This window comes from Azospirillum palustre (assembly GCF_002573965.1).
Lineage (GTDB): Bacteria > Pseudomonadota > Alphaproteobacteria > Azospirillales > Azospirillaceae > Azospirillum > Azospirillum palustre.
This window is the reverse complement of record NZ_PDKW01000041.1, coordinates 691,748-749,418: the sequence shown is the minus strand read 5'-3', so window position 1 is coordinate 749,418 and position 57,671 is coordinate 691,748. Positions and strand designations below refer to the sequence as shown.

At 68.6% G+C, this 57,671-nt stretch carries 39 protein-coding genes (2 of these 39 running past the window's edge); 19 read left to right on the top strand and 20 right to left on the bottom strand.

The window, feature by feature from the left end:
- A protein-coding gene (locus CRT60_RS17065; protein ID WP_098737707.1) for a PP2C family protein-serine/threonine phosphatase crosses the window boundary here: on the top strand, positions 1–416 show its 3' portion. 400 nt of this gene lie to the left of the window's left edge; the window shows 416 of its 816 coding nt (coding positions 401–816); its start codon lies beyond the left edge, outside the window; the stop codon is at positions 414–416.
- A 48-nt stretch (positions 417–464) separates the two neighbouring features.
- Here CRT60_RS17065 and CRT60_RS17060 read toward each other — a convergent pair whose 3' ends face one another.
- Complete coding sequence (locus CRT60_RS17060) at positions 465–2,081, bottom strand: DUF4384 domain-containing protein (protein ID WP_098737706.1); 1,617 nt, start codon at positions 2,079–2,081, stop codon at positions 465–467.
- A gap of 242 nt (positions 2,082–2,323) precedes the next feature.
- On the opposite strand from CRT60_RS17060, the gene CRT60_RS17055 reads away from it, so the two are divergent.
- Both CRT60_RS17055 and CRT60_RS17050 read left to right on the top strand, forming a co-directional pair.
- Complete coding sequence (locus CRT60_RS17055) at positions 2,324–3,985, top strand: alpha-amylase family glycosyl hydrolase (protein WP_244592550.1); 1,662 nt, start codon at positions 2,324–2,326, stop codon at positions 3,983–3,985.
- Positions 3,986–4,172: 187 nt separating this feature from the next.
- Complete coding sequence (locus CRT60_RS17050; protein ID WP_098737704.1) at positions 4,173–5,273, top strand: TRAP transporter substrate-binding protein; 1,101 nt, start codon at positions 4,173–4,175, stop codon at positions 5,271–5,273.
- A 75-nt stretch (positions 5,274–5,348) separates the two neighbouring features.
- On the opposite strand, the gene CRT60_RS17045 is transcribed toward CRT60_RS17050, so the two are convergent.
- The 4 genes from CRT60_RS17045 to CRT60_RS17030 form a co-directional block, all read right to left on the bottom strand.
- Positions 5,349–7,397 (bottom strand): hypothetical protein, encoded by a 2,049-nt coding sequence (locus CRT60_RS17045; protein ID WP_098737703.1) that lies wholly within the window; start codon positions 7,395–7,397, stop codon positions 5,349–5,351.
- On the bottom strand, positions 7,394–8,803 hold the full coding sequence (gene flgK, locus CRT60_RS17040; RefSeq protein WP_098737702.1) for a flagellar hook-associated protein FlgK: 1,410 nt from the start codon (positions 8,801–8,803) through the stop codon (positions 7,394–7,396). Before flgK ends, CRT60_RS17045 begins: the two co-directional genes overlap by 4 nt.
- A 144-nt stretch (positions 8,804–8,947) precedes the next feature.
- Positions 8,948–11,560: a flagellar hook-basal body complex protein gene (locus tag CRT60_RS17035; RefSeq protein WP_098737701.1), complete on the bottom strand. Its 2,613-nt coding sequence runs from the start codon at positions 11,558–11,560 to the stop codon at positions 8,948–8,950.
- Positions 11,561–11,770: 210 nt separating this feature from the next.
- Complete coding sequence (locus CRT60_RS17030) at positions 11,771–13,252, bottom strand: tetratricopeptide repeat protein (RefSeq protein WP_098737700.1); 1,482 nt, start codon at positions 13,250–13,252, stop codon at positions 11,771–11,773.
- Between the two features lie 99 nt (positions 13,253–13,351).
- Between CRT60_RS17030 and CRT60_RS17025 the strand changes: the two genes are divergently transcribed.
- Positions 13,352–13,690, top strand: a complete 339-nt coding sequence (locus tag CRT60_RS17025) for a DUF1491 family protein (RefSeq protein WP_098737699.1) — start codon at positions 13,352–13,354, stop codon at positions 13,688–13,690.
- A gap of 33 nt (positions 13,691–13,723) precedes the next feature.
- Here CRT60_RS17025 and CRT60_RS17020 read toward each other — a convergent pair whose 3' ends face one another.
- From CRT60_RS17020 to CRT60_RS16985, 8 genes are all read right to left on the bottom strand, one after another.
- Positions 13,724–14,224: a hypothetical protein gene (locus CRT60_RS17020; RefSeq protein ID WP_204561956.1), complete on the bottom strand. Its 501-nt coding sequence runs from the start codon at positions 14,222–14,224 to the stop codon at positions 13,724–13,726.
- The gene (locus tag CRT60_RS17015; protein WP_098737698.1) at positions 14,157–15,752 is read right to left on the bottom strand and encodes a tyrosinase family protein; all 1,596 of its coding nucleotides are present in this window, start codon (positions 15,750–15,752) and stop codon (positions 14,157–14,159) included. The genes CRT60_RS17020 and CRT60_RS17015 overlap by 68 nt, the downstream gene beginning before the upstream one ends.
- 190 nt (positions 15,753–15,942) lie before the next feature.
- On the bottom strand, positions 15,943–18,396 hold the full coding sequence (locus tag CRT60_RS17010; protein ID WP_244592549.1) for an ATP-binding protein: 2,454 nt from the start codon (positions 18,394–18,396) through the stop codon (positions 15,943–15,945).
- 53 nt (positions 18,397–18,449) lie between these two features.
- A complete protein-coding gene (locus CRT60_RS17005; protein WP_098737696.1) occupies positions 18,450–20,069 on the bottom strand; it encodes a bifunctional metallophosphatase/5'-nucleotidase in 1,620 nt (539 codons plus the stop codon).
- An 81-nt stretch (positions 20,070–20,150) separates the two neighbouring features.
- Complete coding sequence (locus CRT60_RS17000; RefSeq protein ID WP_098737695.1) at positions 20,151–20,990, bottom strand: metallophosphoesterase family protein; 840 nt, start codon at positions 20,988–20,990, stop codon at positions 20,151–20,153.
- 8 nt (positions 20,991–20,998) lie between these two features.
- Entirely contained in the window at positions 20,999–22,189 is a 1,191-nt protein-coding gene (locus CRT60_RS16995) for a carboxylate--amine ligase (protein ID WP_244592548.1), read from the bottom strand.
- Positions 22,190–22,217: 28 nt separating this feature from the next.
- On the bottom strand, positions 22,218–23,444 hold the full coding sequence (locus tag CRT60_RS16990; protein WP_098737694.1) for a GNAT family N-acetyltransferase: 1,227 nt from the start codon (positions 23,442–23,444) through the stop codon (positions 22,218–22,220).
- Positions 23,445–23,749: 305 nt separating this feature from the next.
- Positions 23,750–24,457, bottom strand: coding sequence for a glutathione binding-like protein (locus CRT60_RS16985; protein ID WP_098737693.1), 708 nt, complete (start codon positions 24,455–24,457; stop codon positions 23,750–23,752).
- A 262-nt stretch (positions 24,458–24,719) separates the two neighbouring features.
- Between CRT60_RS16985 and CRT60_RS16980 the strand changes: the two genes are divergently transcribed.
- The 9 genes from CRT60_RS16980 to CRT60_RS16940 all read left to right on the top strand — a co-directional run bounded on the left by CRT60_RS16980 (position 24,720) and on the right by CRT60_RS16940 (position 33,238).
- Positions 24,720–25,871, top strand: a complete 1,152-nt coding sequence (locus CRT60_RS16980) for an acyl-CoA dehydrogenase family protein (RefSeq protein ID WP_098737692.1) — start codon at positions 24,720–24,722, stop codon at positions 25,869–25,871.
- On the top strand, positions 25,868–27,436 hold the full coding sequence (locus CRT60_RS16975) for a class I adenylate-forming enzyme family protein (RefSeq protein ID WP_098737691.1): 1,569 nt from the start codon (positions 25,868–25,870) through the stop codon (positions 27,434–27,436). The genes CRT60_RS16980 and CRT60_RS16975 overlap by 4 nt, the downstream gene beginning before the upstream one ends.
- A 65-nt stretch (positions 27,437–27,501) precedes the next feature.
- The gene (locus tag CRT60_RS16970; RefSeq protein ID WP_098737690.1) at positions 27,502–28,680 is read left to right on the top strand and encodes an ABC transporter substrate-binding protein; all 1,179 of its coding nucleotides are present in this window, start codon (positions 27,502–27,504) and stop codon (positions 28,678–28,680) included.
- Positions 28,681–28,741: 61 nt separating this feature from the next.
- Positions 28,742–29,620: a branched-chain amino acid ABC transporter permease gene (locus CRT60_RS16965; RefSeq protein ID WP_098737689.1), complete on the top strand. Its 879-nt coding sequence runs from the start codon at positions 28,742–28,744 to the stop codon at positions 29,618–29,620.
- An 11-nt stretch (positions 29,621–29,631) separates the two neighbouring features.
- Positions 29,632–30,588, top strand: a complete 957-nt coding sequence (locus tag CRT60_RS16960) for a branched-chain amino acid ABC transporter permease (RefSeq protein WP_244592547.1) — start codon at positions 29,632–29,634, stop codon at positions 30,586–30,588.
- Positions 30,575–31,300, top strand: coding sequence for an ABC transporter ATP-binding protein (locus tag CRT60_RS16955; RefSeq protein WP_098737687.1), 726 nt, complete (start codon positions 30,575–30,577; stop codon positions 31,298–31,300). Before CRT60_RS16960 ends, CRT60_RS16955 begins: the two co-directional genes overlap by 14 nt.
- Complete coding sequence (locus CRT60_RS16950; RefSeq protein ID WP_098737686.1) at positions 31,297–32,019, top strand: ABC transporter ATP-binding protein; 723 nt, start codon at positions 31,297–31,299, stop codon at positions 32,017–32,019. The genes CRT60_RS16955 and CRT60_RS16950 overlap by 4 nt, the downstream gene beginning before the upstream one ends.
- Before the next feature lie 11 nt (positions 32,020–32,030).
- Positions 32,031–32,462: a PaaI family thioesterase gene (locus CRT60_RS16945; protein ID WP_167421744.1), complete on the top strand. Its 432-nt coding sequence runs from the start codon at positions 32,031–32,033 to the stop codon at positions 32,460–32,462.
- Complete coding sequence (locus CRT60_RS16940; protein ID WP_098737684.1) at positions 32,459–33,238, top strand: oxepin-CoA hydrolase, alternative type; 780 nt, start codon at positions 32,459–32,461, stop codon at positions 33,236–33,238. Before CRT60_RS16945 ends, CRT60_RS16940 begins: the two co-directional genes overlap by 4 nt.
- A 28-nt stretch (positions 33,239–33,266) precedes the next feature.
- On the opposite strand, the gene CRT60_RS16935 is transcribed toward CRT60_RS16940, so the two are convergent.
- Entirely contained in the window at positions 33,267–33,470 is a 204-nt protein-coding gene (locus tag CRT60_RS16935; protein WP_244592546.1) for a hypothetical protein, read from the bottom strand.
- Positions 33,471–33,719: 249 nt separating this feature from the next.
- On the opposite strand from CRT60_RS16935, the gene CRT60_RS16930 reads away from it, so the two are divergent.
- Positions 33,720–34,160: a response regulator gene (locus CRT60_RS16930; protein WP_244592578.1), complete on the top strand. Its 441-nt coding sequence runs from the start codon at positions 33,720–33,722 to the stop codon at positions 34,158–34,160.
- A gap of 193 nt (positions 34,161–34,353) precedes the next feature.
- A complete protein-coding gene (locus CRT60_RS16925; protein ID WP_098737681.1) occupies positions 34,354–34,782 on the top strand; it encodes a hypothetical protein in 429 nt (142 codons plus the stop codon).
- 69 nt (positions 34,783–34,851) lie between these two features.
- On the opposite strand, the gene treY is transcribed toward CRT60_RS16925, so the two are convergent.
- The 6 genes from treY to CRT60_RS16895 all read right to left on the bottom strand — a co-directional run bounded on the left by treY (position 34,852) and on the right by CRT60_RS16895 (position 48,929).
- Positions 34,852–37,632 (bottom strand): malto-oligosyltrehalose synthase, encoded by a 2,781-nt coding sequence (gene treY, locus CRT60_RS16920; RefSeq protein WP_098737680.1) that lies wholly within the window; start codon positions 37,630–37,632, stop codon positions 34,852–34,854.
- A 52-nt stretch (positions 37,633–37,684) separates the two neighbouring features.
- Entirely contained in the window at positions 37,685–43,291 is a 5,607-nt protein-coding gene (treZ, locus tag CRT60_RS16915; RefSeq protein WP_098737679.1) for a malto-oligosyltrehalose trehalohydrolase, read from the bottom strand.
- Between the two features lie 120 nt (positions 43,292–43,411).
- Positions 43,412–43,720 carry a hypothetical protein gene (locus CRT60_RS16910; protein WP_098737678.1) on the bottom strand — a complete coding sequence of 103 codons (309 nt, stop codon included), beginning with the start codon at positions 43,718–43,720 and terminating at the stop codon, positions 43,412–43,414.
- A 238-nt stretch (positions 43,721–43,958) separates the two neighbouring features.
- Positions 43,959–45,644: a calcium-binding protein gene (locus tag CRT60_RS16905; RefSeq protein ID WP_098737677.1), complete on the bottom strand. Its 1,686-nt coding sequence runs from the start codon at positions 45,642–45,644 to the stop codon at positions 43,959–43,961.
- 109 nt (positions 45,645–45,753) lie between these two features.
- Complete coding sequence (locus tag CRT60_RS16900; protein ID WP_098737676.1) at positions 45,754–47,139, bottom strand: sigma-54-dependent transcriptional regulator; 1,386 nt, start codon at positions 47,137–47,139, stop codon at positions 45,754–45,756.
- The gene (locus CRT60_RS16895) at positions 47,136–48,929 is read right to left on the bottom strand and encodes a sensor histidine kinase (RefSeq protein WP_244592545.1); all 1,794 of its coding nucleotides are present in this window, start codon (positions 48,927–48,929) and stop codon (positions 47,136–47,138) included. Before CRT60_RS16895 ends, CRT60_RS16900 begins: the two co-directional genes overlap by 4 nt.
- 329 nt (positions 48,930–49,258) lie before the next feature.
- Between CRT60_RS16895 and CRT60_RS16890 the strand changes: the two genes are divergently transcribed.
- The 4 genes from CRT60_RS16890 to CRT60_RS16875 all read left to right on the top strand — a co-directional run.
- A complete protein-coding gene (locus CRT60_RS16890; RefSeq protein ID WP_098737675.1) occupies positions 49,259–50,575 on the top strand; it encodes a dicarboxylate/amino acid:cation symporter in 1,317 nt (438 codons plus the stop codon).
- A 238-nt stretch (positions 50,576–50,813) separates the two neighbouring features.
- The gene (locus CRT60_RS16885; protein WP_098737674.1) at positions 50,814–53,126 is read left to right on the top strand and encodes an NADP-dependent malic enzyme; all 2,313 of its coding nucleotides are present in this window, start codon (positions 50,814–50,816) and stop codon (positions 53,124–53,126) included.
- 100 nt (positions 53,127–53,226) lie between these two features.
- On the top strand, positions 53,227–55,242 hold the full coding sequence (locus CRT60_RS16880) for a tetratricopeptide repeat protein (protein ID WP_098737673.1): 2,016 nt from the start codon (positions 53,227–53,229) through the stop codon (positions 55,240–55,242).
- On the top strand, positions 55,239–57,671 hold the 5' portion of the coding sequence (locus CRT60_RS16875) for a tetratricopeptide repeat protein (RefSeq protein ID WP_098737672.1). 1,665 nt of this gene lie beyond the right edge of the window; 2,433 of the gene's 4,098 nt are visible here — the first part of the coding sequence; its start codon is at positions 55,239–55,241; its stop codon lies beyond the right edge, outside the window. The genes CRT60_RS16880 and CRT60_RS16875 overlap by 4 nt, the downstream gene beginning before the upstream one ends.

The window sequence follows — 57,671 nt, the reverse complement described above, 5'->3', positions numbered from 1 at the left end:
TCTGGCGGATTCCCGGAACCGCCTGTATGGCGGTGTTCCATGCCGGCGACAGCCGGGTCTATCGCCTGCGCGACGGGGAACTGCGCACCCTGACCCGCGACCACAGCCTTTATCAGATATGGCTGGACAATGGTGGGCGCGGAACCGCACCGCAACGGAACATCATCGTCCGCGCGCTCGGCACTGCGGAGGAAGTCGAGCCGGAGGTCAGCGTGCAGACGCTGATGCCGGACGATGTCGTCATGCTCTGCTCCGACGGGCTGAACGGCATGCTGCCGGACGGTGTCATCGCCCGCATCCTGCGTCAGGAATCCGACCCCGCCCTTGCCGCCGCCGCGCTGGTGGACGCCGCCAATGCGGCCGGTGGGATGGACAATGTGACGGTGGTGGTCGCACGCTTCGCCGCGACCGACTGACCGTCCCGGCAAAATCCAATTATCGGGCCTTGCCGGTCGCCCTGCCGGTCAAGGCCCGGTGGCGATGAAGCGCGCATCCGCCAGCATCGCCGGGGCATCGTCCGGCAGCGCGGCCAGCGCATCGGCCAATGCGGCCAGATAGTCGGCTGCCGGCTCCTGCTCCGGCCGCGGGGTGGCGAAGAGAGGCTCCGCCGTGGCGATGGTCAGCAGCATTTCGGTTCCATAGGGCGGGCCGATGGTCCAGGAACGCCCGGCCCCCGGTTTCCCGTCCTCCCCCCTCTCGCCCAGCCGGCGCGATGCGCCTGCGGCAAGCGCGATGGCGCTGTCCGACGGGTTGGGGAGCAGATGCACGACGCTGCCGTCGATGGTGAAATAATCGACCTGCACCTGGACCGGACGGGCCGGCGCCCGGATCTCCAGCATCAGCGGATCGCCGGCATTCAGCGCCGGCCCCTCCAGCATGCTCACCGTCAACGGCTCGGCCAAGCCGCGGTTGGCGTCCAGCGCCGTGGCGACGCTGCCCAGAGGGGCGCAGAACCGCGCATCCGCAGTGGCGAGGTCGAAACCATGGTCCCAGCCGGCGGCAAGGGTCTCGACCGTTTCGCGCACCGCCGTCTCCGCCCGCTCCCCGGCGACCGTCCCCGAAACCAGCAGCCTCCCCCCGGTGGTTTCCACGCCGACCAGTGCGCAGGGAATGGAGCGCAGCGCCGCCGCCACCGCCGCGACCGGCGGCTGCCGGGGGGCTGCCGGGGGAGGGGCCGGCGGCAGGGAGGGCGCCGGTGCAGGGGGCGATACAGGGGAGGATGCAGGCGGCTCGGCTGCCGGTTCGGAGTCGGGTAACGCGTCTTCGACCATCGCCTCGGGTGGCGGCAGAGGCGGGGCAGGCCGGTTCAGGACCGCTGCCGCAGACAGGCCGCCCAGCACGGCAACGCCGCCGAGCAGCAGCGGCCAGCGGCGGGCGCGCGCCGGTGCCAGGCCGGCCGACGCAACGGACGCCTCGTTCAACGCGCTGACGGCCCGAAGCAGTGCACCTGCATCCGGAAACGCCGCAGTTCCATCGTCGCGCAATGTCGCCAGCAGGGCAGACACCCCCGGCCGCTGGTCATGCCCGGCCAGAAGCCGTTCGGCCAGTCCCACGGCGGCGGCCAGATCGTCGCGCCGGTCCACCGCTGCCGCGGTCAAGGCCGCACGTCCAAATCCGGCGACCACCGCGGCCGGTCCGGCACGCAGCACGGTGTCGGCACCAAGCGCGCCATGGATCACGCCGGCCCGATGGGCTGCGGCGAGCGCGTCCAGCACGCGGCCCAGCGTCGCGACGGTGTCCCCCCACTCCAGCGGTCCGTCGGCCAGCCGCGTGGCGAGCGTCGGCCCATCGGCCGGTGCCGTGGCGACGAAGGCGGTGCCGGCAAGCTCGCCGGAGGCCAGGATTGCGGGAATGGCCGGGTGGGACAGCCGGGCCGCGGCGCCCGCCATCCGCCGGAACCGCTCCAGCCCGGCAGCATCGGCGCACAGGCGGGCCAGCGGTACGGTCCACAGCGCCACCGCCTGTCCATTGGCATCCAGGGCGCGGTGCAGCCGGGCGTCGCCGTCCTGCCGGATCAGGTCGAGCAGCCGGTAACGGCCCAGCCGCTTCTCGCTCTCAACCGCCGTCCCGTCCCGCCGCATTCCCGCTCCCTGGCCCCAGTCGCCATAACCGCGTCGCTGGTATAGCCGCAGGGCCTCGCAACGGCCAAGTCCCAGGGTACCCACCCGTAAGTTTCTGTCCCAATGGCCGGTCCTGTCCAACGTCCTGGTCCTGTGACGACGAACGGCCGGTAACCTTTCGTTAGCCATGAGGCAGGAAGCTGGTACCGCGCGCCGCATCTCTGCGACCCGCATGTGCACCACCCGGCGCGGAGCCTGCTGCCTTGCCCCACACCCTCTCCCTATCCCAATCGTCCGGCCCGAACCTGTCCTGGCTGAACGGGGCGGCGCTCTACCAGATCTATCCGCTCAGCTTCCGCGACCATGGCGGCGACGGCTGGGGCGACCTCGACGGCGTGATCGAGGGACTGGACCATGTGGCCTCGCTGGGGGTCGACGGGGTGTGGATCAGCCCCTTCTACCCGTCGCCGCGCACCGACTTCGGCTATGACGTCGCCGACCACCGGGCGGTGGATTCGCGCATGGGCAATCTCGCCGTCTTCGACCGGCTGATCGAGCGCGCCCATGGGCTGGGTCTGAAGGTGCTGGTCGATCTGGTCTGCGGCCACACCTCCAACGCCCATCCCTGGTTCGTCGAGAGCCGCCGGTCCCGCGACAACGACAAGTCGGACTGGTATGTCTGGGCCGACGCCAAGCCCGACGGCACCGCGCCGAACAACTGGCTGTCGGTGTTCGGCGGCGCCGCCTGGAACTGGGAGCCGCGGCGGCGGCAATATTACCTGCATCATTTCCTGTCCAGCCAGCCGGCGCTGAACCTGCACCACCCCGCGGCGATGGATGCGCTGTGCGAGACGGCCGAATTCTGGATGGAGCGCGGAGTCGACGGCTTCCGCATCGACGCCGTCGACTTCTTCGCCCATGACCCGCAGCTGCGCTCCAACCCCGCCGCCGTCTGGCGCGGGTCCGAACCGCCGCTGAAGCCTTTCGCCTTGCAGCAGCACATCTACGACATGATGCACCCGGCCATCGGCAGCATCCTGTCCCGCCTGCGCGAGACGGTGGAGCGCTATCCCGGCCGCGTCCTTCTGGGCGAGCTGTCCAGCCAGCCCGGCGCCGGCCAGCGCATCGCCGCCTACTGCACGCCACAGGGACTGCACGCCGCCTACACCCTGTCGCTGGCCAAGCAGCCCTTCAGCGCCAAGGGGTTCGCCCAGGCCTTGAGCGCCGCCGGACGGCCGGAGTCGATCTGCTGGAGCCTGTCAAACCACGATGTGGAGCGGGCCGCCAGCCGCTGGCTGCCCGCCGGTGCCGATCCACAGGCCTTCAACGCCTTGCTGGCGATGCTGGCCGCGTCGCTGCCCGGCACAGTCTGCCTCTATCAGGGGGAGGAGCTGGCCCTGCCCAACGCGGTGCTGGAGCAGCACCAGCTGCGCGACCCGTTCGGCATCACCTACTGGCCCGATTTCCAGGGACGCGACGGCAGCCGCACGCCGATGCCCTGGCGGACCGCCGAACCCCATGCCGGCTTCACCGTCGCCGACCCCTGGCTGCCGGTGCCCGATGCCCATCGCGACCTCGCCATCGACCGGCAGGAACGGACCGCGGGCAGCCCGCTGGCGGTGTGGCGTGCCGCCCTTTCGCTGCGCCGCGACCTGGAGGCGTTGCGCAGCGGCGGCGTCACCGCGGTGGAAGAGCATGGCGACCTGCTGTCCTTCGAGCGCTGTACGGCAGATGACCGTCTGCTCGCCATCTTCAACATGGCCGACCGGCCGGCGGAATTCGCCCTGCGCGGTCGTGGCGAACCGGAAGCCCTGCCCATTCCCCGTGCGCCGGGCGCCCTGCCGCCGGAGCTGACCGCCGATGGGCGGACGCTGGTGATGCCGCCGCTGTCGGTCTTCCTGGGACGCCTGCGCACCCCCGCCTGAGCCGTCCCCGCATACGCTCTTCGAGGGTGCTGGCCACACCCTCGAAAGGCAGGCATGCACATTTATGCGATGCAGGGCGCCGCATCGGATGCTTTGTTACACTCTCGCCTAAGTCGCTGAAATTCCCTGATTCATCGCGGGTCGTGGAAATTGTCGGCAATAGCAATAATCTTGCGGAGTAGCGGGAGTGGAAAGAAGAGCGTTTCTCACCAAGGCCGGCGTCGGTGCCGTTTCGACCGTTGCCGCCTCGACCCTCGCGGCCCCGGCCATCGCGCAGAGCCAGCCGGCCATCCAGTGGCGTCTGGCGTCGAGCTTCCCGAAGAGCACCGACATCCTCGTCGGCACGTCCGAAATTATCGCCAAGCGCGTGTCCGAGGCGACCGACGGCAAGTTCCAGATCCGCGTGCATGCAGCCGGTGAGATCGTCCCCGGTCTTCAGGTGCTGGACGCCGTGCAGAACGGCACCGTCCAGTGCGGCCACACCTGCGGCTATTATTATGTCGGCAAGGATCCGACCTTCGCCTTCGACACCGCGATCCCCTTCGGCCCGAACGCCCGCCAGCAGAACGCTTGGTTCCAGTATGGCGGCGGCCAGGAGGTGATGCGCACCTTCTTCGCCAAGCACGGCATCGTCCAGTTCCCGGCCGGCAACACCGGCGCCCAGATGGGCGGCTGGTACCGCAAGGAAATCAAGTCGCTGGCCGACTTCAACGGCCTGAAGATCCGCATCGCCGGCATCACCGGCCAGATCATGGCCAAGCTGGGCGCCGCCCCGACGCAGATCGCCGGCAGCGACATCTACCCGGCGCTGGAAAAGGGCACCATCGACGCGGTCGAGTTCGTCGGCCCCTATGACGACGAGAAGCTGGGCTTCGTCCAAGTCGCCAAATACTACTATTATCCGGGCTGGTGGGAAGGCGGACCCCAGGTCTCGCTCTACATCAACCAGAAGGAATGGGAGGCGCTGCCCAAGTCCTATCAGGCGATCATGACCGCGGCCTGCGCCGAGGCGAACGGCGCGATGACCGCCCGCTACGACGCCGAGAACGCCAAGGCGCTGAAGCGTCTGGTCGCCAAGGGCGCCCTGCTGCGCCCCTATCCGCGCGACCTGATGGAGGCCGCCCACAAGATCGCTTTCGAGCTGTACGACGACATCGCGAAGACCAACCCGGACTTCAAGGCCGTCTACGACAGCTGGAAGCCCTTCCTGGAGGAGGTGCAGCTGTGGTTCCGCGTGGCCGAGCTGCCCTACGACAACTTCACCCAGTCGGCCGGCCGTTCCAAGTGATTCGCTCCAAGTGATCGGCTGCGGGTTCTGACGGAAGGCAGGGGGGTGGCCGGTCGGGCCGCCCCCCTTTCTTTTTCAGGCCAGATAATTCAGCAGCGACAGCTTCTGCGTCTGGCCGGCGACGGTGTAGGTCGCCTGCTGGACATTCATCGCGCTGCTCAGCCGGGCCGCGACCTCGGTCTGGTCGATGCCCTCGATGGTGGCGACGCGGTCGGTCAGGGTGGCGACCGAGTCCGTGTGGGCGTTCTTGTTGGTCTCCAGCGTGGCGGCGTCGGACGCGACCTTGGCATGGACCGAACGGATCTGGTCCGATGCCTGGGTCAGCATCTCGCGCGCCTGGGTGCTGTATTCGGTCCATTTGCCGGGGTTGGCCGCCGCCGTCCGCACCAGCTGCATCGCCTTCACCAGCGTCTGGAACGCCTGATCGTCGGCGCTGACCCCATAGGTCAGGTTCAGATTGTCGTCGATCGTCACCTGCGACTTGCGGTACGCGTCGGGATTCTTGCCCTTGGTCAGATATTCGGAATCGTAGAAGGGCAGGTCCGGCGGCTCGGCATTGGGCACGGCGGTCTGGCTGTCCTGCTCCGGCGGCAGCGTGCCGACCGAGATGGTGTTCTGCAAAGACCCGTTCGTCACCTTGGCGCTGGTCGTGAACAGCGACGACCGGCCGGGGTGGTTGGGATCGGCATTGGCCGTGCTGGTCAGCGCGATGCCCGGACCGTTGCCGAGCGCGTCGATGGTGACCGGCGGGGCAGGGTTCAGGTTGCCGAACTGCTGGCGCAGCTTGTCGGCCACCTGACCGACATCGGTGACGCCGGCGGCATAGTCGGTGTCGCTGACCGTGTAGCTGACCTTGTAGGACTGGTAGGGCGGCAGGTCGTGCGGTTCGGTCGGATTCTTCAGATAGTAGTTCTGGTTGTAAGGATCGTCGGGATCGCCGACCGCGACCGTGAATTCGAAGGTGTCGCCGATGTCCACCGCCGCACCGTTCAGGGTGAAGCGGTCGATCTGCGGCAGGGTGCCCGTCGGCGCCTGGGTGGTCGACGGCGCGGTCGCGGTGTTCTCCACCGTGGCGGAGTTGACGACGCGGGCGGACAGGTCGAACTTCTGCCCAGGCTGCTGGCCGACCAGGGAGATGATGCCGTTGGAGGTCGACACCGTCATCGGCAGGGGCGGGTTGGCCGCGTTGATCTGGGTGGTCAGCGTCTGGGCGACGAAGGTCAGCGTCTTCGGGTCTGATGCCTGGATCTGATAGCCGAAGGTCTTGCCGGAGACGCTCACCTCGAAATAATCGTCGGTGTTCACCACCGCGCCGTTCAGCGTGATCTTGCTGGTCTGCGTCGTCGCCGTCAGGTCGGTGACCGGTTCCGTCCCGAAGCGCGAGCCGGCGAACAGGTAGCGGTCGCCGAAGCGCTGGTTCAGCAGCGCCTGGATGTCGCGCATCGCGCCCTCGGCGCGGTCCTTGACCTGGTCGGCCTGCGGGAAGCTGACGGAGAAGCTGCTGCTCGACGCCGCCTTCAGGCTGTCGAAGGTCAGGTTCAGGATCGCGCCCTCGCCGGGGCCGCCGGCGATGTTGAAGTTGTAGCCCTTGCCGTCGTTGGGCGGGGTGGTGCCCAGGTTGATGGCGCGGGTGGTCTTGCCGCCCAGGCCGTCGGTCACGGTGACGTCGAAGGTGCCGTTGGTGCCCTGCTGCGACGGGACCGCGGTGACCGTGTATTTGGCGCCGACCGTCAGCGTCGACTTGGACGCGTCGATCGACAGCTTCATCCCGTCGGGGTTGGTGTTGGTCGGGGTGGTGACGCTGGCCGGGCCGGGCTGGAAGGGGAAGGTCGTGCTGGAGGTCCAGCTCGATATGATCGACTCCATCGAGGTCAGCACCTTGTCCGTCGCGGCGACGCGCGGTGCGGCGGTGTTGATGCTCTGGATGTAGTTGGTCTTCTTCGCCATCTCCGCCCGGAGGTCCAGAAGCTTCTGCACCTCCGGACCGTAGGCGTTCAGATCGACCGACTTCTTCCCCGTGGTCAGCTGTTCGGACAGCTTGTTGATGTCGTTCTGGCCCCCGGACAGGTTCCGGACAAGGCTCAGATATTTCGAGTAGCTGCTGACTCCCGTTATCGAGCTCATCGGACCACCGCCTCCAGCGCATCAAACATTGCATTGGCCACTTGCATGACCCGTGCCGAAGCCTGGTAGGAGGTCTGGAGCTGCTGGAGCTGGGCGATTTCCTCGTCGATGTTCACGCCGGTCTGCGACTGGTAGCGCTCGCTGAGGAGCTGCATGGACTCCTTGTTGGAGTTGGCGGCGGTGCTGGCGGTCTTGGCCGCGGCCATCCAGGTGCCGGTGATGGCGCTGCCCATGGCGCTGTAGGTGGTGTCCTTCATCTGCAGGCCGTCGGCGCTGAAGCTGCGGCCGGCGGCATTGACCGCCTTGACGATGTCGTCGATGGCCGACTGCTTGATTTTGCTGGTGTTGTCCAGGAGCTTGGCGTTGATGTTGATGGTGAAACGGTCGGTTCCGGTGAAGAACTGGTTGGCCTGTTCACCGGCCGCGGCCGTGCCGCCGTTGTCGTAGGCGTCGGCGAAGCTGGTGGGCTCGCCCGGCTTGGTCGGGCCGGTGAAGGCCTTGGCGAATTCGTCCAGCTGCGAGCGCAGCTTGCGGATGATCTCCGTCGTCGGGTCGCCGCTGGCCGGGGTCGGCGGCTCGGTGGTCGAGCCGTCCTTGCGCATCTGGATCAGCGAGCCGAGCTTGCCGGTGGTCAGGTGGTTGTTGATCGAGGTGACTTGATTGCCGACCTGTAGGTTGATGTTGCCGCCGTCATAGGAAAGATTTGCCGGCTGCGCGTCGACCAGCGCCAGGCCCGACGGGGTGAAGATCGCCAGCCGGCCGTCCGGCCGCTCCACCGTGCGGATTCCCATGTAGGTGCTCAGTTCGCGGACCAGCCCGTCGCGCTTGTCGGCGACGGTGTTGGCGGCGGACCCCTGTCCCTGCAGCGACACCGAATCGTTGTTGATCGCGTTGATCTGCTTCAGCAGGTCGTTGACCGTGTCGACCGACTTGGTGATGTCGGTCTTCATGTCGCGGTCGATCTGCTCCACCCCCTCCGACACGCGGCGGATCTCGCGCGAGAAGCTTTCGGCCGCCTGGACCAGCTGGTACTGGGCGGTCTCGTCCTCCGGCGAGGTGGACAGCGTCTTGATCGCGGCCTGGAACTTGTCGGAATAGTCGTTCAGCAGCGGCGTCCCGTTGGTGGTCCGCATCAGGTCGCCCAGCTGCTGCATGTAGGTGGTCGTCACCTGCGATCCGCCATCGCGCGAGGTCAGGTCCATGACCTGTGCCATCAGCGCCTTGTCGACCTCCCGCCGATAGGTCGTGCTGACCACCTGGCCGCTGGCGTCCACCGACTGCTGGGCGGTGTGGCGCGTGCGGTTCGGGTCGTTGGCCTGCGCGATGTTGTCCGAAACCAGCTTGACGCTGGTCTGGACCGTGCGCAGCCCGGCCGTGGCACTGTTCAAGGCTGCGAAGAGGGACATGGCGGGAGACCTTTCACGGATCGGGATGGTCGGGGCGGTGCCGGGACGGCTGCCGCCCCCCATTCAAACGATCAGGGAACCGGCGATCGGGAAGCTGGCGATCGGTAGAGAAGCGATCAGGCAATCAGAAGGTCAGGGCCGCGCTTAGCGCTTCAACCCCAGCACTTCCTGAAGCATTTCGTCCGAGGTGGTGACGATCTTCGCGTTGGCGGAATAGCTCCGCTGGGTGACGATCATCTTGGTGAACTCGTCGGCGATGTCGACGTTGGAGCTTTCGACGCTGTTCGCCACCACGGCACCGGCGCCGTTCGTCTCCGGATCGTTGAAGTTCGGCTTGCCGGCCTCTTCGCTCTCGATGAAGACGCCGCCGGACTCGCGCTGCAGGGCGTTGGGATTGTTGAAGGTGATGATCGGCACCTTCGCCACCATCTTCGACCGTCCGTTGTCGTAGTTGACCATGACGGTGCCGTTGTCGCCGAACACCACGTCCTTGAACTGCCCGCGTGGCGCGCCGTTCTGGACCAGCTGGGTGACGTTGATCTCCTCGCCGGCATATTGGGTCAGGCCGCCCGGCTTCTGGTACTTGCCGAGGTTCAGCGTGATCTGCTGCGGGCCGAAGCCGTAATCGACGGTGAAGGTGACGTTGGCGTCGGATCCCGCGGACTGGTTGGCGGCGCTGACCGCCGAGCCGGTGCCGACCAGGGCCGTGGAGATGTTGGTCAGCGTGCCGACCGTCTCCGGGGTCTTGCCGAAGGTCAGGCCGATATGGGCCGGCGTCTGGCCGGCGACGGCACTCTGGTCCAGGGTGAACTGGGCGGCGGGGGCGTCGACGACCGTGCCGCTCGCACCGGCCGCCGTCAGCGTGTTGCCGCTGGCGGTAGCACCTGGGACGACCGAGGCGAAATACTGCATGACCTTGGCCGGCGTGTCGTACAGGCCGTAATTGGCGTTGGTGATCGTCAGCGGATAGGTCGTGCCGCCGGAGTCCGTGATGTTGTAGGTGTCGCCGATGTCGATGGTGGATCCGCTCAGCGTCACCGTGCCGGTGCCGGTCATCGTGTTGGTGTTGGTCGGGCTGGCCGCGGTCTTGGAGGTGACGGTGATGACGCCGCCCTGCGCGGTTGCCGTCACCGGCAGCGAGGTGTTGGAGTTGATCTTGTTCGCCAGCGCCGCGGTGATGTCCTCCATCGTCATCTCTTCGCCGGTGGTGCTGTAGGTCACCGCCGTGCCGTTGATGCTGAGGGTGTACTGCGTGCCGATGTCGCCCGGCGTGCCGGTCAGGGTCACCGTGCGGCTCTGGCGCACACCGGCCACGCTGGAGACCGACGGCAGCGAGCTCATCGTGTTCACCGCGGTGGAGGAATTGGTCACCGTGGCGCTGGAGGTGACGTTGGTGTTCACCGCATTGGCCTGGATCGACAGGATGTTGCCGGCCGACGAGGCGGTGACGCTTGATCCCAGCGCCTGGTTGATCTTGCCGGCCAGCTGGGAGACGACGTCGCTCACCGACGAATAGCTCTGATAGGTCGCGGCGGTCACCGTGTAGCTGATCGCCGTGCCGTTCACGTTGATGGTGAAGGAGTCGCCGACCTCGACCTGGGTCTGCGGGAACTGGAACTTGTCGATTTCACCGGAACTGGCGGTCGCCGCCGTCGAGGTCTGGTTGACGATGGTGTTGGTGGTGTTGGTGCCGGACACCACGTCCGTGTTCAGCTTGAACGGCGTGCCGGGGTTGCGGGCGGTCACGCGGATCGTCTGGCCCGACGAGGTGGCGAGCACCGAGGCCGCCGGCGAGGCGGAGTTGATCTGGTTGGCCAGCGCACCGGCCAGACCGGAGTAGGTGCGGATCGACCCGATGTTGTCGGCGGTGACCTTCAGGCTGTAGTTGGTGCCGTCGACCTTCACCGAATAGGTGTCGCCGATGCGCAGATTGTCCTGGCCGTTGGTGTTGTTGCCGGCGATGGTGATGACGTTGACCTGAGCCACCGCCGTCTGGCCGGCGATGTTCTGGCCGAAGGTCACGGTGGCGGGGTTGCCGGTGAAGGTGCCGTCGACCGGCTTGGTGTTGGAGCCCGGCGCGTCCAGGACCATGCGCCAGCTGCTGTCCGCCTGCTGCCGCCACTTGAAGTTGACGGTGCGCGGGTTGCCCTGGCTGTCGAAGATCTGGATGCTGCTGTCGGGGACCTTTTCGCCTTCCTTCGGCGTCGCCGGCAGGTTGGCCGCCAGGTCGATGGTGTTGGTCGCCACCGGCTTGTCGATCAGGGAGTTGACCTGGATCGGCGCCACCTGGTCCTTGTGCAGGACGCCCGTCACCGGATCGACCAGCCAGCCGTTCAGGGCATAGCCGGCGCTGTTGACGAGATAGCGGCTCTTGTCCAGTTCGAAGTCGCCGGCGCGGGTGTAGAAGGCGGCCGACGAATTGACCGTGCCCGTCTGCGTCTGCACCAACGTGCTGGAGCCCTGGGTCGCCACCTTGGTGACGCTGAAGAAGCCCTGGCCCTGGATGGCGATGTTGGTCGGGCTCTGCACCTGGGTCAGGCTGCCCTGGATGTTGTTCATGAAGACCGGCTGCGCCGTGACCCCGCCCGGCTCGTGCAGACGCTGGCTGGACTGCAGGACCATCGTCTCGAAGGCCGAATCGACACGCTTGTAGCCGATGGTTGAGCTGTTCGCGATGTTGTCCGAGATGTGTCCGAGCGCCTTCGACTGGGCATTCAGGCCGAGAACGGCGGTTGTCATCGAACCGAAGATGCTCATGGCCGGGGGTCTCCGATAGAAAGGGCAAAGGTCTTCTGCGCCCTATCTAGCAAGCGGAGTGCCAACTGCCGCTTCGGATCCAAGCCATTGAAAATGCTATATTCTTTGAACAAGCTGTACGGCGGGGCCGGAAATTGCCGCCCGGTAGGAAAGTTTCGCCTAGTGCCGCCGGGGCGGAGGGGCAGAAAGCTCCCGCCGAAGTTGCCGCTTCTACCGGGCGGTCCGGACGGCGCGGGCGGCCTGCGCCTTCAGCACGGCGGCGGCGGTGCCGAGCGTCGTGGCCCAGTCGCCGGGGCGCGGCTGGCGGAACAGGCGCAGCGACGGGTACCAGGGGCTGTCGGCCCGGTCGAGCAGCCAGCGCCAGTCCGGCACATGGGGAAGCATCAGCCAGCACGGCACGCCCATCGCCCCGGCAAGATGGGCGATGGCGGTGTCCACCGTCACCAGCAGGTCGAGGTTGGCGAGAATGGCGGCGGTGTCGGCGAAGTCGCGCACCCGCTCCATCGCGTTCGGCACCCTCACGCCGGGCAGGCGGTCCAGCCCGGCGGCGGCCTCGCCGGTTTGCAGGCTGACGAAGCGCACGCCCGGCACCATCAGCAGCGGCAGCAGGGCCGCCGCCGGGATCGAGCGGTTGCGGTCGTTGCGGTGCTGGGGGTTGCCGGCCCACACCAGCCCGACCCGAAGGGCGGCACTGTCATTCTCCGGTCCATCCAGCCCGTCCAGCCGGTCGCGCCAGCGGGCGATATCGCCGGGATCGGGGGCAAGATAGGGCACGGCGGCCGGAATGTCCGACAGGCCGGTGCCGAAGGCCCGCGACAGGCTCATCAGCGGGCAATGGATGTCATGCGGCGGCGGATCCTCGCCGCGCGACAGCACCTGGATCGACGATCCCAGGCAACGGTTGAACAGGCGGTAGAGCAGCATATGGCTTTCCAGGATCACCCGCCCGCCGCCCGCCGCGGCGATCTGCGCCACCAGCGGGGCATAACGGACGAACTGGATGGCGTCGCCGAAGCCCTGGTCCATGTGCAGCAGGATGGTGGCGCCGCCCGGCGGCTGTCCGGCCCAGGGCGGGGTGGCGAAGCGCTGCCAGCGGTGCTCGAACCCCTCCCATCCCGCGCGCAGGTCGCCGCGCACCAGCCGCCCCACCGCACGGGCAAGATGGGCGTCGGCACGGGAGGGCTGGCGCGCCAGCACGGCGTCGAAGCAGGCCTCCGCCTCGTCGAAGCGGCGCTGGTCGCGCAGGACGGTGCCGAGATTGAGCAGGGTCGCCGCATGGCCGGGCCGAAGCCGGGCCGCACGCTCCAGCCAGCGCCGCGCATCGGGATAGCGCGCCAGCGCATGCAGGGAGGCGCCTTGCGCCTCGAGGGCGTCGCCGTCGGCCGGATCGAGCGCCAGGGCGCGCCGCAGAACCGGTTCCGCCCGCTCCGGCATCTCCGCCGCCCGCAGGGCCGCTCCCAGATGGCCCCAGGGCGCCGGGGCGGACGGACGGACGCGCACCGCGCGGGCGATCCATCGCACGGCGGCCGCCGCGTCGCCGGTCTGCGCCCGCAGGACGCCGGACAGGTGCAGCGTGTCGGGTTGGGCCGGGTCCGCCGCCAGGATCCGCCGGTAGGCCTCGGCTGCCGCATCGGCATGGCCGGCCATGTGGTGGTTGACGGCGGCGTTGAGAGCGTCCAGGAGTGTAGCCATGCCCTCTTCTCTACACCGGCCGGCCGGGCAGAGCGAGGATCGAAGAACAGCGAAAATTTCAGGTCAGCGAGAGCTGACGATCAGGAGCCCGTCACGGCAATGGACGACCGCCTTCCGACGCATCTCTGGGTCTCGGCCCATATCCGCACGGCCGATTCCCAGGGCGTGACGATGACCGTGGTCCGCAAGGGCGACCCCAGCCGCGGCACCGTGATTCTGAAGATCAACCGGCTCGACCGGACCTTCTCCGTGCTGGTCCAGACGCGCGAGGCCGATGGCGAGCGGCTGTTCTGGGCGCGCGGCACCGGCGCCGACCCGGTGCCGGAGGCCGATGCCGACGCCTACATCGCCCGCCAGCTCCGCTACGACCCCGATGTCTGGGTGATCGAGGTGGAGGACCGCCAGGGCCGGCATTGGTTCGACGGGCCGGTACGCTGACCGCCGCTCAGAGCGCCGCCCAGAGCGCCGCCGTCAGGGCGGCTGGCCGATGATAGACAGCCGCAACTCTCCGACCTCCTCCGCCGTCGGCGGACGGGGAGGCGAGCCGGAGGCGGTGATGCGCAGGCGGAGCGTCAGGCGACCGTCCCGCAGGGCCCCGGCCGGCACCGGAATGGTGACCGTTCCGGCGCCCTGACCGCGCTGGGGACCGAAAGGGGCGGCGGTCCCGATGGGCTCGCCGTCCGCCGTCGTCACTTCCACCGTCTGCCCGCGGGTGAGCACGCCCAGGGTGACCGCCAGGATGGCGACCTCGCCCTGCCGCGGCGGATGCGGCAGGGCGAGCGTCGTTTCCCCAGTCCCGTCCGGTCGCCCGGATTGACCGGCCGATGCCGCGCCTGCGGGCTGGCCCGTCAGCAGGACCAGCAGCGCGAGCAGGGCGGCCGGCAGGCGGCCGGCCTGCCACGCCTTACAGGGTGTGGAGCGAGACCCCCTTGACCGCCGGGGCGGCGGTGGCGGAGCCGTTGGACGGGACAATGCGGACCTCCAGCGTTGCGGTTGCCGGCGCTGCTGCCTGCGCGGCCGGGCTCCGGGCCAGTGCCGCCGTGCGGGCGGGCTCGGGCAGCGGCAGGGTGAAGGTGGCGTCGTCCGCCATGCCGTGCATGGCCGGGCCGAAGAAACCGATGGTGCCGCCGTAATAGGGGCTGTCCGCCGCCACCGTCGTCACGCCGGCCGGCGCGTTGATCAGCAGGTCGAAGTTCCGCGGGGCGTTGCTGCCGGCCGGGCGGGTCACCTTGACCGCCATCACCACCGGGCTGGACGGCGCCGCCGACAGCTGGACCGATCCCACGCCCTTCGCCACCGTACCCTTGACCGGAGCCGACGGCTTGGCCGCCGCCACCTGTGCCGATTCCACGTCGCCGAAACCGTGCCGGTACTCGTACTGGAACCGTTCGGTGCTGAGATAGTCACCGGCGCGGCCGTCGAGGACATAGCTGCCGTCGGCGCGGACGAAGAACAGGAAGGGCTCGCGGGACAGCTGCGACAACTCTTCCTTGTCGGTCGGCAGGATCGGCAGGCCCAGCCGCTGCTGCTTGCGCGTCCACACGTCCCAGAGGCGGTCCATGTTCGCATGGTGCAGGAAGAAGACGGGATCCACCGGCGACAGGAAGTTGGTCATGTTGCCGTAGGGGCCCGGATCCCACGGGCCGACGCCGCCGATGCAGTTGTGGACGAGGTTGTGCGGCTGGCCTTCCAGCACCGAGAACTGGGTGTCCTTGCCCGGCATGACGTTGTGCGACGCCGTCTTGGAGCTGGTGAAGCTGTGCGTCACGTCGGCGTTGTAATAGTCCACCGGCAGCAGGCCGGTCAGCACCGTGTGGGGCGAGCAGGCCTTGGCCGTCTTGTCATCCAGCTTCGGGTTCTCGCGGGTCAGGTAGCGCGCACGGTCGGTCGCGGCGAAGGCTTGGTTGCCGGGGTCGCATTTGCCGTGGCTGCACCCGGTGACGTCGTCCCACAGCTTGTCGAAGCTGCTGTAGCCGCGAATGTCCAGCTGCTTGCGCTGGGCCTCGTTCAGCGTGTCCCAATAGGCCTTCATCGCCGGCTTGATGGAGGCGGTGAAGGTCTTCAGATCCTTGGTGTAGGGCAGGAAGGCTTCGCTGACCGGGGTCAAGGCGCCGTCGAACATCTCGTTGGGGATCTGCGGCAGGAGCGTCCAGTCCCAATAGGGAAAGGCGAAATTCGGATTGTCGCTGTACTTGCGCACCGTCTCTTCGAAATAACCGATATAACCACGGTGCCAGACATAGAACCACCAGTTGCCGTGCGGGCAGTCCATGAAATGGACGAAGGCGTTGCGGAACCAGTTGTGCGGGTGATCGGGAGGCAGGGCCACCATCTTTTGCACGGCCGTGGCGTAGCTGCGCAGCATCGCCTTGCCTTCGTCGCTGGTCGCGCTGTAGCGGATGTATTTCGCCGTCGCCGCCCGTGCCGGGCCGAACGGCAGCAGGGAGGCACCCGCAGCAGCGGTGGCAGTTGCAAGAAAATCGCGCCGACTGAAATTCATTACGATCAAGCTCCCGTATAACGGTAAAAACACGGGAATCCTGTATAGGAAACTGACGGTTTGCACGCAAAATCAACCGGCAGCGACGGGCAAACAAGCATCGGACGGATGCCGCCATACCTGCGCATGTCCAATGAAGTACGGACAGGCGCAAGCCGGGATCGGGCGGGTGGAAAAGCAGCCGGTGGATCTAGGCTGCCGCGGTGACTCGGGGAAAGCGCAGGGTGAAACGGGTGCCTTCGCCGGGACGGCTCTCGACCCCGATGGTGCCGTGCAGGCGGCCGGTCACCAGATTGTAGACGATGTGCAGCCCCAGCCCGCTGCCGCCCGCCCCGCGCCGTGTGGTGAAGAAGGGGTCGAAGATCTTGGGCAGCACGTCCGGCGCGATGCCGTTGCCGTCGTCGGCGACCGACAGCTCCACCATGTCGGGACCGAGCAGCCGGGCGGCGATGGCGATCCGGCCGGGCTGCTCCGGGTCCAGCGCATGGACCAGCGCATTCATGATCAGGTTGGTCAGGATCTGCGACAGCGCGCCGGGATAGCCGTCCAGCTCCAGGTCGGCCGGGCAGGCGACGTCGATGGTCAGGGCCGTCCGCGCCTTGTAGGTCGGGTGCAGGCTGCGCAGCAGTTCGTCGATGTAATCGCGCAGCAGGAAGGGGCGGCGCTCGTCGCTGGACTGGTCGACGGCGACCAGCTTGAAGCTCTGCACCAGATTGGCGGCACGGGTGCTGTTGGACAGGATCAGGGTGGCCATCTCCATCCCGTCGCTGAGGAAGCGCTGGAAGTCCGACTTCTTCAGCGCATTCGCCGTGTGGCGGTCCGACAGCTCGCCGATCAGCGCCTGCAATTGCGAGGCGCCGGTGATGGTGATGCCGATGGGGGTGTTCACCTCATGCGCCACCCCGGCGACCAGCTGGCCGAGCGAGGCCATCTTCTCCGCCTGGATCAGGCTGGCCTGGGTGGCCTTCAGTTCGTCGAGCGCGCGTTCGGCGGCGTCGCGCGACTGGCGCAGGGCATGCTCCGCCTCCACTTCGCGCGTCACGTCGACCACCACCGCCTGGATCGCCGGGCCGTCCATCCAGTCGACGCGCCGGCCGGTCAACTCCACCCAAAGCCCGGCGCCGTCGGACCGGCAGGCACGGATGCGGCGGCGCGGCGTCGACTGCCCATTCTCCAGCAGCCGGTCATACCCCTCGATCAGCGCCTGGCGTTCGGTCGCCGCCACCACCGACAGCAGGGACGGCAGGGCGACCACCTCCGCCACCGTCATGCCGAGCATGGCGGCGAAGCTGTCGTTGGCATAGAGCACGTGGAAATCGCGATGGATGACGATGCCCTGGATCGAGCCTTCGACGAGGTCGCGGAAGCGCCGCTCGTTGTCGGCCAGGGCCTGCTGGCGCCGGTCGATCTCCTCGATGAAGTACCGGATCGAAGCGCCGATGTCGGTGATCTCGTCGTCGCCATCGACTGGGACCGGAACCGGGACCGGAACCGGCAGGCCGGCCGGCGCCGCAATGCCGCAATGGGGGGGCTGGCGGTTTCCCGACAGCCGGGCCAGCACCGCCCGGTTCATCGCCACCAGCCGTGTCGACAGGAAGCGGCGGAAGAAGAAATAGACGCACACCGCCAGCAGAAGCGACGTTGCGGCCAGCACCATCACCGTGCGGGTGCGTTCGGCGATCAGCGCCGCCAGCGCATCGGTGCGCTCGGCCGACTGGTCGCGGATGGAATCGTACAGCGCGCGGGTGGAGCGTTCGACCGTCTCGACCAGCACCTGGGCCTGTCCGGTCAGCGCCTGGGCGCGGTTGCGCGCCTGCAGCCGGTCGATGGCGCTCTCGAACAGCCCGCCCGGCGCCACCAGCAGGGAGAACAGCTCCTCCTGCACGGTGGACATCATCTGCCCGGTGGGGTCGGGGGCGCCGCCCGACAGGCGGGCCAGTTCGGCCAGCGTGCGTTCGGCGGACCGCGCCTCGCCCTTCAGGCGGCTGAGATGATCGAGCTGCGTCGCTCCCGCCGCCCGCGCCATCAGCGCCCCGATGCGGGCCGCCCAGGCCCCCGTGTCCGGCATGCTCTCGATCGCCGCCGCCAGCCGGCTCAGCGCGCGGGCGGCTTCGGCCTGACGGTCGCCATAGTCGATCTGGCGCGTGACCTCCGCGTTCAGGTCGGCGACCGTGGCGGCCAGGATCAGCAGGGTGGAGCGGGTCTGCTCCAGCAGGCGGACATTGCCGTCGCGCTCGCCCGCTCCGGGATCGCCCTCCTTCATCAGGCCGCGCATGCGGGCGACCAGGAGCTGCATCGAATCCAGCTCCGTCACCAGCCCGTCATAGATGGACCGGCGCTGCGGCGTCGAGGCGGCGGCGGCGAGCTGCGGCAGCTGCGCCACCAGCTTCTGCAACGACCCGTGCAGTTCGGCGCTGGTGATGACCTCCGGCAGGGTGTTGGTGGACAGCGCCGCCACCTCCGCCCGGAACAGGCGGAAGGAGGACATCGACACGCCGCCGATCAGCAGCACCAGCAGCGCCATCACCGACAGGCCCAGCGTGATGCGGACGGCGATGCCGAACCGCCGCCGCCGGTTCGGCGGCGGCGCCTGCGGCTTGCGCCGTGCCGTGCCGTCCATGACCGCCGCATCGGGTGTCGTCAAGGGGTGTACCGGCAAGGGGGGTGCCGGCAAGGCGGTGGAAGACAGCCAGTCCATCACCGCCTCACCGTCATGCGGCCGTCCAGCCGGGGCACGAACTCGCCGCTGCGGGCGATCTGGTCGATCATCTGGGTGGAGACGAACTCGGTGTTGCGGTCCTCCACCAGCCGCGGCGCGCCGGCCAGGACGCCATAGCCGTCGCCTCCCGCCGCCAGGAAGCTGCTGGTCGCCAGACGGTAGCGGCCGGACAAAGCGACCGGCTTGCCGCCGACCGACAGGCTGCGCAGCCGCTGGCCGGGCGGACGGCCGAGGTCGATCTCGGCCCGGGCATTGGACAAATGGGGAAAGCGGCCCTGCAACTGCTCCACCGCCGACACGCCGCTCTCCACCGCATCCCAGAGCTGCTGTCCGGAGACGTCCAGCACCACCCCGACATCGTGGAAGGGCAGTTCGGTGTAGATGTCGCGCCGGGTCAGCAGGGTGCCGGCCGGATACTGGCGGTCGCCGCGGATGCCGCCGCCGTTGAACAGCGCCACGTCGCCGTCCAGCGCCTCGCGCAGCGTGTCGACCACCGCATTGGCGAAGGCGTTCTCGCCCGTCCGCAGCGACTCCTTGCGGGTGTCGAGCGGTGCGGTGAGACGTCCCACCTCCATCCGCAGCATGGTGTCGAGCCGCGCCGCATAGGCTTTGGCCTGGATCAGCACCGCCGGGTCGGGCGCCACCGTCGCCGTATCGATCAGGCGCGGCGCCGGGGTCCAGCTCACCACCGGCTGACCGTCCGGTCCGGCGGTCCGCTGCATCGTCAGGTCGAGCGCCAACACCCAGGCGGCCTGCGGCCCGACCGTGGCGGACAGGAACCGGCCGTCATACTCGACGGCGAAGGGGCGGCTGCGGTCCTGGTACAGCACGATGTCCGCCGGGCGGGCGGCCAGCACGCTGCGGTGGGTGTCGCCGGCATAGCCGGTCATCGCCACCACCAGATCGACGCCTTCCGCCCGCAAGGCCGCGGCCTTGGCGGTCAGCGCCCGAACCGGGTCGCGGAACTCGGTGCGCTGGGTGCGGGTGGTCTCCCGCGTCAGCACCGGCGTCGCCGCCATCACGCCGATGCGCAAGGGGCCGGTGGTCAGCACCACCGCCTCCTCCAGCCCGTCCGGCGTGCGGCCGGTGGAGCGGTCGACCGCGTTGGTGGTGACGATGGGGAATCCGGCCTCGAAGGCGCGGGCGCTCAGCCGGTCGTCGCCATGATGGTATTCGCGGTTCAGCGCGGCCATCGCGTCGACGGTCATTCCGTTCAGCAGGTCGATGATGTGGGCGCCCTGATCGTAGAAGGCGAGCACCGACGGCGCCAACGTCTGTCCGCCATGCAGGACCAGCAGGTTGGGGTGGGCGGCCCGCTCCTGGCGGATCGTGCCGGCCAAGCGCGCCATGCCGCCGCGCCCGGCGGTCTCGTCCAGGTCGGTGGTGCCCTGGGTGTAGAGGATGGTCAGCCGCACCGGCCCGCTGTCCGCCACGGTCGTCTTGGGCGAGGCCTCAGCCTCCTGCGCATGGGCCGGCAGGATCGCGGCGAGGCCGATGGCAAGGCCCAGCGCCAGCAACGCGGTCAGGGGCGGCGATGTCCTGCCGGGCCGGGACCACATCCCGCCGGCAGCGCCGATTGAAATACCGATAATGTCCATAGCCCGGCGTCACCATTGCCCCCGCACCGGATTATGCTCATTTTCCAGTTTTTGTTGAAGCAAAGCCGCGTTACGGGATTGTCATATTGATGACGCATGGCGGGGAAGAGCATGCTTTAACCACTCGTAGACTCCAAGAAGCCTCAGTATTTTGATCAACTTCATCCGAAACGGCGCCGGAACTGCGGCAAAACGTGGCGCCAACCCCGCCCGCCGGGTCTTCGCCAAGGCGACGCGGCGGGCATAGGCGACGCGATGCAGGGTGACGCAGCGCGCGACGGTGTCGTAACAGGCGAAGCAGGCGCGGGCATCGGCCCCGCGCGGCTCCCCCACCGTGCCGGGGTTCAGCAGGTAGAGCCCGTCCGCCCGCAACTCCGCTCCCGCCGGCTCGTCGAGCGGCACCGCCAGCACCGTCCCGTCGCGCCATTCCCACAGCCCGGCCCGGTGGGTGTGGCCGAAGGCACAGATCCGCGCGCCCGATGGATGCGCCGCGAGCGCCCGCAGGCTCAAGGCCCGCTTTCCGTCATCGTCCAGCCGGACCAGCTCCTTGCCGACCTCCGGATGCAGCGCGCCATGCACGGCGACGAGCGTGCCCTCCACATCGGCGATCAGGGGCAGGCCGGCCAGGAAGGCGCGGCTGTCCTCGTCCAGCCTTGCCCCGGTCCAGGCGACGGCCCGCGCCGCCGGGCCGCTGAACCCGTCGGTGCCGATCAGGCCGGCCACCGCCCGGTCGTGGTTGCCGGCGATGCAGACGGCGCCGGCCTGCCGCAGCAGGGCGATGCAGGCGGCGAAGTCGGTGTTGTAGCCGACGATGTCGCCGAGGCAGACGATGCGCTCCGCTCCCTCCGCCCGGATGGCGTCGAGCGTCGCCTGCAACGCCTCCAGATTGGCGTGGATGTCGGAGATCAGGGCGATCTTCATGGGCGGGGTCAGGGCTTCACGAGGCGGGCGGACCGGATGCCGCCGGGCATGCGCGCGAACAGCCGGTCCAGCTTCGGCCGCAGGAAGGGCATCGGGTCGTCCGGCGTGATCGCCTTCGCCTCGCAACGCGCCACCCAGGCCAGCCAGCGCGCCGTCGGCACGCCGCTTTCCCGCGCCGCCAGCCGGTCCTTGCTGATGTGGCACCAGCAGGCGCCAGGCCGGGCCTTGGCCGGGGCGGGGCGAGGCCGGCCGGTCAGGTCCGCCTGCACCATCGCCGGCAGGTTCACCCCGGCGACCGCCCCCAGATGGTGCCAGAGGTTGAAGCGCGGGTTGATCTCCAGCAGGTGCAGCCGGCCGTCCGGGTCGCGCTTGAAGTCGAACTTGGCGACGCCGCGCAGGCCGGTCTTCGCCGCGATCTCCCGCCCGAGCGCCGCGACATCGGCGCCCTCGCCGTCGATGTCGGTTATGGTCAGCGCCGTGCTGTGGCCGTAATCGACGGGGTAGGTGCGGATCTTGCGCCCGGTGAATTCCCCGGCCACCGCACCGCCGGCTTCGATATAGACATGGTGGCTTTCGATCCGCGTCTCCGGCCCGGGGATCAGTTCCTGCGCCAGCAGCTCGATGCCGACCGGGATCAGACGCGGCCACAGGGCGCGAAGCTCATCATGCCCGTCCAGCCGGATCGCCTTGCCCAGCCCCTCGATCTCGTCCCAGGGCGGACGGCGGGTCAGCGGCTTGACGATCACGGGATAGCGCAGGTCCAGATCCGGCGCCTCGCTGCCGGGCAGGGGGCGCAGGCGTCGGGTGCGCGGCACCGGCAGGTTCAGCCGTTCCGCCATCGCCTGGAAGCGGCCCTTGTCCACCAGCGTCTCCACCAGCTCGGCGTCGGCCAGCGGAAGGCGGAAGACCGAGGCCAGCCGGTCGCGGTTGCGCGACACCATCAGCAGCTGGGCGTCCTCCTCCATGTAGAGCACCGGCTTTTGCGACTGGGCGGCGCCGAAGCGCAGCAGACGGTCGACCAGCGTGCCGTCATTGCCGCCTTGCCAGGGGATCAGCTGGGCGGTGAAGCGGGAATGGGCGGTCGCCCCGTCCGGCGGCCCGACCACGGCACAGCGGATGCCCGCAAGCCCCAGCGGGCGCACCAGATCCATGTCGCCCAACACGCAGGCCAGCGGCCCGGCCTTCATCCCGGTCTTCATCGCCAATTCCCCCGTTCGGATACCGCACTCAAATGCCTTTGGCCGGCGCGATCCATCCGCGCAGCGACCGCTTGACCGCATCGGCCATCACCCCGCGCGCCCGGCGGACATGCGCCTCCATCCGCCGGCTGAACCGGTCGGGGCCGAGCGTCAGCCAGTTCATCGGCTGTTCGGCGTTGGAGAGCAGCGGCTTGTGCCCGGCCGGGGTCGACATGAAGTCGTAGCAATCCTCGCCGCGGGCCAGCGCGTCCTCGATGGCGAGCACATGGCTCAGCAGCCCCGGCTTCAGCCGGTTGTCGGCCTCGAAGGCGAAGCCGCCCTGATAGTTCAGCACGCGGTTGCGGTGGACGAAGTTGTAGAGATAGCCGACCGCTTGCCCACCGGCGCTGACCCGGCTCAGCCGCACGGCGCCCTGCGGCATCCCCTCGGCGATCAGCCGTCGATGGAAGGGGCGGAAGGCGGCATTGGCGAAGGCCCCGGCCTGCCCGCGCGCCTGCCAGCCGGCCTGATGCAGCACCTCCAGCCCGGCGAAATACTCCAGCGCCTCGTCCACCGTCGTGGCGACGCGGTGTTCCAGCGCACCGCGGGCCCGGTAAAGCCGCTCGCTGCGGTTCACCGCCGCCCGCGTGTTGCGGCCGAGCCCGCCGCGGAAATCGCCGCCCGCCGCGCGCACCGTGGCAAAATCCACCCATTGCGCGGAATCGGCGACGCGCAGTTGCAGCGTGTGGCCGGTGCGCGCCGCCACCCGCCGGGCCGCCCGCTCCGCCGCCAGGGTCAGGCCGCCCAGCACCAGCTCGTCATTGGCGCCCAGCCGCTCGCCCAGCCAGTGCAGCATGGCGTCCGTCACCTCGTCGGCGACGCGGCGGTCGGCGAGGATGCCGTTATACTCCATGAACAGCCGGTCATAGCTGCGGTCGCCGGTCTCGTGCAGCATCCAGCAGCGGCTGGGCAGCAGCCCGAACCGGCGCCGCAGGCGCGGGCAGAGCAGGGCCAGCCCGACCGTTTCATCCCCCTGGCGGGCGACCAGCAGCTGCGGCTCGATCCCGTCCGGCATCTGCGCCAGCCAGGGCCCGATCCAGGTCCAGGACAGGAAGAAGGAGGAGTCGGAGCGGCTTTCCAGCTCCGTCCATGCCCGCGCCAGCTCCGGCATGGAGGGCAGGGGATGCAGGGCGACCTGTATGTCGGTTGCGGTTGCGGAACCGGTCGCCCTCTGCGGAAGGGTGCCGTCGGAGTCGGTGCGTGGCCAGATGCTCATCGGCGCGGCATCTCCGGTAGATATTCTCTACCGAAAACAACACGCTGGTCAGACGAACGGTCCCGTCTACGCCGGGGGCACCCGAAAGTCTGCGCGGCGCAAACGGGTGCCGCGAAGTGGTAGCGGATAATACGAAGTTGTCCTTGGATCCCCTCTCTCGCCCCGGGAGAGGGAAGGGGCCCAAGCGAAGCTTGGGAAGGGTGAGGGGTGATCCAAGGATATGGGATCCATTGTTCACATCGCCCCTCACCCTCCCGCCTTCGGCGGGTCCCTCCCTCTCCCGGGGCGGGAGAGGGCGATTAACCTCAGCGCTTCAGCGTATCGGCGGACTGGCCGAACAGGATCTTCTTGCTCTCCTCGTTCACCGTCGGCGTGCGGTTGGGGTTGATCTCCTGCCCCTTTTCATAGGCGCGCACCACCGCCGGCCGCTCCTTGATCGCGGTGAACCAGCGCTTCAGGTTGGGGAAGTTGTCCAGATCCTGCTGCTGGCGTTCGTGCGGGACGATCCACGGGTAGCTCGCCATATCGGCGATGGACAGTTCCGCCCCGCCGAGGAACTCGTTGTCGGCAAGGCGCTTGTCCATCACGCCATAGAGACGGCTGGTCTCCTTGACGTAGCGCTCCATGGCGTAGGGGATGCGCTCCGGCGCGTACTGGACGAAATGGTGGTTCTGGCCGGCCATTGGGCCGAGGCCGCCGACCTGCCAGAACAGCCATTCGAGAACCGTCTTGCGGCCGCGCACGTCGCCGGGCAGGAACTTGCCGGTCTTCTCGGCAAGGTAGACAAGGATGGCGCCGGATTCGAACACGCTGATCGGCTCGCCGCCGTCGGCCGGGGCGGTGTCGATGATCGCCGGCATGCGGTTGTTGGGCGAGAAGGCCAGGAACTCCGGCTTGAACTGGTCGCCGGTGGAGATGTTCACCGGCTTGAAGCTGTAGTCCAGCCCGGCTTCCTCCAGAAAGATCGTGATCTTGTGGCCGTTCGGCGTCGGCCAGAAATAGAGGTCGATCATCCCAAACCCTCCTGCGATTTATCGGCCCGACGGTCCAGGCCGTGATTTCGGGAAAAAGGTTAACCGCTTCGGTCCGGCTGGCAAGCCCGCGCAGACGCGCGGCAGACCTCCAATCCGCCACCCATATTTCGTTAAACGAAATTCAGTTTCATTTTGTTGACAGGCATTTTCGCATCTGTCAGCGTGGCCAACGAACAGACGAGGCGGCGCCCCTCGATTTTTGATTTCCCCTGAAATCATTCTCCCCGCACGGAGAGCACGCATGGCCTTGGACAAGGACGTTTTGGATCAACTGCTGGACACTCTGGGGCGCTTCGTCCGCGAGAAGCTGGTCCCGCTGGAACACAAGGTGGCGGAGGACGACGCCATCCCGGCCGAGGTGATCGGCGCGATGCGCGAGATGGGCCTGTTCGGCCTGTCGATCCCGGAGGAGTATGGCGGGCTCGGCCTGTCGATGACGGACGAGGTGCAGGTCGCTTTCCAGCTGGGGCAAACCTCTCCGGCCTTCCGCTCGCTGATCGGCACCAACAACGGCATCGGCTCCCAGGGCATCGTCATCGACGGCACGGCGGAGCAGAAGCAGCGCTACCTGCCGCGTCTGGCCGCCGGCGAGATCGTCGGCGCCTTCGCCCTGACCGAGCCGGAGTCCGGCTCCGACGCCGGCTCCCTCCGCACCACCGCCCGGCGCGACGGCGACCATTTCATCCTGAACGGCACCAAGCGCTACATCACCAACGCGCCGCAGGCCGGTCTCTTCACTGTCTTCGCCCGCACCGATCTGGACAGCCGCGACGCCCGCGGCGTGTCGGCCTTCCTTGTGGAAGCCGGGACGCCCGGCCTGTCGCTCGGCCCCATCGACAAAAAGATGGGCCAGAAGGGCGCCCACACCTGCGACGTGATCTTCGAGGACTGCCGAGTTCCGGCCGGCGCCATCCTGGGCGGCAAGGAGGGGCAGGGCTTCAAGACGGCGATGAAGGTTCTCGACCGCGGCCGCCTGCACATCGGCGCCGTCTGCGTCGGTCTGGCCGAGCGGCTGATCCGCGACAGCCTGAGCTACGCCATGGAGCGCAAGCAGTTCGGCCAGCCGCTCGCCGAGTTCCAGCTGATCCAGGCGATGCTGGCCGACAGCCGGGCGGAGGCCTATGCCGCCCGCTGCATGGTGCTGGAGACCGCCCGACGCCGCGACGCCGGGCAGAACGTCAACACCGACGCCGCCTGCTGCAAGATGTTCTCGACCGAGATGGTCGGCCGCGTCGCCGACCGCGCGGTGCAAATCCATGGCGGGGCCGGCTACATCGCCGATTACGGGATCGAGCGCTTCTACCGCGATGTCCGCCTGTTCCGCATCTATGAGGGCACCACCCAGATCCAGCAGCTCGTCATTGCCCGCAACATGATCCGGGAGGCGGCATGACCGCCGGGCGGCCGGTTCCCGATTTCGCTGAAATGGTGGCGGCGTTGCCGCCGCGCTTCAGCAACGCCGCACTCGCCTGGGCGGAACGGACCCCGGACGCCCCCGCCCTGTTCGACGGGGCGCAGGACTGGAGCTACCGCCGTCTGGCCCAGGCGGTCGGCAGCGCCGCCGCGCAGTTGAAGCGGCTGGGGGTGGTCGGCGGCGATCGGGTGATGATCGTCTGCGAGAACGGCCTCGCCGCCGTCACCCTGATCCTGGCCGCCAGCGAGCGCGATGCTTGGCCGGTCATCGTCAACGCCCGCCTGTCGGATCGCGAGATCGACGCCATCCGCGACCACTGCCAGCCGCGCCGGGTCTTCTATACCGATACGGTATCCCATGAGGCCGCCGCCCATGCCACCCGCCATGGCGCGGAGCCGCTCGGCGACCCGGATCTGCCGCCGATGGCGGTCGGCCCGCTGCTGGACGCCGATCCGGAGCCGGTCCATGCCGGCAACCAGCGGCAGGTCGGCGCGCTGATCTACACCTCCGGCACCACCGGCAAGCCCAAGGGCGTGATGCTGTCGCACCGCGGCCTGCTGTTCGTCGCCTCAGTGTCGGGCTGGATGCGCGGGCTGGGCACCAACGACCGCACCTATGGCGTGCTGCCGGTCAGCCATGTCTTCGGGCTGGCCTCCACCTGCCTCGGCACCCTCTATGCCGGCGGCTGCCTGCACACCGTGCCGCGCTTCGCCCCCGCAGCGGTGTGGCAGGCGTTGGAACAGGACAGGGTGACCGTGTTCCAGGGTGTTCCAGCCATGTACGCCAAGCTGGTGGAGTACGCCACCGTCACCGGCAGCAACCCCGCCGCGCCGGCCCTGCGCTACCTGTCGTCGGGCGGCTCTGTGCTGGACCTCGACCTCAAGCGGACGGTGGAGCGGGTCTTCGGCTTGGCCCTGCACAACGGCTACGGCCTGACCGAATGCTCGCCGACGGTGACGCAGACCCGGCTCGACGCGCCGCGCGGCGACACCTCCATCGGCCCGGCCCTGCCGCTGGTGGAGATGCGCTTCGTCGACCATGTCACCGGCCTGGACGTGGCCGATGGCGAGCCGGGCGAGCTGTGGGTCCGCGCCCCCAACGTGATGCTCGGCTATTACCGCGAACCGGCGTTGACCGCCCAGGTGATCACCGACGACGGCTGGCTGAAGACCGGCGACGTCGCCCGGCTGGAACCGGACGGCTGCGTCGCCGTGGTCGGCCGCATCCGCGAGATCGTCATCCGCTCCGGCTTCAACGTCTATCCGGAGGAAGTCGAGGGAGTGCTGACCAGCCACCCGGCGGTGACGCTGGCCGCGGTGGTCGGCCATGCCGTCGCCGGCAACGAGGAGGTGGTGGCCTTCGTCCAGTTCGTCCCCGGCCGCAGCGCGACGGAGGAAGAACTGAAAGCCTGGGCCGCCGAACGGCTCGCCCCCTACAAACGCCCCTCGCGGATCGTCGCCATGGACGCCCTGCCGGCCAGCCCGACCGGCAAGCTGCTGAAAAGTGGCCTGCGCGCGCTCGCCGCCGAGGTGATGGCCGCCTGACGCAGAGACCGGAACTCCGAAAAACAAAGCCTCAAAAAGCAAAGCCCATGGGAGGGAACCAAAGCATGACCCGGACGCTCGCCAATCTCGTAACCGTTTCAGCCCTCGCTCTGTCGGTAACGCTCGGCGCCGGGGCGGCGCAGGCCAAGGACTTCCTGCTGGGCTCCGAACTGCCGCTGACCGGCAGCCTCGCCCGCGTCGGCCAGGGCATGCATGAGGGCATCTCCGTCGCCGTCGAGATGGCGAACAAAAGCTATGCCGGCAAGCACAGCTTCAAGGTCCAGACCATCGACGACGAGACCTCCCCGGCCAAGGGCGTGGCGGCGGTGGAGAAGCTGGCCGGAGACGGGGTGGTGGCGATCACCGGCGGCTACGGATCCAACATCATCGGTCCGGCATCGGAAGCGGCGCAGAAGGCCGGGCTGGTCTACATCACCTCGGGCGGCGTCTCCCCCGAACTGACCCAGCGCGGCTATCCCACCTTCTTCCGCATCAACAACACCGACGGCTACGCGCTCGCCATGATCGGCATGTTGCAGGAGATGGGCGCCAAGAAGGTCTCCATCGTCTATCTGAACAAGGATGCCACCAGCAGCCTCGCCAAACAGGTCAACAGCGCCCTGGCCGCCAAGGGCGTCACCGTCGGCATGCACGAGTTCGACGGCTCCACCAGCGACTTCAAGCCGCTGATGAACAAGGTGAAACTCCAGGACCGTCCCGACGTCATCGCCATGGTCGGCTACGAGAACGACTATGTCGGCATCCTGCGGGCAGCCAAGGTGCTGAAGCCGCAGGTCAAGGCGATGGTCGGCGTCTGGTCGCTCGCCACCGCGCAGATGGCCAAGGAATTCCCCGACCTGATGGAGACCGTCTACGGCACCTCGATGCTGCCCTACCCGGTGGAGTTCACCCAGCCGGAGGCGGTGGAGTTCGCCGCCACCTACAAGACGCTGTTCAACAAGGATCCCGACTATCTGGGCCAGTTCGGCTATGTCCAGACCCGCCTGCTGATCGACGCCGTCGTCCGCGCCGACGAGGCCGGGACGCTCGCCAAGGGCGGCTTGGCCGACGAGCTGCGCAAGACCGACGCCAACACCCTGATCGGCCGCGTCACCTTCGACAGGAACGGCGACAACCTGAACTTCACCCACCGCATGGGCCAGCACCAGGGCGGCAAGGTGGTTTTGGTCTGGCCGAAGGACGCCGCCAACGGAACGATGAATTTCCCGGCAGTGCCCTGGTGAGCGAGACCGCCTTTCCCAAGCGGGGAAAGGGGATGAGGCCACCTCCAACAGGGGGCAACCCATGTTCGAACTGACGCTCCAGGCCCTGTTCTCGGGCCTGCTCGCCGGCGGCTATTACGCGACCGTCGCGGTCGGGCTGGCGCTGGTGTTTGGGACCATGCGGGTCATCAACCTCGCCCATGGCGAGTTGGTGCTGCTGGCCGCCTATGTCGCCTATGCGGCGGAAACCACCTATGGCATCAACCCGGTGATGGCGATCCCGGTGGCGCTGGTGATCGTCGGGACGGCGTCTGCCATCGTCTATGCGCTGCTCAGCCGCATCCGGCAGGTCCGCGAAATCAACTCGCTGATCCTCACCTTCGGGCTCGGGATCATCCTGACCAACGCCATCCTGTCGATCTGGAAGGCCGACATCCATTCGACCTCCGATCCCTGGTTCCAGGATTCCCTGGTCGTCGCCGATACCCTGTTCGCGATGAATGCGGAGGTCGCGTCCTTCGTCGGCGGGCTGGTGCTGATGGCCGGCGTCTGGTGGTGGCTGAACCATTCCTGGCAGGGGCGCGCGGTGCGGGCGCTGTCGTCGAACCGGGCGGCAGCGACGCTGATGGGGGTCAACCCGCGCAAGATCGAGATCCTGTCCTTTTTGATCGCGGCCCTGCTCGCCACCTTCGCCGGCTTCGCCATCTACACCGGCAAGACCGTATTCCCGGCGCTGGGCCATGTGCTGACGGTCAAGGCCTTCATCATCACCGTGCTGGCCGGGATGGGCTCGATCCCCGGCGTGCTGATCGGCGCCGTCATGATCGGGGTCATCGAATCGCTGACGGTCACCTACCTGTCGGCCTCGTTGCAGGAGCTGGCTGGAATGATCCTGTTCCTGGTCGTGCTGTTCGTCTCGCCTTCGGGCCTGTTCGGCGGCGGGAGGGCACTGGCGCGATGAGCAATCCTTCGATGAACCGCATACTTCTGGCCGCGGCCCTTGCCGCCGCCTATGTCGGCATGCCCCTGCTGTTCGGCAGCAACGCCTATGTGCTGGGGCTGATCGTCGCGGCGCTGACCATCGCCGGGGTGGCGGTGGCCTGGGCGCTGCTCGGCAATCTCGGCGGCATGGTCAGCTTCGGCCACGCCGCCTTCTTCGGGGTGGGATCCTACACCTCGGCCGTGCTGGCGATGAAGCTGGGGGTGCCGGTCTTCGCATCCATGCTGCTGGGCGGGGTGGGGGCGGCGGTGTCGTCCATCGCCATGCTGCCGGCGCTGCGGCTGCGCGGGCCCTATTTCGCCCTCGCCATCCTCGCCTATGCCCACATCTTCCAGATTCTGGCGACCGAGATGACGCCGGTCACCGGCGGGGCCGGCGGGCTGCTGTCGATCCCGCGTTTTCCGAAAATCCTGGGCTTCGATTTCGGCGAGAAGCTGGGCGGCTACCTGATCGTCCTGACCATCGTCGTGCTGGCGGCCCTCGCCTATGACGCCATCCGGCGCAGCAGCTGGGGCCTCGCCCTGAAGGCGATGCACGACACCGAGGTGGCGACCCGCGTCGTCGGCGTGCCCAGCACGCACCTGAAGGCGGCGATGCTGGTGCTGTCGGCCTTCATCACCGGGGTGGTCGGCGCCTTCAACGCGCATTTCATCAGCTTCCTCGACCCCGACTACGCCTTTTCCAGCGGCTGGACCGTGTTGCCGATCGCCGCGGCGATCTTCGGCGGCTACCGCACGGTGTGGGGGCCAATGGTGGGGGCACTCGCGATCTATCTGGTCGATCAGCTGCTGTTCAAGCCGATCCTGCCGCACGGTCATCAGATGATCCTGGGCGTGCTTCTCTGCGCCATGATCCTGTTCAGCCCCGGCGGCCTGATGCCGGCCTTGCGCCGCCGCCCGGTGAAGGAGAGCCGCCATGCTCACGCTTGAAGGCGTCCAGGTCAATTTCGGCGGCGTCCAGGCGCTGAAAAGCGCCAGCTTCTCCGTCGCGGAAGGGGAAAGCATCGGTCTGGTCGGCCCCAACGGCGCCGGCAAGACCACGCTGTTCAACGTCATCTCCGGGGTGGTGCGGCCGACCGCCGGGCGGCTCGACTTTCGCGGCACCTCGCTGCTGAAGCTGCCGGACTGGAAACGGGCACGGCTCGGCATCGGCCGCAGCTTCCAGATCCCGCGACCCTTCGGCCATTGCACGGTGCGGGAGAACCTGCTGGTCGCCCAGCGCTTCGGCGCTGGGAAAAAGGACCCGAAGCGGATCGACGAGATCCTCGACATCCTGAACCTGCGCGACAAGGCCGACCGCGACGCCACCAACGAACTGGCCCTGACCGAGCACAAGGCGCTGGAGGTCGGCAAGGCATTGGCGACCGAGCCGAGCCTGCTCCTTCTGGACGAGGTGCTGGCCGGGCTGGAAACCAGCAGCAAGCGCGCCTTCATGGAACGGCTGGCGGCGGTGCGCGACCGCTACCGCCTCGCCATGGTCATCATCGAGCATGACATCGCCACCATCGCCGCGCTCTGCCCGCGGGTGCTGGTGCTGAATTTCGGCCAGATCATCGCCGACGGCTCCCCCGGCGCGGTGTTCCGCGACCCGGAGGTGATCCGCAGCTACACCGGCGAGACCACCCTTGCGGAGGCGTCATGACCAACGCGCTCGACATCCTGGCGCTGCGCGCCGGCTATGGCGCGATCAACGTGCTGTGGGACGTCTCGCTGTCGGTGGAGGCCGGCAAGACGACGGTGATCGTCGGCCCGAACGGCGCCGGCAAGACCACGCTGCTGCGCGCCATCATGGGGCTGGTGCCGGCCACCTCCGGCGACATCCGCGTCGACGGGCAGAGCCGCAAGGCGGCAAAGACCTGGGACCGGGTGGCCGACGGGCTGGTGATGATCCCCGAGGGCCGGATGATCTTCCCCGACATGACGGTGGAGGACAACCTGATGATGGGTGCCTTCCCGCGCGGCTGCCGCAAGGACTGGAAGCGCAACAGGGCGATGGTCATGGACATGTTCCCGCGGCTGGCCGAACGGCGCGGGCAGATCGCCGGCACCCTGTCGGGCGGCGAGGCGCAGATGCTCGCCATCGGCCGCGGCCTGATGGAGCAGCCGCGCGTCTGCCTGATCGACGAGCCGTCGCTCGGCCTCGCCCCCGTGGTGGTCGACGAGATCTTCCGCATCCTGGCGCGGCTGCGGGCGGAGGGGCTGACCATCCTGCTGGTGGAGCAGAACACCAGCCGCGCCCTGAAGATCGCCGACCATGTCTATCTGATGCAGTCGGGCAAGGTCGTGCTGTCCGAACGCGGCGACCGGGTGGACCTGGACCGCCTTCACGCGCTTTACTTCGCACACGAAACAGCCGCGTGATGGGACAGGGTATGGACGATTTGCTGAACGGCGAGCCGGAATCGGGCTTCCAGCGCCTGCTGGGCTACGCCTTGAGTCGCTGGGAGGAGGGCGAGGCGGAGCTGACGATGGCCATCGACGACCGCCACCTGAACCGGGCCGGCGTGGTGCATGGCGGGGTGCTGGTGACGCTTTTGGACACGGTTTCCGGATTCTCGGCAACATACTGTCCCTTCCCCGGCCGGGTGCGGCGGGTGGTGACGCTGTCGCTGTCGACGAGCTTCCTGGGTCAGGCGCGCACCGGTACGCTGATCGCCACCGGCCGGCTGCGCGGCGGCGGGCGCAAGATCATCGGCGTGGCGGCGGAGATCCGCCACGGCGACACCGGCGCCCTGATCGCCACGTCGGAAGGCATGTTCAAATACCGGCCGGGCAGCGAGAACCGGGAGGGAACCGAACTATGAGCGGACAATTGACCGTCGCGCGCCAGGGCCGCGTGATGGTGCTGACGATGGACGACGCGGCCACTAAGAACGCGCTGGGGCCGGAGATGATGGCCGCCGCGCGCGACGCGCTGGTGCAGGCGGCGGAGGATCCGGGGGTGGGAGCCATCGTCCTGACCGGGGCCAACGGCACCTTCTGTTCCGGCGGCAATTTGGGCCGGCTGCTCGGCAACGCCAAGGCCGATCCGGAGGTGACCCGCGCCAGCCTGGAGCGCTTCCATGGCTGGACCCGCGCCATGCGCGCCTGCCCCAAGCCGGTGATCGCCGCCGTCGAGGGAGCCGCCGCCGGAGCCGGCTTCTCGGTGGCATTGGGGTGCGACCTCATCGTTGCGGCGGAGGATGCCGTGTTCACGCTCGCCTACGTGAAGGTCGGTCTCAACCCCGACGGCGGGGCGTCGGCATTCCTGGCCCGTGCCGCGACGCCGCAGTTGGCGGCCGAGATCATGTTCGAAGGCGGCAGGATCGGCGCGGCACGGCTGGCCCAGCTCGCCATCGTCAACCGGGTGGTGGCGCCCGGCGCCACGCTGGCCGAGGCGCTCGCCTGGGCGGAGCGGCTGGCGGACGGGCCGACGCTCGCCATCGGCCGGGCCAAGCGGCTGATCGAGAGCGGCTTCGGCGCGCCCGACGACCAGCTCGACCGCGAGGCCGCCTTCTTCGTCGAGGCCCTGCACGGGGCGGAGGCGGCGGAGGGCATCACCGCCTTTTTCGAGAAGCGCGCGCCGAACTACCCCCGTTGAAAACCTGCATTCGCGGGCAGGCTTATCGTCAGGCCAGCAGCGACAGGGTGGGATCGGGCGGGGTGGGGGCGGCGTTTTCCAGGGCGCGGACGATGTCCGACGGCGCCCCGGTCAGCCGCAGCGGCTCCGCCCGTCCGGCGAAGTACAGGTCGGTGCCGCCGTCGCCTGCGGTGCGCAGGTAGGCGACGGCGATGGGGTTCACCAAAACGGTTTCCCCCGATGTGTCGGTCATCTCAACAAATGCCATTGCGTGTATCCTCTCTCGCGTCCGGGTAAAACGCTCTGCGATGGTGTATGTTTCCAACCCGGACGTTCAGTAGGGCGCCATGACCGGAAGGGAGTACCCCTTCGACCTCTTGAACGGAGCGGAACCGCGACAAACATGGGCGGTTCAGTTGATCGAAGCCGAACAGGCTTCGGAAACCGGACGGAACGGGCTATAAGCCCGCACCGTCATTCAAGGGAGCATGCCGTCTTGAAGGTGCTTGTCGTCGAGGACGATCCGCTGATCGGTCCGGCCGTGAAGGCCGTTCTGGAGAATGCGGGCTATACCGTGGTTGGACCGCTGCGCGATGCCGCCAAGGCTACGCGGGTCGGTGCCCGCGAATGTCCCGAACTGGCGCTGGTCGACGTCAATCTCGCCGGTGGGGAGAATGGCTTGGTCCTGGCCCGTCGCCTGTGGGAAGAGAATGGCATTCCGTCGCTGCTGATGACCGGGTTCGATCACCATGCCGCCGAAGCCCGCGCCTTCGCCATGGGGCTGCTGCGCAAGCCGGTGATGCCGGACGCGCTGGTCCAGGCCGTCGGCGCCGCCGGGGAAATCCTGGGCGGCCTGCGCCCGTCCTCCACGCCGGCGGCGCTGGAGATCTTCCATGGCTCCGCCGCCATGGCCGCCGGCCTGCCGAAGGCGCGCACGGCCTGACCGTTCACAGTCGTTGAGAATCCTGGAAAAGCGCCCGCCCCTCGGCGGGCGTTTTCGTTTCCGGCTGCCGCGCGATCATTCCGGACCGGGCCTGTTGGTGTGATGGCAAGCGGGGACGAACCGGACCCCACCGACAAGTTTTCGGCCCGCCGCCATTCGGCGTTGACGGGCCGCCCAGAGATAAGGAATCCCCATGAAGAGCGTGATGATCGGCGCCGCCACCGCCCTGGCCCTGATGGCCGCCCCAGCCTTCGCAGAAAGCAGCGGTTCGATCTCCGGTAGCCCCGCCGCGAACAGCGCCGGATCGAGCACCAATTCCAACCAGACCAACCCTCCCTGCACGTCGAACAACCAGCTCGGCTGCGGCAGCATGGGCGGCGTGGACAGCAAGAGCGGCGCCACCAGCGGCTCGTCGTCCAGCGGATCTACGATGGGCAGCGGGTCGATGACCGGTTCCGGCTCTTCCAGCTCGACCAACGGCACCGGCGGCAACAGCCTGGGCAACAGCGGCTCGATGGGCACCGGCTCCGACGGTCCGGTCGGCACGCAACAGCCGTCAGGATCCATGGGCGGTTCGATGGGTGGCGGTTCGTCCACCGGCACAAGCAGCACCGCCCGCTGATCCGGGCGGTCCGGGCATGAGGAAGGGCGCGCGGTCAGCCGCGCGCCCTTTTCCGTTCCAGGCTGGCCGTCAGCCCTTGGCGGACAGCAGGGCCACCGGCAGGTCGGCGAACAGCGTCGCCGCCATCACCGCATCGCCACCCTCGACCTCCGCCCCCGTCAGTCGGTTGCGCCAGCCGGTGCCGCGCGGCAGCGGGATGGCGGTGTTGCCCCAATCGGGCTTTTCGCCCAGTTGCCCGACCAGCCGCGGCACGGCCACCACCACGGTTTCGTCACCGGTGCGGCGGGCATAGGCCACCACATGGTCGGCACGCTCGCCGGTCGCCTCCAGCGGCAGATACTCGCCGGCGCTGAAGACCTCCGGCATCTCGCCACGGACCGCCAGTGCCTGACGGGTCACCGCCAGCTTCACGGCACCGTCGGTCCAGCGTTCCAGCAGGCCGGCAACCGTACCACGTTCCACGAGGCCCTCGACCTCCTCCAGCAGCGTGCGGCAAGCGTCATAGTCCACCGGCAGCCGGTTGTCCGGATCGACGAGACTGAGGTTCCACAGCTCGCACCCCTGATAGATGTCGGGCACGCCGGGGCTGGTCAGCTTCAGCAGGGCCTGGGAGAGGCCGTTGACCATGCCGATGCGGGCCAGGGACGCCTGGAAGGGCAGGAAGGACTCCAGGAAGGCGTTCCGGCGGGTCACGTCGAGGGCATCATGGATGAAACTGACGACCGCCCCTTCATAGGCTTCGTTGGGCGCGGCCCAGGTCGAGTGCACCTTGGCCTCGCGCATCGACTTGGTCATGGCGCCGACGATGCGCTCGGCGAAGGCCGTCATCGCCGGCTGTTCGATCCGGTCGACCGACGCGCCGGTCAGTTCCGCCGGCCAGGCGCCGAGCAGCAGCTGATAGAACAGATACTCGTCGTTGCGGTCGGGCGGGGCGGTGCCCTCCACGTCGCCGCGGCGGGCGCGCAGCAGCCGGCTCCAGGTCTGGACCTGCCGCTCCCACTCCTCCGGCATCTCCGACAGGGCGTAGAGGCGGGCTCGGGTGTCCTCGCCGCGCTTGGTGTCGTGGGTCGTGCTGGCCAGCATGTTGCCCGGCCAGTTACGGGCCCGGTCCTGGTTGGCGCGGTGGAAGGCGGAGACGCTGACGCCGAAATGGTCGGGATGGCCGCCGACCTCGTTCAGCGCCACCAGCCGGTTGTAGCGGTAGAAGGCGGTGTCCTCCAGCCCCTTGGCCATCACCGGCCCGCTGTATTGCTGGAAGCGCATGGCGAAGCGGGTGACCTGCCGGTGGCTGTAGCCGCTCTTGGGAGCCGCCACCAGATCGGTGGTCAGCAGGCGTTGCAGGAAATCATAGACCGAACCGTCCGGCCCCTGCTCGACCCGCCGGGCCTGGGAGATCGCCCAGTCGATGTCGCGGCGGTCCAGATCGCTCGGCACGCCGCCGTCGACGTAGGTGCGGTAGACGGGGAAGCGGGCGATCGTCTCCTTCAGCGCCTGATGCAGGATGTTGGCGGTGAAGTCGGCGGTGGCGGGGTTGGAGCGGGCGATGCGCGCCGCCTTGCGCGACAGCACGTTCAGCTCGCTCGCCATTTCGCTTTCCATGATGCGGATCTTGCACTGCCGCACCACCTCTTCGAAATTGTCGTGCCGTCCGATGAAGTCGCCATAGAGACGGGTGAAGGCCTCCTCCGCCTTGGGATCGACGAACAGGCCGCCCATCAGGTTGGCGTATTCGTAGCCGGTGGTGCCGTCGATGGGCCACTCCTCGCGCAGCCGCTCATGCCGGGCCAGGATCTTCTCCACCACCAGATAGAAGGGCTTGGAGGACGCCGCAACCAGCCGCTCGCAATAGCCCTTGGGGTCGATCAGCCCGTCGATGTGGTCGATGCGGATGCCGTCGAGCGTGCCGTCCGCCACCATCCCCAGCACCATGCGGTGGGCGACGTCGAACAGCTCCGGCTCGTCCATGCGCAGGCCGGCCAGCTCGTTGATGTTGAAGAAGCGCCGGTAGTTGATGTCGTCGGCCGCGACCTTGAAATAGGCGACGCGCCAGTTCTGGCGGCCGATCAGCTCATGCAGGTGGCCCCAGCTGTCGATCTCTCCCTGATAGCCGCGGAAGACGGACAGCCGCTGGGCAATCGCATCGGCCACGTCCGGCCGGGTCGCCACCAGCGTCGCCAATTCAGCCTTCTGAACGCCGGCCCGCGCGATCTGATGGGGCCGGGCGTAGGCAAGATGGGCGAATGCATCGCCGATGCGCTCCAGATCCGGGTGATCGTTGCCCAGGATGGTGCCGTAATCCTGCGGCCGCACCGGCAGCTTGTGGCTGTCATAGGCCCAGACGGCGAAGCTGCCGGTTTCCGGATCGAAGCGCAGATCCAGCCCGCCCGACACCAGCACCGCGCCATACTGGTCGCCCAGGAAGGGCACCAGAAGCTTGCCCTGGAGATAGCGGTAGTCGGATTCCCATTCGATGTCGAAATACCCGGCATACGGGCTTTCCGGCCCCCACTCCAACACGTTCAACCACCATTCGTTGTCGGAGCCGCCGACCCCCATATGGTTGGGAACGAAGTCCAGAATCTGGCCGAGCCCGTTGCGCTTCAGCGCCTCCACCAGATCGCGGAAGTCGTTCTGGTCACCGACCTCCGGGTTCAGTTCGTTGTGGTTGACGATGTCGTAGCCGTGGGTGCTGCCCGGCCGCGCCTTCATGTAGGGGGAGGCGTAGAGATGGCTGACGCCCAGACGGGCGATGTAGTCGGCGATGGCGGCGGTGCGGTCGAAGCCGAACTCGCCATTCAGTTGGACCCGGTACGTCGCACGAGGGATGGGATTGCCGGCGGCGGGGGCCATGGGTGTGTGCTCCTCGGAATGGGGAAGGGCGGAGTGGGAACCGATCAGGGACTTAAGCGCGGACGGGGGCGGAGGACGGACGCGCCGCCGCCAGGATGTCGGCGACCGCCGCCGGTTCCGGCGCGTCGGCCAGCTCCTCCAGCGTCATCGACAGCTTGCGGCGCCAGTTGGGGTACTGGTCGGTGGTACCGGGCAGGTTGACCTGATCGCGCTCGCGCGTCAGGTCGTCCAGCTGCGCGACCGCCAGCGCCGAGTTGGTGCGGGCAAGGAAGGCGTGCACCGCATGGTCCAGCGCCTCGTCATAGGGGCTGTCCGGCGTGAGGCCGGCGGGCAGGGCGATCCCGGCGGCGCGCAGGGCGTCGACCAGGGCGCCGCGGTCGGCCGACCGGCGGGTCTGCTGCTTCTCCTCCTCGTCGTCGGCCGGATAGAGGCCCGTCTCGGCCTTCAGCGTGATGTCGTCGCCTTCCCACCAGCCGCGCAGCGTGGCGAGGTCGTGGCTGCCGACGGTGGCGAGCGCCAGTTCCGGATACTCCTCCGGCCCCTTGAAGGCGCCGTCCTCGGTCCATTCGAAGAAGACGACGCGGTAGCTCAGCACGCCGGCCTCGGTCATCCGCTCGCGGAAGCCCTCCGGCACGGTGCCGAGATCCTCGCCGACGACGAGGCAGCGGTGACGCTGGCTTTCCAGCGCCAGGATGCCCAGCAGATCCTCCATCGGATAGGCGACATAGGCGCCTTCGCCCGGCGGATGGCCGTCCGGGATCCAATAGACATGCTGGAGCGCCATCGCATGGTCAATGCGCAGCGCCCCGGCATGGCGCATGTTGGCGCGGACCAGATCGATGAAGGGCTGATACCCCGCCGCACGCAGCGCCTGGGGATGGAAGGGCGGCAGCCCCCAATCCTGGCCGGCCGGGTTGAACAGGTCGGGCGGCGCGCCGACATGGGCGGCGTCCACCACCGCCTGCGGCGTCATCCAGGTCTCCGCCCCGCTGGCATCGGCCCCGACCGCGAGGTCGCGGTAGAAGCCGATGGCCATGCCGAGTTCGGCGGCCCGCTCCGCCGCCAGACGCAGCTGGTCGTCCGCCAGCCATTGCAGCCAGGCGAAATAAGCGACGCGGTCGGCATGCTCCCTGGCGAAGCGCTCAACCGCCGGGGCCGTCGCATCATGGAATTCCGCCGGCCACCGGTGCCAGTCCGCCTTGCCCTCGGCAGCGAAGCGTTCGCGCAAGGCCTGGAAGGTGGCGAAGCGCTCCAGCCCGCTGCCGCCCTCGCTCCGGAAGGCATCGAAGGCGGCGCGGCGGTCCGGCTTGGCCGACGCCTTGAAACCGGCGAAGAGCTTTTCCAGCATCGGCAGCTTCAGCCGGGACACCGCCGTGTAATCGACGTTGGCCGTTGCGCGGGCCGCCTCCAGCGCCTGCCGGAACGCGGGCGAGGCGGCCTCCTTCCGCACCCCCGCATCGTCGAGGAATTCCGCCACCGCGGTGACGTCGATGTAGAGCGGGTTCAGGAACAGCCGGCTGGCCGGGGAATAGGGGCTGGCATGCTCGGGATTGTCGAGGAACAGGGCGTGCAGCGGGTTCAGGCCGATCACCGCCGCTCCGCGCGCCGCCGCGATGTCGGCCAGCGTCCGCAGGTCGCCGAAATCGCCGATGCCCCAGTCATGCCCGCTGCGCAGGGTGTAGAGCTGCGCCGACAGGCCCCACAGCTTTTCCCCCACCAGCATCGGCGCCGGCAGGTGGCAGCGGGCAGGCGCCATAATCAGGCGGGTCTCCGCCGTGCCATGCTCCGTCTCCACCCGCAACGTGTGGTAGCCGGCCTGGGCCAGCCGCCCCAGCGGCAGGCGGCGTTCGGCATAGGTCACGTCGCCGGCGGTGATGCAGCGGCAGCGCGGCAGGCAGCCGAAGCCGACGACGCCGCTCTGCGTCTCCCCGCTTTCCAGCGTCAGGGTGTAGCGCAGGGTGCGGGTGCCATGGGGCAGGGTGACCGGCACGGTGACCGCCTCGCCCACCCGGCGGACCACCGCCGGGGGCAGGGCGCGGCCATACTCCTCCTCGTCCAGCCGGTCGAGATGGGCGAGTGCTGCGGCCTCGTCCCCCGCCTCCACGCCCATGGCCGACAACAGGGCGCGGACGGTGTCCTCGCTGGCCGTCACGGTTTCCCCGGCGGCATTGTCGAAGGACCGCTCCACCCCCATGCGGTCGGCCAGCCGGTCGAGTGCGGAGGCTTCCTCCAGCCACAGCACCACCGACCAGGGGCCGAGCGTGTCGCCGGTCAGCCCGCCCCCCTCCGTCCACAGCACGCGGCCATTGGCCTCGGGGAAGCCGGACGCCGGGCTGTCGGCCAGATTGGCGAAGGCATGCAGCCGGCTGCCGTCGCCCAGTTTCCAGCAGACGGTGAGGCCGGTCTTGCCGGCGACGCCGTGGCTCGACGCACCGCCGGGAACGCCGTCCAGCCGCGGCACGATCTCCGTCCGCCGCACTGCCAGCGCCCGGCGATACCAGTCGAGCCAGCCGGCGTGCTCCGGTGCCCCGCGGGCCTCCCAGTCCAGCTTGGCCGACTCCGCCGTTTCCGGCGCGGTGGGGTCGGGGATGCGGGCTCGGGCCTCGGGGTCCTGGAATTCGGGGAACTTGGCGAACTCCTCCGCCCGGCCCTTGCGCACCGCCTCGGCCAGCTCGTCGCCGAAATCGCAGAAGAAGGGGAAGGGCTTGGCCGATGCCCATTCCTCGCCCATGAACAGCATGGGGATGCCGGGACCCAGCAGATAGAGGATGGTGGCGGCGCGAACGGCCTCAGGCTTGGCGATGTGGGAAATGCGCTCGCCGAAGGCGCGGTTGCCGATCTGGTCGTGGTTCTGGATGAAGGTGACGAAGGCGGTCGGCGGCAGATGGGCCGACGGCTCCCCGCGCAGCTCGCCGTCGCGGTAGGCCGACGGCTCGCCCTGGAAGGCGAAGCCCTCCGCCAGGGTGCGGCCCCATTTGGCCGGATCGTGGGCGTAATCGGCGTAGTAGCCGCCATCCTCGCCGGTCGCGGCACTGTGCAGGCAGTGATGCAGGTCGTCGTTCCACTGGGCGGAGTGCCAGCGCGGGTCGCCCTCGCGGTGGCGGGTCAGGAAGCGCGCCTGGTTGGCGTCGTTCTCCAGCACCAGATGGACATGGCGCTGGTTCTGGAAATGGCTGTGCACCCGCTCCGCCAGTTCTTCCAGAACATGGCGGTCGCTGTCGTCGATGATGGCATGGACGGCGTCCAGCCGCAGCCCGTCGAGGTGGAACTCCTCCAGCCAGTAGAGCGCGTTGTGGACGAAGAAGTCGCGCACCGGCCCGCTGCGCTCGCCATCGACGTTGATCGCCGCACCCCAGGGGGTCTTGTGCCGCTCGGTGAAGAAGCTGTTGGCGAAGGCATGGAGGTAATTCCCCTCCGGCCCGAAATGGTTGTAGACGACGTCGAGGAAGACCATCAGCCCGCGGGCATGGGCCTCCTGCACCAGAACCTTCAGATCCTCCGGCCGGCCATAGGCGCTGTCGGGGGCGAAGGGCAGCACGCCGTCATAGCCCCAGTTGCGCGTTCCGGGGAAGTCGGCCACCGGCATCAGCTCGATGGCGGTGACGCCCAGCTCGACCAGATCGTCCAGCCGCTCGATGGCCGACAGGAAGGTGCCGCCGGGCGTGAAGGTGCCGACATGCAGTTCGTACAGCACCGTCTCGTGCCAGGGCCGGCCGGTCCAGGCGGCATCGGTCCAGGCATGGACGTCGGGGTCGATCACCTCCGACGAACCATGCACGTCGTCCGGCTGGAAACGGGAGGCCGGATCCGGCACCCCCAGCCCGTCCGGCAGCACGAAGCGGTAGCGGCTGCCCGCCTGCGCCCGCGCGGTGGTCAGGCTGAACCAGCCGTCGCCCTGATTCTCCATCGCCACCGGCTGCCCGCCATCGTCGAGCGACAGCAGGACGGACGCCACCGACGGCGCCCAGAGGGAGAAGCGGACGGAGCCGTCGGCCTGCACCTCCGCCCCGAAGGGCATGGTATGGCTGCGGCGGCGCTCGTCCACCGGGGCGATGCGGTCACGGTCGCGGCTGGCGATCTCCGGCCCGGCATCGGCACGGATGATGGCGGTGACGCCGGCCAGCGGGATCGCCACCCAGCCCGGCCGGTTGGCCAGCTCGTAGCCGACCTCGTACAGCGCCTTCTCCAGCAGGAACAGCTTCAGCAGGGCCGGGGCCGCCTGGGCATCGCGCGGGAAGCCGGGGCAGTCGCCGATGGCGCTACGGTAGCCGTCGAGGAAGGCGGCCGACGCCGCCCCCTCCCACCAGGAGAGCCACGCGGTGCGGGCATCGCGCGACGGGCCGTCGAGACCGGCCGGCATCGCGTCGCGCGCCATGGCGGCGGCATAGGCGATGGAGCGCAGCATCCCGGCGACGTCGCGCAGGATGCAGTGCTTGGCCCGCCGTTCGGCCAGCGGGCGCATCGGCTCGCCTTCGAAATCGACGATCTGCACGTCGCCACGCGACACCAGCACCTGACCCAGGTGATAGTCGCCGTGCAGCCGCATGGCGCTGAGATCGGCGGTCGCCGGGATCAGCGCGTCGATCTGTGCCATCACCGCCGCCTCGCTGGCGGCAAGCGCGTTGGCCTGTGCCGAGATCGCCGGGTCCAGCGCCGGCCCCGCGGCGCGCAGCCGTTCCAGCACGCGCTTGGCCAGCGTGCGCACGCCGCCCGCCCACTCCGTCAGCCGCTCCGCCGTCGCCGGCTCCGGCGTGAAGGCGTCGCCGCCGCCGGGGGTGGCGAGCGCCCGGTGCAGCTCCGCCGTCCGCTGCCCCAGCAGGCGCAGGAAGGCGACGCTGTCGGCATCGCCGGCCTTGGCCGTGTCGCTGTCCTCGAACCGGGCGACCCGGTCGTTCAGGTAGCCGGTGACATGCCCCCAGGCGTCCTTCGCCTCCGGCACCAGCTCCTGCATGACGCACAGCGTGGTGGAGCCGGAGCTGTTGGCCCGCTCGACCCAGCCCAGCAGGGCCGGCGTGTTGGGAAACTGCGCCACCTCTGTCAGGAAGCGGCTGACCTCCAGTTCGGGATGGATGCCGGGCTCCAGCTTGCGCAGGCCCTTCAGGATGGCGCTGTCGCCGATACGGATGGAGGTGTTGGACTGCTCCGCCGTCATCCGGTGCAGCGGGGCGTCGGCGCGCAGCCGGTCGGCCATCGCCTCGCAGGCACGGGTGTGGCCGGCGGTCAGGCCGGCGGACAGCGCCGTTTCACCGGGCACCGTGTCGCGCTTCAGGATGGCGCCCAGCAGCGCGCGGACCACGCCGTCATCGGCATAGCCGTCACGCAGCCGGCCGGGGATCTGCAAATCCTTGGAACCGGCAATCGCCGATGCATCCTCGCCGGTGCCGCGGTCGAGGATCAGGGGAAGCTGGTAGAGCTGAGGGTCACGCCCCGGCGGTTCGACCCGCAGCAGGCAGAGCTGGGCCTGCGCTCCACCGGCCAGAGGCAGCGGCAGGGCATCGACGATGCGCACGACCGGCCGTCCGGCGTCCTTCGCCGCATACCAGCGGCGGGTCAGCAGATGGTCCGGCAGCAGATCGTCCTGGAGGCGGGACAGGATCTCGCTTTCCAGCGGGTTCGCCAGCACGGTCGGCTGGGCATGTGACTGCGGCGCAGTGGGCACGAGGGCTCCTCCCCTGTTGAGCGCTGGGTGGCACGTCGCTCAAACAGCACGGAGGGAAGGAGTTCCCGCACCCGCGAAGCCGTTTCCACGAACGACCGCGCCCTTCTCCCAAAAGAGTTGTCAGACGGTACGCGGATGGTGCGGCAGATGGGCGATGCGGCCGATGCGCTCGGCCACTTGAAGGGCCTCGACCACGTCGTCCAGACGACCGTCGCGCATCAGGTTGTGCGCGTGGGTGTTCAGCGCGGCGACGACGGCCCGTTCATCGGACACCCCGCGGGCCGGCTGACCGTCCGGGTCGAGCACGGTGGCGCCCAGCGCCGCCATGGCCTCCGCGGTCAGGTTCACGGCCTCCGACAGGGCCTCTTCGTCGTCATCCGCGGCGGTCAGGATCGGTTCCAGAAGCTCCGCAAGGAGACGGGGGGTCATGGTGCTAATCCTCGGTGACATTCTCAGGCCGTCCCCTTCGACGTCGGTGCTGCACGGTCTATCGGTACAACAGCCGCAACGAAGGAAAGGTCCGTGCGGCCGCGACCCGCGGCTCGGCCGCACGGGTGGAGACGGCACATGGGAACCGGCAGAACCACTGGCAAGCTTGGGCGTTCGTCAACTGCCCCGATGGGAGAGTTGCAGGACGGGACGGCCAGCCCCTCGGCCGGTTGTTTCGTCAGGTCGGGGAAACCGAGAACCAGTTGGCCGAGACCTGCCACTGCTTCACAGTGTCGAGCGAGAGCGTGAAGCCGTTGCCGGTAACGCCCGATGCCGAAAGCCCGAGTTCGCCGTTGGTGAAGCTGGCCACCACGCCCATTCCGTCCGCGCGGTCCGTGAAGCGCGCCATGATGTCGGACAGGCTGAGCGAGGTGTGATGGAAGCTCAGCATATCGACGCCCGGCTGGAAATCCGTGACCGTCGTCACCGACGTGCCCGACCACAGGACATAGGAGCTGCCGCCGGGCCCCGGATAGGAGGTCCAGGCCTTCGGATCCTGCCAGAGCCGGTTCGGCGGAGAGCCGAGATCGACGAGAAAGGTGTCGGCACCATTGCCGCCGGTGAGGCGGTCGTTGCCGGTCCAGGCCACCAGCGTGTCGTCGCCGTCACCGCCGCTCAGCGTGTCGTTGCCCGACGCAACCCATGTGTAGAAGCGCGCGTCGTTGTACCCGACCGCCAGCAGATAATCGTCGCCGGCGCCCCCCTCCACGACCGCACCGCCGCTGCCGCCGGACCCGCCGTTCAGCGTGTCGTTGCCGGATCCGCCCAGAAGTTGGATTGGGGTGTTGGTGCTGCCGGCGGAAATCCAGTCGTCAGCAGCGCTTCCCGCGATGGTCGGAACCGACGGATCGGGGATCGGATTGATGAACACCCGCATCCGTTCGACGTTGGCCGGCATGGAATAGGTGTAATAGCCGCTGATGCCGTCCTCGATCAGGACAAGCTCGTCGGTGCCCGCATCGGTCGCTTCGGTCACCAGCACGCCGGCGGAATGGACGTAGTAGGTGTCGTTGCCGCTTCCGCCATTCAGGGTGTCGTTCTGCGCACCGTACAGCGTGTCGTCGCCGGTTTCGCCGAACAGCCGGTCGCTGTAGTCGCTGTAGCCGGTGTGGCCGCCGACCATCGTGCTGGTGGAAATGCTGTATCCGTCGATCCCGTCGAGTATGTCGTTGCCGGATCCGCCATTCAGAATCCGGACATGGCCGGGCGCTCCGTCGAAGGCGGTCCAATGGTCGTCGCCATTCAGCGCCGCCATGTCGTTCGGCATGCGGCCTTCGCGCCTGCCGAAGGCGTCGTAATGGGTGCGGGCGGTCATCCAGCCGGCATTCACCGCATCGCGGACGTCCGGATAGGCCTGGAGATACCACGTCTCGTCAAAAGCGCCCGACGGGGCAGGGGGAAGCGGCGGAGTGGGCTTCGCATAGAAGGCCACCCCCTCGTAGCGATAGGTCGACAGGCTTGCCATCACCCCGTCCCGTTCGCTTTCCGAGGCGGTGAAGAAATGACTGCCGGTCGCCGTGTCGAGGAAGCGGTAGACGGGCTGGGAGAATTGATAGTCCGGGGTCGCGGAGACGAGAAAGGCCTGCGGGTCCTCCAGACGGTAATGGTCCGCCATGTTCTGGAGGATGTAGTCCCGTTCGGTGACGCTGGCGGTGTAGAAATGCTCTCCGGTGTCCAGCCTGACGAAGCGGGCCACCGACACCGGGTTGCTGGCGCCGCCCCCCTGCAGGAAGGCGACGCCTTCATAGCTCATGTCGGCCATTCCGGCGATGATGGCATCCCGCTCGGCCGCGCTCGCCGTGTAGAAATGCTCTCCCGTCCTGCGATTGAAGAAACGGAAGGCTTTTGGAATCACCCCGTCCATCGCCGCATCCGCGATTGCTGCCGATCAACCCCCGGTAGGGTGCCGCAACAACCCTTCGGGGACAATGACCATTCCGTTCGCCGAACGGGGTGTAAAGTGTCGCATACCCTCAGTCGAGGAAGTCGTCACGGCTCAGCCCGTAGCGCTTGAGCTTGTCGTAGAAGGTCTTGCGCGGGATGTTCAGCGCCTCGATGGCAGCCTTCACGCTGCCGCGGTGGCGGGCGAGTTCGGCCTGGATCAGCCCCTTCTCGTACAGATCGACCTGCTCGGCCAGCGACAGCGCGGAAGGTGCCGAGACCGGCGCCGGCGCCATATCCTCCAGCCCCAGCACGAAGCGGTCGGCCGCGTTGCGCAGCTCCCGGACATTGCCAGGCCAGTCCTGGCCCATCAGGCGCTGGATCTGCTCACGGCTGGGCACCCGCGGCTCGCGGTTGTAGCGGGCGGCGGCCTGGGCGACGAAATGCTGGAACAGCAGCGGGATGTCGTCGCGCCGCTCACGCAGCGGCGGGATGGTCAGCACCACCACATTCAGCCGGTAATAAAGGTCGGCCCGGAATTTTCCGGCATCCGCCGCCTGCCGCAGGTCGGACTTGGTGGCGGCGACCACCCGCAGGTCGACCGGCACCTGCTCGTTCGATCCCAGCGGTTCGACCACCCGTTCCTGGATCACCCGCAGCAGCTTGACCTGCAAGGCCAGCGGCATGCTCTCGATCTCGTCGAGGAACAGGGTGCCGCCGCCGGCATGCTCGATCCGGCCGACCCGGCGCTTGGCGGCACCGGTGAAGGCGCCGGCCTCATGCCCGAACAGCTCGCTTTCGAAGATCGATTCCGGCATGGCGCCGCAATTCAGCGCGACGAAGGGGTTCTTGCGCCGGCCGCTGGCGGCGTGCAGCGCGCGGGCGACCATTTCCTTGCCGGTGCCGGTCTCGCCGAACACCAGAACGTCGGCATCGGTGTCGGCGACCGCGGCGATGGTGGTGCGCAGCCGCTCGATGCCCGGCGTGCGGCCGACGATGGTCTCCGCCGGGTCGATGCCCCCGGCGATCTGCGCCCGCAGCCGGCGGTTCTCCATCACCAGCCGGCGCTTCTCCACCGCCCGCCGCGCCACCTCGGTCAGCCGGTCGGACGGGAAGGGCTTTTCAAGGAAATCGTAGGCGCCGTTGCGCATCGCCTCCACCGCCATCGGCACGTCGCCATGGCCGGTGATCAGGATGACCGGCAGGTCGGGATCGATGTCCCGCACCCGCGCCAGCAGGGCCAGCCCATCCATCTGCGGCATGCGCACATCGGTGACAAGGCAGCCCGGCCAGTCGCGGCCGACATGGCGCAAGGCCCGCTCCGCCCCGTCGCAGGCCGTCACCTCGAACCCCGCCAGCTCCAGCGCCTGCTGCCCGGCCAGCCGCACCGCGCGCTCGTCATCGACGAAGATCACGCTGCCGGCATCCGCTGGGCCGGCATCCACTGGGCCTGCGGCCTCAGATCTGGACTGGCTCATTGACTCTGCTCCTTGGGAGGCTGCTCCGCGGTGGTGAGACGCAGGGTGAAGACGGCGCCATGGCCGGGCTTCCCGTTGCGGTTGGCGGCGGTCAGGCTGCCGCCGAAATCCTCGACGATGCCATGGCTGATCGACAGGCCGAGCCCCAGCCCCTCGCCGGCCTCCTTGGTGGTGAAGAAGGGGACGAACAGACGGGGCAAATCGGCCTCGGCGATGCCGCCGCCGGTGTCGGCGATGCTCAGCAGGGCTTCGCCCTCGGCCGCGACCAGCCCGATGCGCAGGCGGCGCACCGGACAGCCGCGCATGGCGTCGGCGGCGTTGCCGATCAGATTGACCAGCACCTGCTGGAGCCGCACATCCTCCGCCACCACCCGGACCGGTTGGCCGGGCAGATCGGCCTCGACGGTGATGTCCTCGCGCCGCAGCTTGGCCTCCAGCAGGGCCAGCGCCTGGGTCACTGCGCCCTGCACCGACACCGGCCCCAGCGTGCCGGAGGCGCGGCGGGCGAAGCCCTTCAACTGGCGGGTGATGGCGGCCATGCGGTCGGTCAGCTCGGCGATCTCCGCCAGATTGTCGCGCACCGAGTCCAGCCGCCCGCGCTCCAGCAGAACCACCGCGTTGTCGGCGAAGCTGCGCATGGCGGCCAGCGGCTGGTTGATCTCATGGGCGATGCCGGCCGACATCTGGCCGAGCGCCGCCAGCTTGGCCGCCTGGGTCAGCTCGTTCTCCGCCGCGCGCAGGTCGGCGGTGGCCGCGGCGACCCGGCGTTCCAGCTCAGCCCGCGACTCCTCCTGCAGGGCGATCCGCTCCACCAGGGCCACCCGGCGCAGCGCCACGGCATAGGCGGTGAGCGCCGCCATCGCCACCGCTGCCGCGGCCAGCAGCCCGGCGACCCAGGCATGGGCGGTCACCGGATCCAGGCTGGTCAGGCTGTGCAGGGTCCAGTCGCCGCCGGGCATGGCGACGGAGGTCAGCAGATAGCGCTTTTGCCCGTCCTTCTCCTCCAGGGCGATGCGGTCGGCAGCACCACCGAAGGCCCAGGGCAGCACGTCCAGCCCCTCGCTGGTGCCTTCCGGGATGATCGGCAGGCTGATCGGCAGGCGGCGGGGCAGGGCGTGATAGCGCCAGGACGGCACGTTGGTGATGAAGACCACCCCGTCGCGGTCGGTGACCAGCAGCCTCTCCTGGCCCGGCGTCCAGGCCGATTCCAGCCGGTCGAAGCCCAGCTTCAGCACCACCGCCCCCACTGTGCGGTTTTCCGCCACCACCCGGTTGGCGGTGTAGAAGCCCGGCACCAGCGACGTGGTGCCCAGCGCGAAATGGTGCCCTTCGCCCTGGTCCATCGCCATGCGGAAATAGGGCCGGTAGGAGAAATTCTCGCCCACGAAGCTGGCCGGGCTGTTCCAGTTGCTGGCCGCCACCGTCGTTCCCTTGGCGTCCATCACGTAGAGCGCCAGCGCATCCAGCGCGCGGGCGATGTCCTGGAGCTTGCGGTTCAGCCGGTCGACGGCGCCCGGCGTCGGGTTGGCCAGCAGGGCGCGCACCTCCGCATCCTGCGCCAGGGCGAGCGGTACGGCGGCATGGCGCTCCAGCTCCGCCCGCAGATTGGCGTTGTAGAGCGCCAGCTGCGCCCGCGCGCTCTCCCGCAGATCCTCCTGCGCCAGCGACGAGGCCCAGCCCGCCGCAAGCCCGGCCGCCACCGGCACGCCCAGCAGCAAAGCAGCCAGCAGCAGCCGGCGGGGCCGTTCCAACGCCCGCGCCACCAGCTGCGCCGCCGGCGAAAGCGTCACGGCCGGGGAGGGAAGGGTGGTTGAATCTGTCGCCTGTTCGCCCGGATGGATAAGCAACGCGGCCCCTGGTCATGCTGCGCCGCAACAATGATGCCGCAGCGCTGTGAAGTGTGCGGATTTTCGCACATCGCCGGACCCCATGTCGTGCGGATTCTCGCCCTCGCCATTTCGCCAAATGCTTGATGTTGTTGGATTCAGCAATTGGCCCACCGCTTGCTTTCATAGGCAATCAGTTGGGGGCCGCCCGCCCAGCCGGCGCCGAATGCCGGACGAAAGAACGGGCACCCCGCCAGGAACGCCGTTCTGAGGAACGCCACGAGGAGAGCAGCATGAGCGCAGACGCGACCGCCGTCCGGCATGGCACGGTGAAGAAGCCCTTCTACACCAACCTGACCTTCCAGGTTCTGACCGCCATCAGCATCGGCATCCTGCTGGGGCACTTCTACCCGTCCATCGCGGTGGAGATGAAGCCGCTGGGCGACCTGTTCATCAAGATGGTCAAGATGGTCATCGGCCCGATCGTCTTCCTGACAGTGGTGACCGGCATCTCCTCCATCGGCAACCTGAAGAAGGTCGGCAAGGTCGGCGGCAAGGCGCTGCTGTATTTCGAGGTGGTGACCACCTTCGCGCTCGGCATCGGCCTGATCGTCGTCAACCTCGTCCGCCCCGGCGCCGGCATGAACATCGTCCCCGGCCAGCTGAAGGCCGACGCGGTGCAGAAATACGCCACCTCCGCCAAGGAGCATGGCTTCATGGACTTCGTCGTCGGCATCGTGCCGGACAACGTCGTCGGCGCCTTCGTCCAGGGCGACATGCTGCAGATCCTGTTCTTCGCGGTGGTGTTCGGCGTCGCGCTGTCCGCCATGGGCCAGAAGGGCAAGGTCGTCGAGGACATCTTCGACAAGATCAGCCATGCGCTGTTCGGCGTGATCGGCATCCTGATGCGCGTCGCCCCGGTCGGTGCCTTCGGCGCGATGTCCTTCACCATTGGCAAGTACGGCATCTCGTCGCTGACCGCTCTCGGCCAGCTGATGGCGTCGGTCTACCTCACCATGGCGATCTTCATCTTCGTCGTGCTGGGCAGCATCGCCAAGGCCTACGGCTTCAGCATCTGGAACTTCATCCGCTACATCCGCCAGGAACTGCTGATCGTTCTCGGCACCTCGTCCTCCGAATCCGTGCTGCCGCGGATGATGGAGAAGATGCAGAAGTTCGGCTGCTCCAAGCATGTCGTCGGCCTCGTCATCCCGACCGGCTACTCCTTCAACCTGGACGGCACCTCGATCTACCTGTCGATGGCCGCGATCTTCATCGCCCAGGCCTTCAACGTCGACCTGACGATCTGGCAGCAGCTCTACATCCTGGTCATCCTGATGCTGACCTCCAAGGGTGCGGCGGCGGTCACCGGCGGCGGCTTCGTGACCCTGGCCGCCACCCTGTCGGCCACCGGCGTCCTGCCGATCGAAGGTCTGGCGCTGCTGTTGGGTGTCGACCGCTTCATGTCGGAAGCCCGTGCGCTGACCAACCTGATCGGCAACGGCGTGGCCACCGTCGTCGTCGCCAAGATGGAAGGCGAGTTCGACGAGAGCAAGGCGGTCGCCGAATACCAGCAGCACTTCAAGGAGCCGGCTCTGGCCCGTCTGTGAGCATCTGCACAAGACGCGCGGCAAGCATGCGCGGGCCGGTTTTGGAAATTCCAAAGATGATCCATCCGGCCCGGCAAAGGTTCCTGTAAGATCAGGGGGACGCTTCGATTTGGTTCGAATCGTCCCCTTCTGTATTCCGGGTGGTTGGCGCATCAGCCCGAATGGGCTATAACCACCATCCAGGTGAAGTGAACCCAAAGAATTAACTGAAATCTCGTTAACCGGAGGAAGAGACCCGATGTCCGGCGATTTTGAGGCGATGGCGCTTGAGTATCACCGCAACCCGCGGCCCGGTAAGCTGGCAGTCGTCGCGACCAAGCCCATGGCCAACCAGCGCGATCTTGCACTGGCCTATTCGCCGGGCGTGGCCTACGCCTGCACCGCCATTGCCGAGGATCCGTCGAAGGCGGCGGAGCTGACGGCGCGCGCCAATCTGGTCGCCGTCGTCACCAACGGCACCGCGGTTCTGGGGCTGGGCAACATCGGGCCGATGGCCGCCAAGCCGGTGATGGAAGGCAAGGCCGTCCTCTTCAAGAAGTTCGCCGGCATCGACTGCTTCGACATCGAGCTGAACGAGCTGGACGTCGATGGTCTGGTCGACACCATCGTCCGGCTGGAGCCGACCTTCGGCGCCATCAACCTGGAAGACATCGCCGCCCCGGCCTGCTTCGAGATCGAGCGCCGCTGCCGCGAGCGCATGAAGATCCCGGTGTTCCACGACGACCAGCACGGCACCGCCATCGTGGTGGGTGCCGCCGTGCTGAACGGGCTGGCGCTGGTCGGCAAGGACATCTCGAAGGTCAAGGTCGTCTCCACCGGCGGCGGGGCCGCCGGCATCGCCTGCCTAGACCTGATGCTGTCGCTGGGCGTGCGGCGTGAGAATGTCTGGCTGGTCGACCGCATCGGCGTGGTCCACAAGGGCCGCAACGAGGAGATGAACGAATACAAGGACGCCTACGCGCACGACACCGAGGCGCGCACGCTGTCCGACGTCATCGACGGCGCCGACATCTTCCTCGGCCTGTCGGGCGCGAAGGTGCTGAAGCCGGAGCTGCTGGCCCGCATGGCCGACAAGCCGCTGATCCTGGCGCTCGCCAACCCGGAGCCGGAGATCATGCCGGATCTGGCGCGCGAGGCCCGTCCGGACGCCATCATCGCCACCGGCCGCTCCGACTTCCCCAACCAGGTCAACAACGTCCTGTGCTTCCCCTTCATTTTCCGCGGTGCGCTGGACGTCGGCGCCACCACGGTGAACGAGGCGATGAAGATCGCGGCGACCCACGCCATGGCCAACCTCGCCCGTGCCGAGCCGTCGGACGTGGTTGCCGCGGCCTATGTCGGTGAATCGCTGCGCTTCGGCCCCGACTACATCCTGCCCAAGCCCTTCGACCCGCGGCTGATCGTCGAGGTCTCCTCGGCCGTCGCCAAGGCCGCCATGGATTCGGGCGTCGCCACCCGGCCCATCGCCGATTTCCGCGCCTATCAGGACCAGCTGAACCAGTACGTCATCCGCTCCGGCCTGTTCATGAAGCCGGTCATCACCAAGGCCAAGACCGCGCCCAAGCGCGTCGTCTATGCCGAGGGCGAGGACCCGCGCGTGATCCGCTGCGCCCAGGTGGTGGTCGACGACGGCATCGCGCACCCGGTGCTGATCGGCCGCCGCGAGGTGATCGAGCGGGTGATCGGCGAGATGGGCCTGCGCCTGAAGATCGGCCAGGACGTGGAGGTCATCGAGATCATCCGCGACCCGCGCTATCACAACTTCACCGAACATTACCGCAAGCTGATGGGCCGCCGCGGCGTGTCGCCCAGCCATGCCGCCAACGTGGTCCGCACCCAACCGACCGTCTTCGGCGCCCTGATGGTCCGCCGCGGCGAGGCCGACGCGCTGGTCTGCGGAACCACCGGCCGCTTCAATGAGCATTGGGCGCACATCTGCGGCCTGATCGGCCTGCGCGACGGCGTGAAGGTCGCCGCGACGATGAACGCGCTGATCTCGCAGAAGGGCGTCCACTTCATCACCGACACCTACGTCAACCCCGACCCGACCGCCGAGCAGGTGGCCGAGATCGCCCGGCTGGCGGCGGACGAGGTGAAGCGCTTCGGCATCGAGCCGAAGGTGGCTCTGCTGTCCCATTCCAACTTCGGCAGCGCCGACACCCCCTCGGCCCGCAAGATGCGCGCGGCGGTGGAACTGGCGTCCGAACAGATGCCGGATGTCGAGATCGACGGCGAGATGCATGCCGACGCCGCCCTGGCCCCGGCCATCCGCAAGGAGGTGCTGCCCGACAGCCGGCTGAAGGGGGAGGCGAACCTGCTGGTCATGCCGACGCTGGACGCCGCCAACATCGCCTTCAACATGATGAAGATCCTGGGCGAGGCGCAGAATGTCGGCCCGATCCTGCTGGGCGTCCAGCGGCCGGTCCACATCGTCACCCCGTCGGTCACCACCCGCGGTCTGGTCAATATGACCGCCGTCGCCGTGGTCGACGCCCAGCTCGCCGACCCGGTCAACGCCGCTCCGACCCCGCCTGCCGGCGTGGGCGCGTAAATCAAGGGAGGACAGGGGGCGCGGTGGTTGCCGCGCCCCCATTCCACCGCATCGGAATCGTGCTATCCCTAACCCGTAGCCAACAGGACCGGCACGGGGCATGAACAACCAGCGCAATTCCGGGCAGCGCAATTCCGGCAACACCGCAGCGGCGACCGCCGCGGCTCTGGTCGGGCAGGCCGTGCCGCTGCACCAGTCGGGCCGTTTGGCCGAGGCGGAAGCGCTCTACCGTCAGGCGCTCGCCGCCCAGCCGCGCCAGCCGGACGCCCTGCATTTGCTGGGCATGATCGCCTGCCAGACCGGCCGCTTCACCGATGCCGCCGACCTGATCGGGCAGGCGGTGGCGGCCAAACGCGATGTCCCCGATTACCACGCCAACCTCGCTTACGCCCTCCAGGCGCTCGGCCGCCCGGCCGAGGCGGAACGCGCCGCCCGCAACGCCCTGCGCCTGCGCCGCCCGTTCCCGGAGGCGGCCAACACGCTGGGCAACGCGCTGAACGCCCAGGGCAAGGCGGAGGAAGCCGCCGATGCCTACCGTGCCGCCCTGCGCGCCCGTCCCGATTATGCGGAGGCGGAAGGCAATCTCGGCAGCGTGCTGCGCAGCCTCGGCCGCTCGGCGGAGGCGGAACCGCTGCTGCGCCATGCAGTGGCAGCCAACCCGTCCCTGCTGGAGGCGCGCGCCGCCCTCGGCCTCGCCCTGCTCGACCTGGGGCGGAGCGAGGAGGGAGAGGCGGCCTTGCGCGCCGTGCTGGCCCACCGGCCGGATCATGCGCCCGCCGCACTCGCCCTGGCCGGATCGCTGCAACGCCGCGGTGCCGATGCGCTGCCGGCCCACCGCCGCCATCTCATGCTGGAGCCGGCGGATGCCGAGGGTTGGAACGCCCATGGCCTTGCCCTCCAGCTTGCCGACCGGATCGCCCCGGCCGGCGATGCCTTCGCCCGTGCCCTGCGGCTCGCCCCGACGATGGCGGAGGCGATGACCAATCTCGGCACCGTCCGTCGCCTGCAAGGACGGATCGTGGAGTCCGCCGATCTGCAACGACGGGCACTGGATCTGCGGCTGGGTTATGCCGCCGCCCACACCAATCTTGCGCTCGCCCTTCAGGATCTCGGCGACGATGCGGCTGCCGAGCAGGAGTTCAGCCACGCCCTGAAGGCCGATCCGGCGCAGGCGCTTGCCCGCTTCAACCGGGCCATCCTGCGCCTGCGGCAGGGCCGGCTGGCGGAGGGGTGGGAAGACTACGCCGTCCGCTTCGAGTCCGGCCGCCTGGAACCGAAGCGCCCCTTCAACATCCCGGAATGGGACGGTGGCGACCTCGCCGGGCGCCGCCTGCTGCTGTGGGCCGAACAGGGGCTGGGCGACGAGCTGATGTTCGGCGCCCTGCTGCCGGAGGCCCTGGCCCGCTTTCCCGGCACCATCGTCGAATGCGAGCCGCGGCTGGTCCCGCTGTTCCAGCGCTCCTTCCCCGGCACCAGCGTGCGGGGGCCGACGCGAAGGCCCGCCGATGCCGACTGCCATCTGGGCTTCGGCTCCCTGCCTCGCCTGCTCTGGCGGACCGCCCCCGTGCCGCCCCCCGCCGGCTGGCTGAAGCCCGACCCGTTGCGGGTCGCGGCGTGGCGGTCGCGTCTGGAGGCGCTCGGTCCCGGCCTGAAAATCGGCATCGCCTGGACCAGCCAGCGCCTCACCACCGAGCGCCGCCATTCCTATACGGAACTGGCGGACTGGGCGCCCCTGCTGCGCCTGCCCGGCCTGCATGCGGTCAGCCTGCAATATGACGGACGGGAAGCGGAGATCGCGGCCATCGAGGAACGCCTGGGCGTGCGCGTCCACCGTTGGCCCGACCTCGATCAGATCGCCGATCTGGAGGGCACCGCCGCCCTGATGGCGAACCTCGACCTTGTGGTCACCGTGGCCTCGTCCGCCGGGGAGATGGCGGCGGCGCTCGGCACTCCGGCTTGGCGTCTGGGCCGCCGTGACTGGACCCAGCTCGGCACAGCTGTTCGCCCGTGGTTTCCCTCCATGCGCTGCATCCAGCCGGATGCCGGCAATAGCATTAAAAACTCAATACAGAAGGCAGTTCAGCTGCTTATCGGACTTTCTGCAGGTGATCTGTGAACACTGCCGACTGGTTTGCCGAGGCGCTGCGCCATCACCAGCATGGAGCGCTGGACGCTGCGGAGCCCCTGTATCGACGGGTGTTGCAGGCCGAGCCGCTCCATGCCGACGCTCTGCATCTGCTCGGCGTTCTCAACCATCAACGCAATGATAACCTTCAAGCCGTTGAACTGATTTCCAAAGCTGTCGATCTGGCCCCCGGAGTGGCGGACTATCACGCCAATCTCGGAATCGTTCTGCAACGTCTGGACAGGCTCGTGGACGCCGAGGCCGCACAGCGCCGGGCACTGGAACGCGATCCCGGCCATGTCGGCGCCCATTTCAATCTCGGCCTTGTCCTGGCGGCGCAAGCCCGCTTGGCGGAGGCGGCGGACCACTATGCCGAGGCCGCCCGGCTGTCGCCCGATCTGGCCGACGCGCACCTCAATCTCGGCGCCGCCCTGCAAGGTCTCGGGAGAGCGGACGAGGCGTTGACGTCCCACACCCGTGCGGCGGATCTGCTGCCGGGCGATCCCCGTCCCTGGACCAACCGGGCCGTCAGCCTGCGCCAACTCGGCCGGCTGGACGAGGCTGTCGAGGCCTTGCGAATGGCCTCGGCATTGGGTGGAGGGGCCGCCGATGCTTCGGCCTTGTCCGCACTGGCGGCCGCCCTCCATGCCGCCGGACGGATGGAGGACGCGGCGGAACGCTATGCCGATGCCCTGCGGCTGGATCCGCGCGATGCATTCTGTCTCAATGGCTTGGGGCTTTGTCTTAAGGCTCTTGGTCAGCTGGAGGACGCCGCGACCTGCTTCGACGCGGCCACCGCCATTCAGCCCGACCATGCCGACGCGCTGGACAATCTCGGCAGTGTCCGCACCATCCAGGGCCGCCCAGCCGAGGCGGAGGCCCTGCACCTGCAGGCGGTCCGCCACCGGCCCGATTTCGCCGGCGCCTGGAACAATCTGGGCAATGCCCGCCACGCCGCCGGCCGCACCGCCGACGCCTGGAGGGCGTGGCATGCGGCTCTGGCGCTGGACCCGGGACTGGCGGAGACACACACGAACCTCGGCAACGCCCTGCGCAGCGCCGAGCGTTTCGCCGAGGCCGGGCGGTCGCAGCGCCGCGCCATCCTCCTCGCCCCGCTGGAGGCGCCGGCCCGCAACAATCTGGGCCATCTGCGCCAGGGCCGGCACGACTATGCCGGTGCCGCCGACTGCTACCGCAGCGCCCTGGCGCTCGACCCTGCCTATGGCGAGGCGTGGAGCAATCTGGGGCTGGCTCGCCAACGGCTGGGCGACAGCGGGGAGGCGGAGCACTGCTACGACCGGGCGCTGACCCTCCGGCCGGACCTGTCGCTGTCCCACTTCAACAAGGGCCTGCTGCGGCTGGAGGCCGGCGATCTCGACCGCGGCTGGCCCGGCTATGCCTGGCGTTTCGGATCGGGTCAGGTCGGACAGGCGCGTCAGCCCCGCGCCCCGGCCTGGCGTGGCGAGGATCTGACCGGCCGCCGCCTGATGATCTGGGGGGAGCAGGGCGTGGGAGACACCATCCTGTTCTCCGCCCTCTGCCCGGAACTGGCCGGACGGGCCGTCTCCACCATTCTGGAGATCGACCGCCGTCTGGTGCCGCTGTTCGCCCGGTCCTTCCCCACCCTGCGGGTGCGGGCGGAGGCGTTGGACGGGCAGGGGCGGGAGGCGATGGCGATCCCGGACTATGACCGCCACGTGCCGATGGGGTCCTTGCCCCGCGCCCTCCGCCGCCGGCTGGCTGATTTCCCGGCGCGGCCATCCTGGCTGGTGCCCGATGCCGGGCTGGTGGAGCGGTGGGGCGCGCGGCTGGCGGCCCTCGGTCCGGGCCTGCGCATCGGCATCGGCTGGCGCAGCCAGATGATGACCTCCGAACGCAGCGCCGCCTATCTGCCGCTGGACGCCTGGGCCCCGCTGTTCGCGCTGCCGGGCATCCACTGGGTGCTGTTGCAATATGGCGAGGTGGAGGAAGAGGCCCGGCAGGCCGAGGAGCGCTTCGGCATCCGCCTGCACCGCTGGGACGACCTCGACCGCAAGGACGATTTCGACGGCGTCGCCGCCCTGATCGCAGGTCTGGACCTCGTCATCTCGCCCGCCATGTCGATCGGCGAACTGGCCGGCGCGCTGGGCACCCCGATCTGGCGCTTCGGCACCCGCGACTGGACGCAGTTGGGAGCCGGCGTGCGCCCCTGGTATCCGTCGATGCGGCTGTTCCAGCCCCGCCCCGGCGAGCCGCTGTTGGCGACGATGGCCGACATGGCGCGTGCGCTGAAGTCACTCTCCCCCAAGCGGATACCCTCTCCCCCCCGGGGAGAGGGCTGGGTGAGGGGGTCGCACAGCACGGATTCTCGGGAAAGCCACGCTATGCCTCCCCCTCACCCCGACCCTCTCCCCGGGGGGGAGAGGGAGATTATGCCGGAT

Bases quoted from the DNA above. Each gene is read 5' to 3' on its own strand.
- CRT60_RS16980 (WP_098737692.1), top strand. From the start codon at position 24,720: ATGGCCTTGGACAAGGACGTTTTGGATCAACTGCTGGACACTCTGGGG.
- CRT60_RS16890 (WP_098737675.1), top strand. From the start codon at position 49,259: ATGAGCGCAGACGCGACCGCCGTCCGGCATGGCACGGTGAAGAAGCCC.
- CRT60_RS16955 (WP_098737687.1), top strand. From the start codon at position 30,575: ATGCTCACGCTTGAAGGCGTCCAGGTCAATTTCGGCGGCGTCCAGGCG.
- CRT60_RS17025 (WP_098737699.1), top strand. From the start codon at position 13,352: ATGGACGACCGCCTTCCGACGCATCTCTGGGTCTCGGCCCATATCCGC.
- CRT60_RS17060 (WP_098737706.1), bottom strand. From the start codon at position 2,081: ATGCGGCGGGACGGGACGGCGGTTGAGAGCGAGAAGCGGCTGGGCCGT.
- CRT60_RS17000 (WP_098737695.1), bottom strand. From the start codon at position 20,990: ATGAAGATCGCCCTGATCTCCGACATCCACGCCAATCTGGAGGCGTTG.
- CRT60_RS16905 (WP_098737677.1), bottom strand. From the start codon at position 45,644: ATGGACGGGGTGATTCCAAAAGCCTTCCGTTTCTTCAATCGCAGGACG.
- CRT60_RS16970 (WP_098737690.1), top strand. From the start codon at position 27,502: ATGACCCGGACGCTCGCCAATCTCGTAACCGTTTCAGCCCTCGCTCTG.
- CRT60_RS16975 (WP_098737691.1), top strand. From the start codon at position 25,868: ATGACCGCCGGGCGGCCGGTTCCCGATTTCGCTGAAATGGTGGCGGCG.
- CRT60_RS17015 (WP_098737698.1), bottom strand. From the start codon at position 15,752: ATGAATTTCAGTCGGCGCGATTTTCTTGCAACTGCCACCGCTGCTGCG.
- CRT60_RS16885 (WP_098737674.1), top strand. From the start codon at position 50,814: ATGTCCGGCGATTTTGAGGCGATGGCGCTTGAGTATCACCGCAACCCG.
- CRT60_RS17005 (WP_098737696.1), bottom strand. From the start codon at position 20,069: ATGGACATTATCGGTATTTCAATCGGCGCTGCCGGCGGGATGTGGTCC.
- CRT60_RS17030 (WP_098737700.1), bottom strand. From the start codon at position 13,252: ATGGCTACACTCCTGGACGCTCTCAACGCCGCCGTCAACCACCACATG.
- CRT60_RS17035 (WP_098737701.1), bottom strand. From the start codon at position 11,560: ATGAGCATCTTCGGTTCGATGACAACCGCCGTTCTCGGCCTGAATGCC.
- CRT60_RS16990 (WP_098737694.1), bottom strand. From the start codon at position 23,444: ATGAGCATCTGGCCACGCACCGACTCCGACGGCACCCTTCCGCAGAGG.
- treY (WP_098737680.1), bottom strand. From the start codon at position 37,632: ATGGCCCCCGCCGCCGGCAATCCCATCCCTCGTGCGACGTACCGGGTC.
- CRT60_RS16925 (WP_098737681.1), top strand. From the start codon at position 34,354: ATGAAGAGCGTGATGATCGGCGCCGCCACCGCCCTGGCCCTGATGGCC.
- CRT60_RS16965 (WP_098737689.1), top strand. From the start codon at position 28,742: ATGTTCGAACTGACGCTCCAGGCCCTGTTCTCGGGCCTGCTCGCCGGC.
- CRT60_RS16940 (WP_098737684.1), top strand. From the start codon at position 32,459: ATGAGCGGACAATTGACCGTCGCGCGCCAGGGCCGCGTGATGGTGCTG.
- CRT60_RS16950 (WP_098737686.1), top strand. From the start codon at position 31,297: ATGACCAACGCGCTCGACATCCTGGCGCTGCGCGCCGGCTATGGCGCG.
- CRT60_RS16935 (WP_244592546.1), bottom strand. From the start codon at position 33,470: ATGACCGACACATCGGGGGAAACCGTTTTGGTGAACCCCATCGCCGTC.
- CRT60_RS17045 (WP_098737703.1), bottom strand. From the start codon at position 7,397: ATGAGCTCGATAACGGGAGTCAGCAGCTACTCGAAATATCTGAGCCTT.
- CRT60_RS16995 (WP_244592548.1), bottom strand. From the start codon at position 22,189: ATGAAGACCGGGATGAAGGCCGGGCCGCTGGCCTGCGTGTTGGGCGAC.
- CRT60_RS16910 (WP_098737678.1), bottom strand. From the start codon at position 43,720: ATGACCCCCCGTCTCCTTGCGGAGCTTCTGGAACCGATCCTGACCGCC.
- CRT60_RS16900 (WP_098737676.1), bottom strand. From the start codon at position 47,139: ATGAGCCAGTCCAGATCTGAGGCCGCAGGCCCAGTGGATGCCGGCCCA.
- CRT60_RS16880 (WP_098737673.1), top strand. From the start codon at position 53,227: ATGAACAACCAGCGCAATTCCGGGCAGCGCAATTCCGGCAACACCGCA.
- CRT60_RS16960 (WP_244592547.1), top strand. From the start codon at position 29,632: ATGAACCGCATACTTCTGGCCGCGGCCCTTGCCGCCGCCTATGTCGGC.
- CRT60_RS16985 (WP_098737693.1), bottom strand. From the start codon at position 24,457: ATGATCGACCTCTATTTCTGGCCGACGCCGAACGGCCACAAGATCACG.
- CRT60_RS16945 (WP_167421744.1), top strand. From the start codon at position 32,031: ATGGACGATTTGCTGAACGGCGAGCCGGAATCGGGCTTCCAGCGCCTG.
- flgK (WP_098737702.1), bottom strand. From the start codon at position 8,803: ATGTCCCTCTTCGCAGCCTTGAACAGTGCCACGGCCGGGCTGCGCACG.